This window comes from Paraliobacillus quinghaiensis (genome assembly GCF_003426025.1).
GTDB lineage: Bacteria > Bacillota > Bacilli > Bacillales > Amphibacillaceae > Paraliobacillus_A > Paraliobacillus_A quinghaiensis.
In genome coordinates this window covers 1-57,671 of record NZ_QJSH01000018.1, presented here as the reverse complement: position 1 = coordinate 57,671, position 57,671 = coordinate 1, and the positions used below count along the sequence as shown (strand labels likewise).

General features: G+C 34.2%; 47 protein-coding genes, 1 pseudogene and 2 riboswitches (1 of these 50 running past the window's edge). Of the genes and pseudogenes, 34 read left to right on the top strand and 14 right to left on the bottom strand.

Going from position 1 to position 57,671, the window contains the following annotated elements; all coding sequences use genetic code 11:
• From D2K40_RS12020 to D2K40_RS12000, 5 genes are all read left to right on the top strand, one after another.
• Positions 1-255, top strand: partial view of a PRK06851 family protein gene (locus D2K40_RS12020; RefSeq protein WP_117156292.1) — the end only. The gene continues 840 nt to the left of window position 1, outside the view; only the last 255 of its 1,095 coding nucleotides appear in the window; its start codon lies off the left edge, out of view; the stop codon is at positions 253-255.
• A 514-nt stretch (positions 256-769) separates the two neighbouring features.
• A riboswitch (cyclic di-GMP riboswitch) is annotated at positions 770-853 on the top strand.
• Between the two features lie 91 nt (positions 854-944).
• Complete coding sequence (locus tag D2K40_RS12015; protein ID WP_117156290.1) at positions 945-3,218, top strand: EAL domain-containing protein; 2,274 nt, start codon at positions 945-947, stop codon at positions 3,216-3,218.
• Positions 3,219-3,370: 152 nt separating this feature from the next.
• Entirely contained in the window at positions 3,371-3,658 is a 288-nt protein-coding gene (locus D2K40_RS12010) for a hypothetical protein (protein ID WP_117156288.1), read from the top strand.
• A gap of 32 nt (positions 3,659-3,690) precedes the next feature.
• Positions 3,691-4,089: a spore coat protein gene (locus D2K40_RS12005; RefSeq protein ID WP_229666772.1), complete on the top strand. Its 399-nt coding sequence runs from the start codon at positions 3,691-3,693 to the stop codon at positions 4,087-4,089.
• Positions 4,090-4,321: 232 nt separating this feature from the next.
• Entirely contained in the window at positions 4,322-4,945 is a 624-nt protein-coding gene (locus tag D2K40_RS12000; protein ID WP_117156286.1) for an SGNH/GDSL hydrolase family protein, read from the top strand.
• A gap of 52 nt (positions 4,946-4,997) precedes the next feature.
• On the opposite strand, the gene D2K40_RS11995 is transcribed toward D2K40_RS12000, so the two are convergent.
• A complete protein-coding gene (locus tag D2K40_RS11995) occupies positions 4,998-5,693 on the bottom strand; it encodes an OmpA family protein (RefSeq protein WP_117156284.1) in 696 nt (231 codons plus the stop codon).
• Positions 5,686-7,512, bottom strand: coding sequence for a MotA/TolQ/ExbB proton channel family protein (locus D2K40_RS11990; protein WP_117156282.1), 1,827 nt, complete (start codon positions 7,510-7,512; stop codon positions 5,686-5,688). The genes D2K40_RS11995 and D2K40_RS11990 overlap by 8 nt, the downstream gene beginning before the upstream one ends.
• A gap of 160 nt (positions 7,513-7,672) precedes the next feature.
• Here D2K40_RS11990 and D2K40_RS11985 point away from each other — a divergent pair, with 160 nt between their 5' ends.
• Both D2K40_RS11985 and D2K40_RS11980 read left to right on the top strand, forming a co-directional pair.
• A complete protein-coding gene (locus D2K40_RS11985; protein WP_338045039.1) occupies positions 7,673-8,434 on the top strand; it encodes a sulfite exporter TauE/SafE family protein in 762 nt (253 codons plus the stop codon).
• A 326-nt stretch (positions 8,435-8,760) separates the two neighbouring features.
• On the top strand, positions 8,761-10,161 hold the full coding sequence (locus D2K40_RS11980) for a Na+/H+ antiporter NhaC family protein (protein WP_117156278.1): 1,401 nt from the start codon (positions 8,761-8,763) through the stop codon (positions 10,159-10,161).
• A 66-nt stretch (positions 10,162-10,227) separates the two neighbouring features.
• Here D2K40_RS11980 and D2K40_RS11975 read toward each other — a convergent pair whose 3' ends face one another.
• Positions 10,228-10,635, bottom strand: a complete 408-nt coding sequence (locus tag D2K40_RS11975) for a VOC family protein (RefSeq protein WP_117156276.1) — start codon at positions 10,633-10,635, stop codon at positions 10,228-10,230.
• A gap of 143 nt (positions 10,636-10,778) precedes the next feature.
• Positions 10,779-11,042 (bottom strand): GGDEF domain-containing protein, encoded by a 264-nt coding sequence (locus D2K40_RS16845; protein WP_420816045.1) that lies wholly within the window; start codon positions 11,040-11,042, stop codon positions 10,779-10,781.
• Between the two features lie 184 nt (positions 11,043-11,226).
• Between D2K40_RS16845 and D2K40_RS11965 the strand changes: the two genes are divergently transcribed.
• Entirely contained in the window at positions 11,227-12,795 is a 1,569-nt protein-coding gene (locus D2K40_RS11965) for a bifunctional GNAT family N-acetyltransferase/carbon-nitrogen hydrolase family protein (protein WP_117156272.1), read from the top strand.
• Between the two features lie 95 nt (positions 12,796-12,890).
• Here the strand turns inward: D2K40_RS11965 and D2K40_RS11960 are convergent, their stop codons facing one another.
• Positions 12,891-13,268, bottom strand: coding sequence for an SET domain-containing protein (locus tag D2K40_RS11960; RefSeq protein WP_117156270.1), 378 nt, complete (start codon positions 13,266-13,268; stop codon positions 12,891-12,893).
• A 191-nt stretch (positions 13,269-13,459) separates the two neighbouring features.
• Here D2K40_RS11960 and htpX point away from each other — a divergent pair, with 191 nt between their 5' ends.
• The 3 genes from htpX to D2K40_RS11945 all read left to right on the top strand — a co-directional run bounded on the left by htpX (position 13,460) and on the right by D2K40_RS11945 (position 15,884).
• Positions 13,460-14,374: a protease HtpX gene (gene htpX, locus D2K40_RS11955; protein WP_117156268.1), complete on the top strand. Its 915-nt coding sequence runs from the start codon at positions 13,460-13,462 to the stop codon at positions 14,372-14,374.
• Between the two features lie 201 nt (positions 14,375-14,575).
• Positions 14,576-14,905, top strand: coding sequence for a PadR family transcriptional regulator (locus D2K40_RS11950; RefSeq protein ID WP_117156244.1), 330 nt, complete (start codon positions 14,576-14,578; stop codon positions 14,903-14,905).
• A 1-nt stretch (position 14,906) separates the two neighbouring features.
• Entirely contained in the window at positions 14,907-15,884 is a 978-nt protein-coding gene (locus tag D2K40_RS11945; RefSeq protein ID WP_117156242.1) for a permease prefix domain 1-containing protein, read from the top strand.
• 54 nt (positions 15,885-15,938) lie between these two features.
• Here the strand turns inward: D2K40_RS11945 and D2K40_RS16430 are convergent, their stop codons facing one another.
• Both D2K40_RS16430 and D2K40_RS11935 read right to left on the bottom strand, forming a co-directional pair.
• Entirely contained in the window at positions 15,939-17,192 is a 1,254-nt protein-coding gene (locus tag D2K40_RS16430; protein WP_162879207.1) for a hypothetical protein, read from the bottom strand.
• Complete coding sequence (locus tag D2K40_RS11935) at positions 17,179-17,709, bottom strand: RNA polymerase sigma factor (RefSeq protein WP_117156238.1); 531 nt, start codon at positions 17,707-17,709, stop codon at positions 17,179-17,181. The genes D2K40_RS16430 and D2K40_RS11935 overlap by 14 nt, the downstream gene beginning before the upstream one ends.
• 331 nt (positions 17,710-18,040) lie before the next feature.
• Here D2K40_RS11935 and D2K40_RS11930 point away from each other — a divergent pair, with 331 nt between their 5' ends.
• Genes D2K40_RS11930 through D2K40_RS11920 form a run of 3 tightly spaced genes read left to right on the top strand, consistent with a single transcriptional unit; the run spans position 18,041 to position 22,726 of the window.
• A complete protein-coding gene (locus tag D2K40_RS11930) occupies positions 18,041-19,651 on the top strand; it encodes a polysaccharide deacetylase family protein (protein ID WP_117156236.1) in 1,611 nt (536 codons plus the stop codon).
• Between the two features lie 56 nt (positions 19,652-19,707).
• Positions 19,708-21,459 carry a DUF2334 domain-containing protein gene (locus tag D2K40_RS11925; protein ID WP_117156234.1) on the top strand — a complete coding sequence of 584 codons (1,752 nt, stop codon included), beginning with the start codon at positions 19,708-19,710 and terminating at the stop codon, positions 21,457-21,459.
• Positions 21,452-22,726 carry a glycosyltransferase family 2 protein gene (locus D2K40_RS11920; protein ID WP_117156232.1) on the top strand — a complete coding sequence of 425 codons (1,275 nt, stop codon included), beginning with the start codon at positions 21,452-21,454 and terminating at the stop codon, positions 22,724-22,726. Before D2K40_RS11925 ends, D2K40_RS11920 begins: the two co-directional genes overlap by 8 nt.
• 378 nt (positions 22,727-23,104) lie before the next feature.
• Here D2K40_RS11920 and D2K40_RS11915 read toward each other — a convergent pair whose 3' ends face one another.
• On the bottom strand, positions 23,105-23,533 hold the full coding sequence (locus D2K40_RS11915; protein WP_117156230.1) for a ThuA domain-containing protein: 429 nt from the start codon (positions 23,531-23,533) through the stop codon (positions 23,105-23,107).
• A 223-nt stretch (positions 23,534-23,756) separates the two neighbouring features.
• On the opposite strand from D2K40_RS11915, the pseudogene tnpA reads away from it, so the two are divergent.
• The 3 genes and pseudogenes from tnpA to D2K40_RS11905 all read left to right on the top strand — a co-directional run bounded on the left by tnpA (position 23,757) and on the right by D2K40_RS11905 (position 25,650).
• Positions 23,757-24,150 (top strand): annotated as a pseudogene (tnpA, locus tag D2K40_RS11910) (IS200/IS605 family transposase).
• A 16-nt stretch (positions 24,151-24,166) separates the two neighbouring features.
• Entirely contained in the window at positions 24,167-24,316 is a 150-nt protein-coding gene (locus tag D2K40_RS16555; RefSeq protein WP_205417570.1) for a hypothetical protein, read from the top strand.
• Between the two features lie 116 nt (positions 24,317-24,432).
• Positions 24,433-25,650, top strand: coding sequence for a transposase (locus D2K40_RS11905; RefSeq protein WP_205417569.1), 1,218 nt, complete (start codon positions 24,433-24,435; stop codon positions 25,648-25,650).
• 435 nt (positions 25,651-26,085) lie between these two features.
• Here D2K40_RS11905 and ahpF read toward each other — a convergent pair whose 3' ends face one another.
• The 3 genes from ahpF to D2K40_RS11890 all read right to left on the bottom strand — a co-directional run bounded on the left by ahpF (position 26,086) and on the right by D2K40_RS11890 (position 29,436).
• The gene (gene ahpF / locus D2K40_RS11900; RefSeq protein ID WP_117156228.1) at positions 26,086-27,615 is read right to left on the bottom strand and encodes an alkyl hydroperoxide reductase subunit F; all 1,530 of its coding nucleotides are present in this window, start codon (positions 27,613-27,615) and stop codon (positions 26,086-26,088) included.
• Positions 27,616-27,627: 12 nt separating this feature from the next.
• Complete coding sequence (gene ahpC, locus D2K40_RS11895) at positions 27,628-28,191, bottom strand: alkyl hydroperoxide reductase subunit C (RefSeq protein ID WP_117156226.1); 564 nt, start codon at positions 28,189-28,191, stop codon at positions 27,628-27,630.
• Between the two features lie 297 nt (positions 28,192-28,488).
• Entirely contained in the window at positions 28,489-29,436 is a 948-nt protein-coding gene (locus D2K40_RS11890; RefSeq protein ID WP_162879205.1) for an alpha/beta hydrolase, read from the bottom strand.
• Positions 29,437-29,586: 150 nt separating this feature from the next.
• Here D2K40_RS11890 and D2K40_RS11885 point away from each other — a divergent pair, with 150 nt between their 5' ends.
• From D2K40_RS11885 to D2K40_RS11875, 3 genes are all read left to right on the top strand, one after another.
• Positions 29,587-30,330 (top strand): SDR family NAD(P)-dependent oxidoreductase, encoded by a 744-nt coding sequence (locus D2K40_RS11885; protein WP_117156222.1) that lies wholly within the window; start codon positions 29,587-29,589, stop codon positions 30,328-30,330.
• A gap of 83 nt (positions 30,331-30,413) precedes the next feature.
• Positions 30,414-31,427: a TIGR00341 family protein gene (locus D2K40_RS11880; RefSeq protein ID WP_117156220.1), complete on the top strand. Its 1,014-nt coding sequence runs from the start codon at positions 30,414-30,416 to the stop codon at positions 31,425-31,427.
• Between the two features lie 102 nt (positions 31,428-31,529).
• A complete protein-coding gene (locus tag D2K40_RS11875) occupies positions 31,530-32,519 on the top strand; it encodes an aldo/keto reductase (RefSeq protein ID WP_117156218.1) in 990 nt (329 codons plus the stop codon).
• Between the two features lie 175 nt (positions 32,520-32,694).
• Here the strand turns inward: D2K40_RS11875 and D2K40_RS11870 are convergent, their stop codons facing one another.
• On the bottom strand, positions 32,695-34,134 hold the full coding sequence (locus D2K40_RS11870; protein ID WP_117156216.1) for an amidase family protein: 1,440 nt from the start codon (positions 34,132-34,134) through the stop codon (positions 32,695-32,697).
• 156 nt (positions 34,135-34,290) lie between these two features.
• Here D2K40_RS11870 and D2K40_RS11865 point away from each other — a divergent pair, with 156 nt between their 5' ends.
• The 3 genes from D2K40_RS11865 to glgD all read left to right on the top strand — a co-directional run bounded on the left by D2K40_RS11865 (position 34,291) and on the right by glgD (position 38,034).
• Positions 34,291-35,418 (top strand): DEAD/DEAH box helicase, encoded by a 1,128-nt coding sequence (locus tag D2K40_RS11865; protein WP_117156215.1) that lies wholly within the window; start codon positions 34,291-34,293, stop codon positions 35,416-35,418.
• 346 nt (positions 35,419-35,764) lie between these two features.
• Positions 35,765-36,940 carry a glucose-1-phosphate adenylyltransferase gene (locus D2K40_RS11860; RefSeq protein ID WP_117156213.1) on the top strand — a complete coding sequence of 392 codons (1,176 nt, stop codon included), beginning with the start codon at positions 35,765-35,767 and terminating at the stop codon, positions 36,938-36,940.
• The gene (gene glgD, locus D2K40_RS11855) at positions 36,937-38,034 is read left to right on the top strand and encodes a glucose-1-phosphate adenylyltransferase subunit GlgD (protein ID WP_117156211.1); all 1,098 of its coding nucleotides are present in this window, start codon (positions 36,937-36,939) and stop codon (positions 38,032-38,034) included. Before D2K40_RS11860 ends, glgD begins: the two co-directional genes overlap by 4 nt.
• 749 nt (positions 38,035-38,783) lie before the next feature.
• Here glgD and trhA read toward each other — a convergent pair.
• On the bottom strand, positions 38,784-39,431 hold the full coding sequence (trhA, locus tag D2K40_RS11850; RefSeq protein WP_117156209.1) for a PAQR family membrane homeostasis protein TrhA: 648 nt from the start codon (positions 39,429-39,431) through the stop codon (positions 38,784-38,786).
• 280 nt (positions 39,432-39,711) lie between these two features.
• Here trhA and trxB point away from each other — a divergent pair, with 280 nt between their 5' ends.
• Together trxB and D2K40_RS11840 are read left to right on the top strand one after the other, a co-directional pair.
• Positions 39,712-40,659: a thioredoxin-disulfide reductase gene (trxB, locus tag D2K40_RS11845; RefSeq protein WP_117156207.1), complete on the top strand. Its 948-nt coding sequence runs from the start codon at positions 39,712-39,714 to the stop codon at positions 40,657-40,659.
• Positions 40,660-41,004: 345 nt separating this feature from the next.
• A complete protein-coding gene (locus tag D2K40_RS11840; RefSeq protein ID WP_117156205.1) occupies positions 41,005-41,865 on the top strand; it encodes an ROK family protein in 861 nt (286 codons plus the stop codon).
• A gap of 75 nt (positions 41,866-41,940) precedes the next feature.
• Here the strand turns inward: D2K40_RS11840 and D2K40_RS11835 are convergent, their stop codons facing one another.
• Positions 41,941-42,876, bottom strand: coding sequence for an NADP-dependent oxidoreductase (locus tag D2K40_RS11835; RefSeq protein WP_117156203.1), 936 nt, complete (start codon positions 42,874-42,876; stop codon positions 41,941-41,943).
• A 248-nt stretch (positions 42,877-43,124) separates the two neighbouring features.
• Here D2K40_RS11835 and D2K40_RS11830 point away from each other — a divergent pair, with 248 nt between their 5' ends.
• The 9 genes from D2K40_RS11830 (at position 43,125) to D2K40_RS11790 (ending at position 57,347) form a co-directional block, all read left to right on the top strand.
• Positions 43,125-44,648 (top strand): AbgT family transporter, encoded by a 1,524-nt coding sequence (locus D2K40_RS11830; protein ID WP_117156201.1) that lies wholly within the window; start codon positions 43,125-43,127, stop codon positions 44,646-44,648.
• 102 nt (positions 44,649-44,750) lie between these two features.
• Complete coding sequence (locus D2K40_RS11825; RefSeq protein WP_162879204.1) at positions 44,751-46,004, top strand: SH3 domain-containing protein; 1,254 nt, start codon at positions 44,751-44,753, stop codon at positions 46,002-46,004.
• Positions 46,005-46,109: 105 nt separating this feature from the next.
• A riboswitch (SAM riboswitch) is annotated at positions 46,110-46,221 on the top strand.
• A gap of 76 nt (positions 46,222-46,297) precedes the next feature.
• On the top strand, positions 46,298-47,401 hold the full coding sequence (locus tag D2K40_RS11820; RefSeq protein ID WP_117156197.1) for a methionine biosynthesis PLP-dependent protein: 1,104 nt from the start codon (positions 46,298-46,300) through the stop codon (positions 47,399-47,401).
• 263 nt (positions 47,402-47,664) lie between these two features.
• Complete coding sequence (locus D2K40_RS11815) at positions 47,665-48,969, top strand: hemolysin family protein (RefSeq protein WP_117156194.1); 1,305 nt, start codon at positions 47,665-47,667, stop codon at positions 48,967-48,969.
• A 246-nt stretch (positions 48,970-49,215) separates the two neighbouring features.
• Positions 49,216-50,073, top strand: coding sequence for an aldose epimerase family protein (locus D2K40_RS11810; protein ID WP_117156192.1), 858 nt, complete (start codon positions 49,216-49,218; stop codon positions 50,071-50,073).
• A 785-nt stretch (positions 50,074-50,858) separates the two neighbouring features.
• The gene (locus D2K40_RS11805; protein WP_117156190.1) at positions 50,859-52,301 is read left to right on the top strand and encodes a DEAD/DEAH box helicase; all 1,443 of its coding nucleotides are present in this window, start codon (positions 50,859-50,861) and stop codon (positions 52,299-52,301) included.
• 118 nt (positions 52,302-52,419) lie between these two features.
• Positions 52,420-54,348, top strand: coding sequence for an ATP-dependent DNA helicase (locus tag D2K40_RS11800; protein WP_117156188.1), 1,929 nt, complete (start codon positions 52,420-52,422; stop codon positions 54,346-54,348).
• A gap of 103 nt (positions 54,349-54,451) precedes the next feature.
• The gene (locus D2K40_RS11795; protein WP_117156186.1) at positions 54,452-55,435 is read left to right on the top strand and encodes a Gfo/Idh/MocA family protein; all 984 of its coding nucleotides are present in this window, start codon (positions 54,452-54,454) and stop codon (positions 55,433-55,435) included.
• 217 nt (positions 55,436-55,652) lie between these two features.
• Positions 55,653-57,347, top strand: a complete 1,695-nt coding sequence (locus D2K40_RS11790) for an FAD-dependent oxidoreductase (RefSeq protein ID WP_117156184.1) — start codon at positions 55,653-55,655, stop codon at positions 57,345-57,347.
• Positions 57,348-57,671: the final 324 nt, after the last annotated feature.

Sequence of the window (57,671 nt, the reverse complement as noted above, 5' to 3'; positions counted from 1 at the left end):
AATAAACATGGTGATGAGATTATTGATTTATATGAGAAAACGGTTGCTCCAGGTACAGATGAAGCCTATGAAACTGAAATAAATGATCTTACAAAACGATATAAACAACGGATGAAAGAAGGTATTTCATACTTACAGGAAGCAAAAAGTGTGCATGATCAATTGAAAAAGATATACATTGATGCTACTGATTATTCTGTGGTTGATGCCATTTATGACGACATTAATATGTCTATTGAGAAACGTGAGGGATAAATTAAAATGTAAGATCCAATGGTTTGTTCTTATAATATATTTATAGCAAAAGAGTGCGTTAGTGAGATCACCTTTGTCGGATATGTAATGTAGATGTTATTTATGTCATTCATAATTAATTTTCTTATCAATATATTTTATATATGGGTGAAGACACTAAGTGTTTAATCACTTTTATCCTTTAACTTTAAAAATGGAGGAATTCACATGAAGTGTAATAATTGTAATGGTGACGGTTTCTTCAAATGTAAAACTTGCTCAGGAGAAGGAATTGATTATGGGGTTCATCAGTGTGATTCATGTTCAGGAACAGGTGAATTCACTTGTAAATCATGTGGAGGGAAGGGAAAGATTAAATTACTGAAGAAGTTAAAGTCGAATTAGTTTATTTTACTTCAAAGGTAACCTTGTTAAAAATTATGCATGGAGCTAAATTCAAAGAATCTTTTTGGATATAGTTCCATTTTTTTAGTTTTGTCTAGATAATGTGTGGTAAAATAGAACTATAAATATTGCATTGAAAAGGCAAACTTACTGAAAAGTAAGGGCGCAAAGTTACAGACCTAAGGGAATGACCTATGGTGGCTGTGCTGCCAAAGGGATAACTATAACTTGTCTTTTAAAGGTTATTTCCATTTGGAAATAACCTTTTGTGTTTATTTATATTGATATAAAGGTGGCGAACTAGCATGTGGTCAACAAAACGTAGCGCGATCGTTTCTATTTTTGTAATATCTATTTTATTTTATAGCTGTCTTTTGCTATTTAAAAATAATGAACTGATACGTTCGCTAATTGTTTTTATTCGACCGCTTGGTGCAGGAACGCTCAGTTTTTTCTGGCTATATAAAGCATACCGACTAAAAAATGATAAACAAAGGTATTTTTGGCTACTTCTAAGTATTGGTGTCTTATTTTATATTAGTTCAAACACTCTTTGGATGCTATCGTTTTTGGTGCAAGGTTTAACTATATATTCAGATTTATCGTTTTTATTGTGGATAATGACTTATATAATCTTTTTGATTGCTCTAATTTATAAAATAAAAGTTATTAACACATCAATTTCTACAAGCAGATATATTTTCACAATTTTTGTCTTTATGACATTTGTTGTTTCGATAGTAACTCATTATTTTGTAAACCCAATTTTAATTGCTTCGGGTAACTCACTAGTTGTTACTACAAGTATTCTGATTTACACCATTGCCAGTTTAAGTATTTTGTTCGTTATTATCAATTTATATTATCTATCACTATTTAGTAAAGATAAAGAAGTAATGGTATTTATTGTTAGTGGATTCTTACTTCAGGTTATTGCCGATATGTATCATTCTTATTTAAATTCTTATGGCGAATATCAACAAGGTAGTTTTGTAGATTTTATCTGGCTAACTGCTTTATTAATGATAGGTGTAGCGGGTAAGTTTGCACAAACAAATTCCGTAGAATTAGACTGGAAAATCATTAACTACTTTCAGAATAAGGAGTCGATTTTTCCGTATCTAACAGTAATTACTTTAATGATATTAGTACCCTATAGCTATGATTGGGATTTCAACGCACTTAGTACCGGATTAAGCATTATCTTTTTGATGATTATTATTCGACAATTAATTGTTATGAAAAAAAATAAAAAGCTAGTAAGTGAATATCGATATTTGGCTTACCATGATTCTTTAACAGGTTTAAAAAATCGTACCGCATTCATCGAAGATTTGGCAGAAATAATGAACAAAGCAAAAAAGTCAGATCGTTCAGTCGCCTTATTATTAATGGACCTTGATCGATTTAAAAATGTAAATGATACACTTGGTCATCATATTGGTGACCTTGTACTTAGGGAATCAGCCGCAAAATTAAAACGTACATTACATGAGGAAGCAGTAATATATAGGATTGGTGGAGATGAGTTTGTAATTGTTTTACCTAATATATCTAAATCTGATTGTGTTACTACAGCAGACATTGTACTAGATATATTTAGACAACCTTTCTCTATTGAATTTCATGAAATTTCAATTACACCAAGTATCGGTATTAGCCTCTATCCAACGGATGGGTTGGATAGTCAAGAATTGCTAAAGTATGCTGATTCAGCAATGTATGTAGCAAAAGAAAAAGGGAATAGATATCATTTTTTTGATGCAGCATTAAATGCATATATTACACGTAGGATGATAATTGAAGTCGAGTTAAAAAAAGCTATAGATAGAAATGAACTGGTACTTTTTTATCAACCTAAAATAAAGTTAAGTACGGGTGAAATGGTCGGTATGGAGGCATTGTTAAGATGGGATCATCCAAAGCTAGGCTCGATATCTCCAACCGAATTTATTCCAGTGGCTGAGGAGACAGGACAGATAACAGCTATTGGGGAATGGGTCTTACGGACGGCATGTCATCAAAATAAAGTCTGGCAGGATCAGGGTTTCCAAAGCTTAAGTGTTTCCGTCAATGTATCTGCTAGACAATTTGAACAAGGTGATTTTATTAAAATTGTAGAAAAGGCATTATATGATTCAGGACTTAATCCAAAATTTTTAGAATTAGAAATAACAGAAAGTATCATGCAAAATACATGCGAATCAATTCAAGCTTTAAAAGAAGTACGTGAGCTTGGCGTAAAAACATCTATTGACGATTTTGGTACAGGTTATTCATCGTTGCATGTCCTAAAGGAATTACCAATTGATACAATCAAAATTGACAAATCCTTTATTGACGATATTGAAAATAAAACGAACCTTTCTATTATCAAAACAATAATTGATATAGGTTTAAATTTAAATTTGGATATTATAGCGGAAGGAATAGAAATGCAAGAGCAGTTCAATACATTAGATAGACTTAATTGTGGATATGGACAAGGTTACCTGTTTTCTAGACCAGTTCCAGCTAATGAGTTTCAAAAAAAAATAAGTGATGAAATGATTGCTAAGAAAAATTATCTCATTAAATAACTGTACAATTGTACGGTTATTTTTTTGATATATGTAACTTTAATTAGTAACAACACTCCATTTCTAAATAAACTGTACTAAGTACCCTTTCACAATCAGAGAAGTCGTATATATATATAGTGTAAGAAAACTTAAAGAAAGGAGGAACAGCATTGGTAGATGGTGATTTTCAAAACAGACTAAATGAAATATCAAGTAACTTAATCAACATGCATGTCTCTGATTTATTTAATAAGATTAATAAGTCTAATAGCAACAATCGTCTTAGAGAACTATCGGTAGATGAGAAGAAACAGATCCAAGAATCTGTTGAGGGGCTCAAATCACAAACAGAAGCCTTTTTAGCTGACCAACAAAATAGTACTAATAATATGCAACTACAGACAGAGGAACTAATCAAAAAATTACAACAAATTCAAAGTAATAAAACTAACTCATAGTCCCAAATATTAAGTGAAAGGAGGGATGATAAATGGGTAGAGGTAATGCCATGAATGCAAGAAATGTGAGTCAATATGCTGATCAAATTTCAGAAATAGAGCAAAAATCAAGGGAAGCAATATTTATTTTAAACTCTTCAGATGTTACGGTGGATACTACTGATACGCAAATAGCAGTTTCATTACAAGCTGCTTTACAAGTAGCAATTGTCATTGTCGTTAATATTTCAGTAGCTAGTAGTACACGAGCAAAAGAGATAACAGAAGAACTACTAGGATATTCTAGAATTGATCAATCTAACAGACAGCTTATTGTAATTGATGGGAGTGAATCTGTTAGTGTAACAACAACTGACACAGATGTTGCAGCATCTATTCAGGTTCTACTTCAAATTTTGGTGTCACTTGTTGCACAGTTAGATATACTTTAATAAAAGAAATCCCCTTCCAGTTATGAATATAGTTTTCTGTTAGCTCCAATGCTACTGCTCCACATATTTTGTGGGCAGTAGTATTTTATGCTTTATGTAATTTAATTGTGCTAGTTTTAATTGATCTGATTGACAGTAATTTACCAAATGTTTAAACTTATTTTAATCAAGCAACACAACTGCAACTAATTAAATTAAGGATATGACTAAAGACCATCTAGGAGGGAATTTTGTGAGATTTAAAGAAAAAGATAAAATTATCTTAATAGGTGATAGCATTACTGATGCAGGAAGAAGGAGGGATCCGGATCAAATTGGTGAAGGGTATTTTCAATTGCTGCGTGACTATTATGTTACTACATATCCAAAAATGAAACTGAATTTCATAAACAAAGGAACTGATGGTAATAGAGTATGTGATTTACAGGATAGATGGACAGAAGATATCATTGATCAGCAACCAGATTGGATTTCTATTTCTATTGGAATTAATGATGTATGGAGACGACTAGACAATCCTGATATCGAGCAAATATATCCTGAAGATTTTTTAAGTATTTACACAGAACTTTTAATAAGAGTAAAAGAAGAAACAAATGCCCAAATTATACTAATGGAGCCAACGATCATTGAAGAGAACATTGAATCAAAGGGCAACCAATTACTTGTTCCCTATGTAAATATTGTTCAGGATTTAGCAAAACAATTTGATACAGTGCTTGTTCCTACCCATCAAGTATTTAGAAAATTCTTAGAAGTGAATCCGGGTTATTCTGTTACAACAGATGGTGTACATATGACTTCAACAGGAAATATGTTACTAATGAAAACATGGATTAAAGCAATAAATAGTTAGAAGTTTAAAAGAGATTACCTTAAAAGTACTTTAAGATAATCTCTTTCAATTTTTAACTACCTTGTAGTATTTCACGTGTTTTATCTAGTATCTCTTCATCTTTTAAACGAAACTTAAATTCTACTCTTCGTGAAGCTTCTGGACTATAATTTCCATTTTCATCAGTACGGCCATCTGAAAATGACTTTCCATTTACAGTTAATTTTTCTTGTAAATGATTTTGAATATTTTTATAGGGAAAATCATCACCAAGAATATATGCAGCTACACTATAAGCCCGCTCTTGTGAAAGTTCTAAGTTGTATAAATAACTATCAGTTCGATCAGCATGGCCTTCAATAATAATTTCCGATACATAATCTTCGTAGCCACTTTGTAATAGGACATCAAGGTATTTAGGAACAAATTCATCTAAAAAATGAAATGAATCCTCTTTTAATTCTGATCCATCATATTCAAATAGAATTTCTGTGTTGAAGATAATTGCTCCTGTCTTTTCATCAACATCAATACCTAAAGTGGGATCTTTAAATTGTTCATTTAAATCTTTGACAAGGTTTGCGCGAACACCCATAATTTGATCAATCGTTTGTTTCATCTCCTCAATTTGAATAGATTTGATTACCATCATTGAAATAAAAATTAACACAAAACAAAGTAAAATAGATGTTAATAAATCTGTGAAAGAAGGCCAAAAATGGTGTTCTTCCTGCTCATTCTTAAATAGTCTTTGATATTTATTAATCATTTTGACTCAAACCCGTGTAATTATTTGATTTAACTACTTCTTGACTAAAGCCACGTAATTGTTGATTTAGTTTTTGTATTTCTTCGAGAAGCTCATTGAATGTTTGTTGTGTATGACGACTACTACTTTGTAACATTTCCTCATTAATATTTCGTATTTCTTTAAACTCTTTTTTCATCCCTTGATTTGTTATTTCCATATAATCATTAAAGTTTCGGATAACTTTATCTAGTTTTTCTCCAAGTGTTCCTTCCAATGTTGTGACATATTTGGAAAGTGTATCTTTTAAAATACCGACATTTGCTTCGACTTGGTTTTCACGTTGGGTAAATGCACCATTCATTTGTGAAATCGTTGTATTGATATCATTAAGAAGCTGCTTATTTTGAATACCAACTTGTTCATAAGTTTTTGTAGCCTCTAGCATCTGTTTTTCAAAGTTTGATGAATCAATTGAGTGAGCTTTCAAATGATTATTAAAATCCCTGTTGAACTGTTTAAGCTCATCAAAACGATCAGATAGTAGAACTTTATATTCTGCCTGTGTATCATTAATAGTTTTAAGCGCACCAGGTAAATGTACAAATGATTCTTCTAGTTTATCAAACTGCTTTGAAAGTTCACTTAAATAGCTTGTTATCCCTATTAGCTTTGAACTTAGATCATTTCCAAAAACTTGTTTAAACTCCTTGTTCTGTTCCTTCATTTGGTCTACTAAATGATGACTTTCTTTATTGCTTTTCTCAATTGAATTCACTACTGTTTGCTGTCCTTGAACAATAGACGAAGTGAATGTTTTTAAATCAGTAGATGTATTTTCAAAATGATTTAATGTGTCAATTTGAGCTGACAAAGCTTCATCTATTCGTTTATATGCATTCTCAAATGTTATTGCCATCCGTTCATTTCTTTCATCTGTTTTTTTGAAATAGGAAAAAAGTTGATCGAAATTTTTATTGAGTTTTTTAGTAGCATCCCCAAATCCATTTGTTACTTTAGTCATATTTGTAAATAAAACTTGAAAGTCTTGAAGATTAGTAGATAATCCATCATTAAACTTAGCTAAATCTTCAGCAGATTGCTGTAATCCAGTTGTATAGTCTTGAAAGCCTGAAAAATGATCCACAATGCTTTGTAAAGATTGCTGATTTGTTTCCTGAAGTTGCAGAATAGAAGTATTAATTGCTTCAGACACATTAATAAGTCGACTAAAGCTGTTATGTTCATTTTCAGCTAAATTAGATTCTACTTTTAACATAATATCAGTAAAAATATATTCTGTATTAGCAACCTTAATTAGCATTGTCATGAACAATGAGAAACCCATTCCTACAATACTTGTGTAAAATGCAACATCAATTCCCGCTAACACACTAGCAACGTCTTCTACTAATTGATCTCCACTAGAATCGATACTGCCTAAGGACATTGTTAGACCAATAAATGTTCCTAATATGCCAATTAATATAAATACAGAGACAGTCATTTGTATTATCTTAATTAGATTAACAACTGGTAAGTTATACATACGCCAACTTGAAAATTGTTTTTGAACAAAAGTTTCCACTTTGACAGATTCATCTTTTTGTTTTTGGTCAAAAGTTTCTTTAAACGACCGAAGTGGTTCAATGTCCATTCGATTTGTTTCTTGGATATAATTACGTATTTTTTTTAGTTTTAAAAATAAAGATATGTGAACGAGCGAAGTAACAATAAATAAAGTAAATAAAATCATGAATATCATTTCAATCATCGGATTTGATAAAATGGCCTCTGCTTTTTGTTCACTTGTAAATAGTTGTAGAATGGTTTCTATCATTGAATTTCCTCCTACTGAAAATATGGTGCATATTGAATAGGTAACATACGGCTCTTTTATTACTATTCAAAGCTTGACCAAATCATGTGTTTACAGAGTAAAGTTTAATTATTTTAATGTTTCTAAGAGAAAGGTTGTAGTAAAATAGACATATTCATATATTGGGGGGATTCTTATTTTTGATTTATCGATTTTACAATGGGTAATAGTAGGGATTTGTGCAATTTTTATAGGATTCACAAAAACAGGTATACCAAGTCTAGGTGTTTTAGTTGTAACTATATTTATGTTTATTTTCCCCGCAAAAGAATCTGTGGGCATTTTACTACCACTTTTAATTGTTGGTGATATTTTTTCGGTTATATATTACAGGAGAAATGTAGTGTGGAGACACTTAGTGTCACTAATTGCTTGGGTATTAATTGGAATTCTTATGGGGTACTTTATATTGGATTTCGTAAACAGCGATCAGTTAAAACCAATCATTGGTTTCCTTGTATTGGTATTAATAATCCTTCATGTGAGCAAGGAGAAGTTTGGTGAAAAATTTAACAAAGCACTACCAAAAGCAACTTGGTTCACTGGTCTAATGGGGATTTCAGCCGGTTTTGCAACGATGATAGGTAATGCAGCTGGTGGTGTGATGGCAATTTACTTGCTAGTGAAAGGCTTGCCAAAAAAAGAGTTTGTCGGAACAAGTGCATGGTTTTTCCTAACAGTGAATCTAATTAAAGTTCCGTTTTATGTTCAATTAGATTTAATCACGATAGAGTCAATTACTTTTAATGCAAAATTTATTTTGCTGGTCATTATAGGTGGAGTGGTTGGAGTCAAATTACTTCCAATTATCCCACAACGAACCTTTCAAATTCTAATTTTAGCTTTTACGTTTTTAGGGGCATTGCGCTTAATAATTCCTTGAACAATCGGAGTATTCGACATATACATATTTATAAATAATAAGGGAAATACTGGTCAAACACTTAGTTAATTCTAAGTGTTTTTTGTTTATGCTCTTTTCATAAACATTCAGACTTGATATAAAATGCGCAGTAACTTTAATTCTTTCTTTATAAAATAAGCGGTATTCCCACGCTTCCGAAAAACACTCGCTTTCAGTGGGGAACGATTCAGCCTCCTCGTAAGCAACAATCTTTTAGAAAAAAGTGTCTGTTTATGAATATACATAATTTCAAAAAAAATCCACACTCTAAACAGATAGATTTAATGGAAAGGTGTGCGAATTATATGGAAGCAAGTTGGACTTCAATTATTCCTTTTTTAATCGTTATTCCTGTTGCGATGTATACAAGCCAAGTACTACCAGGTTTAATACTTGGCTTATTAGTTGGTTCTTATCTTATCTCTCCCACTATCATAGGTGGAATGCAGGAAATGTTGACTTATATTGTTCAAGCACTAATTGACAAAAATAATATAAAAATTATTGTCTTCCTGTATGTATTCTCTGGTCTGATTGGCATGATTAAAATGACTGGTGGAATTAAAGGTTTTGTAGAAAAATCTGCAGAAAAAATAACCACAAAAAAGCAAGCTTTATTTCTAACATATGTATCAACAATTGGAACATTTAGTGCACCAACTTTTCGCTTCGTAACGATTGCGCCAATTATGAAGGCTATATTAAAAAAGGTGAAAATGTCAACAAAAGAGCTAGGATTTGTAATTGAAACAACAGCGACACCGATTATTGTTTTAATACCAGTAGCTACAGCATTTGTTGGATATATGGTATCCGTTATTCAAATATCAACGGAAACAATTGGTTATGAAGCAGATCCTTATACTCTTTTTATTCAGAGTATTCCATTTAACTTTTTTGCAATTGTTATTATTTTACTTGGAATTTATTTAAGTTTCTTTCATCATTCTCATACTGATGCACCAATGGAAATGGATGACGAAAAAGAAGATGACTGGCACGAATGTCATCCAGCTGTTCATAAAGATTTACCTAGTAAACGATGGAATCTGTTAATTCCTATCGTTTTAGTTATTTTTCTTACATTGTTTTTAACATGGTGGGATGGCTGGAATAAAGGACATACATTTTTTGAAGCATTCATCCATGCAGATGTATTAGAAGCAATGGTAATCGCATTGCTAATTACTGTTTTACTATCTATAATCTTTTATTCTTTACAACGATTTGAGTTAAGTAAATTAATCAATAGTTTTATTGTTGGTGGAAATGACATCATGTCTGTTATTGTTTTATTGTCAATTGTTTGGGGATTGTCATCTGTGACCAGTGATTTAGGCTTCTCAGAATTTATAACCTCGTACACCGACTGGATACCACAAATGTTTATTGCACCACTTATGTTTGTATTTGGTGCAATTATTTCTTATTTTATAGGTTCTGCTTGGGGGACATGGGGGATTTTAATGCCTTTAGGTGTATCTATTGCATTTTCAGCAGATGTTTCACTTCCCTTAATAATTGGCGCTGTTTTTGCGAGTGGTTCCTTTGGTGCTTTTGCCTCTCCACTAAGTGATGATACGAATACATTAGCAAATATTCTTGATTTAACAGTAATGGACTATGCAAGATTTAAACTTAAACCTGCCTTAATTGCAGCGGGAATTACTACTGTTCTTTACACGGGGGTAACTTTTATATTTTAAACCTGGATGAAAAAATAGCAGGCCATCAATAGATGACCTGCATTATCATATTTTATCATCGAACAGCTAGCAGTTCATGTGTGGAGAAGATGGTACAAGCTGCATAAACTCTATCCTATTTCCATCTGGATCTTTTGCCCAACATTGAAAGTTGTTATCCTTACCCTGAGTTGGCTCAACATCAAGTGTGATCCCTTTTGATTTTAATACATTTGCAATTTCGTCAATATCATTTACTTCAAGACAAAGATGATCTACGCCAATCGGGTCAGTAACTGCTTCTGGTTTGTTTTGGCCCCCATAAAATAACTCAATAAATTGCCCTGGAGCTATTTTAATATACTCAATCCATGGATTGTTGTTATCGTCTCGAATTTCAAATGCTTTTTTAAATCCAAGAATTTCACAATAAAAATGAATTGATTTTTCCATATCTTGTACTTTTAATGCCACGTGCCCAATTCCTTTAATCATAATATCTCCTCCATGTAATTTAATGTAAGCGTTTATATTTATTGTACATAATTACTCAACATGATGGAAGTAGTATTATTTATCTGTGAATTTAATGGAGCTGATCGTATTATAATCAACTCCATTTATATTGGTTATATTTGCTATTCTGAATAGGAACAAACTCTATTTCGGCTAATTTTGGCTTTGTAGAGAGCTGCATCAGCATTCCGATATAAATCATCTATTTTACGAGTTGTTGTGTGAAAAGTTGTTGCACCTATAGAAACTGTGATATTAATTTTTTTCGTGCCTTTATTTATCAGGAAATTATGTTGTTCCACATTTTTTCTGATATTTTCTGCTATTTGTAACACATGATCATGATGGCAATCAGATATTAATATCGTAAACTCTTCACCACTTATTTTAAGTGCAAAGGTGAATATGACTGTATTGGTCGATATTTGTCACAATTCAAAAATTAAGTTAAGAACTAATGTTCTTTACAATTAGAAATTTAAAAATGATATAATAATTAAATAATTATTTTTTAAGCGTGAGCGCGTAAGGTAATTAAATGCTAGGATAAAAAGAAAGGACAGATGTATAATGTCCAAGGGAAAATTGGATTTATCTAATTTTGAAAAAAAACTAGAGGTAAGAAATATAAGAAGAGACGATTTTGACCAAATTATTAACATGCAAACAGCTTGTTTTCCTAATATGGATCCTTGGAAAATAGAACATCTTGAAAGTCATGTTAATACATTTCCAGAAGGGCAGATATGTGTCGAATATGATGGGAAGATAATAGGCAGTTGTTCCAGTTTGATTATTAATTTTGATGAATATGATGATAAACATACATGGGACGATATTACAGATGAAGGATATATCACAAACCACGATCCAGAAGGCTATAATCTTTATGGAATCGAAGTGATGGTTGATCCTGCATTTAGAGGTATGAAAATTGGGAAAAGGTTGTATGAAGCTCGAAAAGAACTAGCACGCGAGTTGAATCTTAAAAGTATTATCATAGGGGGAAGAATTCCTAATTACCATAAATATGAAAATGAATTAACGCCCAGAGAGTATGTGGAAGAAGTTATAAGCAAAAAAATCCACGATCCTGTACTAACATTTCAAATTATGAATGGCTTCACTGTTATGCGAATTAATCCAGGTTATTTACCTGACGATAAACAATCAGCAAAATATGCTACATTAATGGAATGGAATAATGTTGATTATCATGCAAAAACAAAACGGCACTTTAAAACGGCTTATCCTGTTCGTATTACTGTTATTCAATACATGATGAAGAGTATAGAGTCTTTTGAGGAATTTGCTAAACAAGTAGAATATTATGTGGATGTGGCTTATGACTTTGGATCAGATTTTGCAGTGTTTCCAGAAATATTCACAACACAACTCATGTCATTTTTAGAAGAAAAAGTACCATCAAAATCAGTGAGAAAACTAGCTGGATATACGGAAGATTACATTGAACTTTTCACCAATTTAGCTGTAAAATATAATGTGAATATTGTTGGAGGCACTCACTTTGTCGAAGAAGACGATCATATTTATAATATAGCTTATTTATTCCGACGAGATGGAACGATTGAAAAACAGTATAAAATTCATGTGACTCCGAATGAAAAAAAGTGGTGGGGAATTCAGCCTGGAGATGTAGTAAAGGTATTTGATACTGATTGTGGAAAGATAGCGATTCAAATCTGTTATGATATTCAATTTCCAGAATTATCCCGATATGCTGTAGATCAAGGAGCAAATATTATTTTTGTGCCATTCTGTACAGATGATCGGCAAGGATACTTGCGAGTTCGTTATTGTGCACAAGCTCGTGCTGTTGAAAATCAAGTTTATACTGTTATTGCAGGCACAGTTGGAAACTTAACGCACGTTGAGAATATGGATATTCAATATGCGCAATCTGGAATCTTCACTCCATCAGATTTTGAATTTGCACGTGATGGAATTATTGGTGAGTGTCATCCGAATATTGAAACAGTAGTTGTTGGTGATGTGGACCTAGAAATTTTGCGAAGGCAACGTAAGTCTGGGACTGTTTGTCAACTAAGAGATAGAAGAAAAGATCTATTTGAAATTAATTATAAAAATATTGATACGGAAGTGAAACCGTTAAAATAATAAATTATCACAAAAGGTATATAACCGTATCCTAGTTGAATGGGATACGGTTAAAAGTGTTGTCGTATTCATTTATATTGTTCTCTAAGATGATGCTAATCCATATTAAACCACAATGGATCATTGTTAGTAACGTCACCGTTATAATTAATTAGTGCTTCTTCTCCGGCTTTTATATCTGTATGTGCAAAAAATTCAAATGTATGGTTCGAAAAGTTAATATCATAATCGGCATTCGGCGTATATGAATGATTAAATAACATGCCATATCCCAAGACGACTGCAGTGTGATTCTTTCCATATTCAAAAACGTAATCATCAAGTACGGTTTGTTCAATAAAATCATGCTCCTTATTTGGATAAGGAATTACTGGAGCAATATGAATTATTTCTCCTTTTTTAATATCACGTGTGGCAAATACGCCTCTATTAAATTCACCGTCACTCAATGTAGATGTCTTTATTTCAATCATGTGTCAGTCACCTTCGATTCTTTAATATTATACTCCTATCTTGCCAGTTGATATAGTAGAAAGCAAATGGTTAAACTTAGAAACTTTAAAAGTAAAACCTAAACTTGTTAAAAAGTGTGAAGTAGGCTTAATCATCCATTCTCTGTTATAATAAACAAAACAAGTATCATTATAGTAATGGGGGAAAAGAAATGGGTAAACGCATATTATATTTTCTTATAACTAATATTTTAGTTATGACAACAATAGTAATTGTCTGGTCACTAATTACAACATTTACAGGTATAGATAGTTCTTATCTGAATAATGGTCCTGGTCTAGGAATTGACTATGGAACATTAATGATCTTCAGTATTGTCATTGGTTTTACAGGAGCATTCATCTCCCTAGCAATTTCACGCTGGACTGCTAAAAAAATGATGAAAGTGAAGGTTATTGACCCGAGTAAACAAATGGCTGCACATGAGCGTGCAGTAGTGGAAAAGGTACACCGTTTATCACGTGCTGCTGGTTTAACTCATATGCCTGAGGTTGGTATTTATCAGTCTGCTGAAGTTAATGCATTTGCGACAGGACCTTCGAAGAAACGGTCACTTGTTGCAGTTTCAACTGGGCTTTTAAATGCATTAGATGATGATGCAGTTGAAGGTGTAATAGCGCATGAAATAGCACATGTTTCAAATGGTGATATGGTAACAATGACATTATTACAAGGTGTAATTAACACGTTTGTAGTCTTTTTATCTAGAATAGTTGCTACAATTGTTTCACGTCTAGTGAATTCAGATATGCAAATGATCGTTCGGTTTGTATCAATAATTGTTTTCCAGATTTTATTCTCAATATTAGGAAGTATGGTTGTTAGTGCGTATTCACGTCATAGAGAATTCCATGCTGACCGTGGTGGTGGAGATTTAGCTGGGCGTGATAAAATGGCACATGCACTCCGCTCATTAAAAACATATGTGGCTCAAGCGAAAGTAAATGATCGCACAGATGATTCAGCAATTCAAACAATGAAAATTAATGGTAAGAGTGGGCTTACGAAACTTTTCTCCTCTCACCCTGATTTAGACGAAAGAATTGCCCGTTTAGAAAAACGATAATAATAACGTAAGCCTTGAAGTAATTTATATTACTTTAAGGCTTTTTCTTATGGAAAAAAAGTACAATAACTACTTTACCTGTCGTAGTAATTGTGGTACAGTTAAATTACTACGACAGATAAAGTAAAAAACTTATTAATACATTCCATAAATCATTAAAAAATATTTAGATTCATAAAGATGTATGAAAGGAGAATATATTTGATTAGCAGTGATGTAATACGTGGCTACAATGATACAATTATACTTTTCGTACTTCTAGAAAGTGATTCATATGGTTATGAGATCTCAAAAAAAATTAAAGAACTTTCAGATGAAAAGTATACGATAAAAGAAACAACACTTTATTCTGCTTTTAGCCGTTTAGAGAAGAAAGGATATATAGAGTCTTTTTATAAAAACGAGACGTTTGGGAAACGGCGTACGTATTACAGGATTACGCAAGCAGGGGTTAATTACTATAAGGAAAAATGTAAGGAATGGGAGTTAACAAAAGAAGTAATAAATCAATTTATCAAGGAGGTAAACTGAGTTGAATACAATTATTAATTATTTGGATAATATGTTTGCAAGTCTTCCGAAAACAGAACAAATACAAAAGTTAAAAGAAGAAATGCTCGTAAATATGGAGGATAAATATAACGAACTAAAAAATGAAGGTAAATCTGAAAATGAAGCAATAGGAATTGTTATTTCCGAGTTTGGTAGTTTGGAAGAACTAATTAATGAATTCAATATTGATTTGGAGGCAAAAGAATCATCATTACAAACACTTGATGAAAAGGAAGTAAATGATTATATTGAAACCAGTAAGAAATCAGGTAATTTAATTGGCATAGGTGTTGGTTTGTGTATTTCTGGAGCAGCCTTATTGATACTCATGACACAGTTAGTAGAAGGTGGTGTGATAAATGGCTTGTCAGAATCCGTAGGTGATATGATTGGACTAATTCCATTATTTATTTTAGTTGCAATTGCAGTAGGAATGTTTATCTATGCTGGAACGATGATGGATAGATTTAACTATATGGATCAGGGCTTTGAACTTTCAACAGCCCAGCGAGCGACTATTAAAAATGCTAATGATTCTTTTCGTCGCACTTATACCCGGTCTATCATAGTTGGTGTAATGTTATGTATTTTGTCTCCAATCATACTTATAACAACAGAAGCTATAAACGAAAATGCATCAAATTATGGTGTTATTGTCCTTCTAGGAATGGTTGCTATTGCAGTATATATTTTTGTGTATTTTGGTAAAATTAATGAAACGTACAAAAAATTATTAAAAATAGATGAATATGCTCATTCGTCTAAAGCTAGAAAAAAGGAAGATAAGGTAATTGGAGCGGTTGCATCTATTGTTTGGCCACTTGCTGTTTGTATTTTTTTAATTAGTGGTTTAATTTACCATCAATGGCATATTAATTGGATTATCTTCCCGATTACAGGTTTAGTGTTTGCTATGTTCAGTGGTGTATACAGTATTCTTAAAAAGGATGAGAAATAAAGTCAAAAAGCCGGTGATCAGAGTAATACTCTAAACACCGGCTTTTTTTGGTGACTAAATTGTCCATTGATCTGAGACAAGTGCAACTAATTTCCAAATACCATTTTCATTTTGTTCAAAAACAAGGTTAATACTTGACCAATTCATTTCTTCATTCTCGCCTGAACCACTTTTATAAAATTCAACTACAGTCGCTTCAGGAAACTCCTCTTCAATGTTATTTGTTGTATTGCCACGCTGTTTATATTCATCAACTAGAACCTCATCTGGACTAAGAAACGGCTCTACGTTTAGAAACTCTTCAAAATAACCACTTGGAGTAAGTTCTATTGGATCACCACTTCCATCATAATTTCCCCATAGATAAGTGGTTTTATCATCTAAAAGACTAGCTACTTCATCTTGTTCAAAAGTAACTGCATCTTCCTCTACATGTACATAAGGAGAAAATAGTAAGCCTTTTTGCTCGTGCACATAATTAGCTACATATTCCATCTGTCTATCATGAAGTCCTCGAATGATTTCTTGTGATTTTTGTTCAATTGAAACCTGTTCCTCTAATTTTTTCGAATCAATACTGTCAACAATCCATTTATCTTCTTGCCACTTAGCATGATAAATCATTTCTCTATGACCAAGCATTTCACTGTTGCGTTCTTGGATGATTTTGTAATGTTCATCTGTTACTTCTTCAATTGAGAAATCAGTGTCTTCAGCTAACCACGTTGGACCATCTTTTGCTATCAGATAAACACCATCATCTTCTTCATTGATATATGACTCAACCATCCATGATGCTAAGTCATCTGACATGACTTCTGTAAAATGGTCATGCACTTCACTCTGAGACTCAAATGAAGGTAGTAAACCATCTTGCTCGGCTGAATCAATTAACGTTGTGAAATTTTGTTTATAATTTTGCATGACATTTTGTGCAGTTTCTTTTGTGAATTGTTTATTCTGATCATCTTCATTTTGTTGCTCATCGTTTTGCTCTTCTTGATTATCCTGGTTATCTTGTTCCTCTTGTTGCTCATTTTCTGAAGTGGTATTATCTCCAGTATTCTCATCATCATCTAAAAATGTTGGCATAACCAAAAACATAAGCAAAGTTATTGCTGCTACAGTTGCAATTCCAGCTATCATTTTTTTCATGATCGTTCCTCTCCTTTCATTTTTTTCATTGTTTTTAAGTGTCCGAATGACGTTTTGATGCATGCTTTCTTGACTAGAATGACTCAAGTTATGAGTTGGAAATTCCCTAAGTTTCTGTTCCACATGATCTTTCTCATGCTCATTGATCTTCATTAAAAATTCCCCCACCCTGCATTTGCCCAAGTCTTTTAAGTGCCCGATGATAGTTGGTTCTTACTTTTGCTGCTTTCCAATTTAAAATCTCTGCAGTTTCTTTAACCGATAGTTCTTTAATACCTCTTAAGATAACGACATCACGATAGTTCGTTTTTAATTGCTGAATAGCTTTATATAGCTCTTGATGTCTTTCATTTTGAAGTATTATTTTTTCGGGTGAAGTGTACTGCTTATTGTCTATCCAAAATTGTTCATCGAACTCTTTCTTATTCTTACTAACCTTATTTTCTTTTTTACGAGCTTCATCAATAGCAACATTTCGGGCAATGCTGAGGATCCACGTTTTCGGACTAGATTGTTTTTTGTAAGATTTTAATCCTTTTCCTGCTTTAATGAAAACATCTTGTACTAGATCTTCTACATCCGTTGAGCCAGTGTAATAGACTAAAAAATTATATACATCGTTGCTGTATTGATAAAACCAGTCGGAAATAACCTTATTCGTGTTAGTCATGTTCTAGTCCTCCATTTGCATGCTCTCTAATTAGACGTGTGAAATTATTGTTTATTACAGTATTCATAATAAAAAATTACTTATTAAACCTTACCCGAATAAAAATAAAGTAACACATTTTATACTTTACCTGCATAAAAATAAAGTAAGACATTCTGGTTTAGAAAGTTGCCATTAAACAGCAAGTAGCTTGATTAGAAGAAGAACACAGAACAATCGCTAAATGAATATAATATTTATGTTAGATAGGAAATAAGTAACAGATTAGAAATAAAACTACAGGGAGGCGAAGGTCATCAAAAAGGCTAGTGTAAACAACTTTTCCTGGCTATTGATCTTATTATCTTGCTTTGGATTTATATTTCTTCCTTCCTATATACAAGCAGATGAGCTGAAAAAAGGCGATATAAATGTACTAATCGTATCTTCATCTGAAAATAAAGAAATAAGTGAAAATGAACGATTATTGGATATGTTTATTAGTCATTTCACTTCTTCAATAAGTTTTGTTAACAGTACGGAAGTAGATTCATCGGATTTTAGTAAAGTAACGCATTTATTCTATTATGGTCAACTGGAAGAAAAGTTATCTGATTCGTTAGTACAATTACTTCAGATATATTCAGGAACTTTTGTTGCAATTGGTCATAATATAGAACAGGTATCAAGTCGATTGCCAGGAATAAAAGTAGAAGGCACAGTCACAGGCTTTGAAGTATTTCGAACAGATGATAAAGAAGATTCTATAATTGGAGATGGCTACCCAGTAATTAATATTACAGCAGATGATAAAGAGAAATTTGAAGTAATACTCTCAGCTAAGCAAAATGAACAAGTATATCCATTACTAATGAAACAAGATAATACTTATTATTATGCATCTAACAACTTATATCCACCTTATATTAATTTGTTTGCAGATGCTCTCCATGATGTGTTTGAAGTAGCACATAATGATTTCAATCAAGCTTATATACGCTTAGAAGATATCCATCCGAGGGTGAATGCGGATAATCTTATGCAAATTGCGCTTTTTTTAGAAAAAAGAAATATACCATATATGGTTGCAGTTACACCCGTTTATGTAAATCCAAGTACTGGAGAAGAGTTTCATTTATATGAAAATGATGAATTAGTACAAACTTTAACATATATGCAAGAGCATGGTGCCAGTATCATTTTGCATAGTTACACGGATCAATCGAATATGGGGAAAACGGGAAGTGGATTTGAATTTTGGGATGAAGAAAAGAATATGCCTATCTATCAAAATATTAAACAAGAAACAGTTTATATTGATGAAAAATTAAAGAAAGGAATTCATAGATTAGTTGATAGTGATTTGTATCCATTAGCATTTGAAGCACCACACTATGCCTTATCTCAAAATGGCTATAAGGTGGTGGCAGACTATTTCTCCACTTATGTCGGGCAAGTCCAATTAACAGATGATGATTGGCAAGTGATGACAGAGTCACCTTATATTACGTATCCTACTTTTCTGGACGGTATGATGCTTCTTCCGGAGACAATTCGATATGTGCGTTATAACGACCCTGTTTCTTTCGAAGAGATGATAAAAAGCATGCAGCATGCAGCGGTTGTTCGAGATGGTATAATCAGTGGTTTCTATCATCCTTTTTTAGGAGTAGATGATCTTGTGAAGTTAGTCGATGAAATAGAATCAATTCCAAAAATAGAGTGGATTGATTTAAAAGAACTAGATAATAGTGTTCAAACAGATGTATTTCAAATTAGCACAAACGATGGAGTAATAGATATAGATAGAATTATTGATGATCAATCAGATTTAGAATCAGAATCAAAAGTGAGCTGGAATATATTGATTAAAAATCATTTAAATTGGGTTTTGATTGGTGCAGGCGCAGTAGTGGTGATGGTATTACTATCCTTAGTTATTTTTAGAAAATTACGAACGTAACGTTCGCCATGGCTTAGGTTAATTAAATAAGAATAAGTGGGTGGGGGTGAGGGAGAATGAATCTGGCAATCAAAATGTGCATATTAATAGTGTTTGTATTTGCAAGTTTTCATCTTTCTTTACCACTAGTAAACGCTGTTAAAAGCGATGAAAATAATCCAAGTGTGTTAGTTGTTTATCATCCTGAAAATGGTGAAGTAGATGAGCAAAACAATAGAATGCTTGATATCCTGATAAGTCATTTCACTTCAGATCTTACATTTAAGCCTATAGCAGATGTAGCCAGAGCTGATTTAAAAGATGTTACACATATTTTTTACTATGGCTATCAATCAGAGCATATTCCGCAAACATTTCAGGATGTAATCAGAACATTTGGTGGAACATTTGTTGCATTAGGAGAAAACATTGAACAACTAGGAGATCGCTTTTCATTTATTACCCAAGTATCTTATGAAAATTTCACTGCAATTACTTTAGCTGGTACAGAAGATAAGGTTACGAGTATCTTACCTCATCAGGTTAAAAATGTGTTAATTAGTAATGAATCTGAGCTGTTGTTAATAGCCTTAGATGGCGAAGGGAATCAATACCCATTAATGGTTAGGAAAGACAGTGCCTATTATTTTGCAACATCAACCATTGGTCCACCGCTATCTCCATATTTAGCAGAAGTATTACATGAAGTTTTTAATATCGAGCACCAAGAAACCCATCCAGGTTATATTCGATTAGAAGATGTACACCCATTGGTAGAAGCAGAAAAAGTTGTAGCGATTGCAAAAGTGTTAAAAGATCGAAACATTCCTTATATGATAGCGGTCATTCCTGTATATATTCACCCAGAAACACAAGAAGAATACCATTTATCAGATTCGCCTGATTTATTAGAAGCGTTGAAATATATGCAAGACAATGGAGGCAGTATTGTTCTACATGGCTACACGCATCAATTTCGAGATAGTGAAACAGGGGAAGGATTTGAATTTTGGGATGTTGAAAATAATATGCCGATTTATCATGAGGCCAATGAGAAAGTTGTAAAAAAATCGGTAAGTGATTTTGATTCTCCCAAAGCGTTTAATCAATATATAAAAAAGCAACAAGAATTTGAGAAATTATATATTACTAAAAAGTTAACACGTGGCATTAATGAACTAGTAAATTACGGATTATACCCTCTTGCATTTGAAGCGCCACATTATACAATGTCACAGCATGGATATGCTGTTACTTCTGAATTCTTTTCAACTTATGTTGGTCAAGTTCAAATAAGTGATCAGGACTGGGAGATCATGACGATCGCACCGTTTATTACTAATCCAAGCTTTTTAAACGGAATGATATTGCTTCCCGAAACAATTGGTTATGTGGAAAATAGTCCGTTAGCAGTTGAAAAAATGCTAAGAGAGGCAAACAAGTACACGGTAGTACGAGATGGCATGGTTGCTGGTTTTTATCATCCCTATTTAGGAGTTGAAGGTTTTATAACATTGCTTGATTCGTTAGAGAAGATTGACGGGGTAGAATGGATAGATCTGAAACAGATGAAGAATAAAGTTAAGACCGGTTACGTTGACATAACAACTGAAGCGGGAGAAGTACATGTTTCAGTTGATCGTGTCGGTCTTTACACCTCATCATTTAATTATCCGCTTTATCATTTGAAAAAAGTCGTTAAAAACCTGACCTGGATAATGGTTGGATCTGGATCATTAGCGGTTATTGTATTCATAAATTATATCTTTTTCTCTAGGAATAAAAATAGAAGATATAGAAAATACCGGAGGGGTGGGCGTATTGGCTAATACTATGGTCTATTTCTCCTTATTTTTGATCTGGCTGATGTTGCTTTATCATATGGTTTTAATGCAAGGTGGGTATTTGCTATCACTAGCAAATCGAAAACTAGAGAATGACTGGCAACAGAATAAGATTCCTTATCCAACAGTAAGTATTCTAATTCCAGCGCATAATGAAGCAGTTGTGATAGCAAAGACGTTGGAAGCGATGAGTAACTTAACATACCCAAATTACCTGTTGGAAGTGATTGTGATTAATGATAATTCTAATGATCAAACCGGGGAAATTGCAGAGTCATACGCTAGAAAGTTCTCTTTTATAAAAGTAATTCATACAAAGCCACCCAATGGTGGAAAGGGAAAGTCAGGAGCACTTAATATTGGATTGGCCCATTCAACAGGAGAGGTTATTTGTGTTTATGATGCGGATAATGCTCCAGAACCTGATGCTGTTTATTACTTAACGTTAGGTTTGCAAAATGATCAAAAAGCGGGCGCAATTGTTGGTAAGTTCCGTGTGATAAATGCAAATAGAAATTTACTAACTAGACTGATTAACATTGAAACATTAACATTTCAATGGCTAGCTCAAGCAGGAAGATGGTTTTGGTTTAAGATGACAACAATCCCTGGTACAAATTTTGCAATAAGAAGATCAATCCTTGAAGAGTTAGGTGGTTGGGACGAAAAAGCATTATCTGAAGATACGGAGTTAAGCTTTCGAGTATATAATCTCGGCTATTATATTCGCTTTTTTCCATCTGCTGTGACTTGGGAACAAGAACCAGAAACGTTTCGAGTGTGGTGGAATCAGCGATTAAGGTGGGCTCGTGGCAATATTTATGTGATTAGTAAGTTTCTAGTTACTTTTTTTAAATTAAAAAATAAAAAAGTTGGTATTGATCTAGGTTACTTTTTTTTCACCTATTTCTTATTTTTTGCTGGTGTAATAACTTCACATTTTATTTTAATTCTTAATCTCTTTATAGATTTAGATTTAACTATTGGGCCGGTCTCAATTGCGCTAATTGTAATTGGTTTTTTATTATTTGTCACAGAAGAACTGCTAGCATTAAGTCTAGAAAAAAATCAATTAACATTAAAAAACGTCTGGATCGTCTTATTTATGTATTTTAGTTATTCTCAACTATGGTTACTTTTGGTGGTGAATGCAGTATTTCTAGAAGTGAAGCGAATGGTTTTAAGACAAGAGGTAAAATGGTACAAAACGAAACGGTTTGAAAGTGGTGAAGATGAAGATAAAACAGCATAATCTTAGTTGATTCACTGATTCTGTTACTAACGTGATTTAAATATGCGGACTTGATATAAAAAGTGCAATAGTTAGTAATGTGAGTTACTAACCCGCTACGTCAGTAAATGGATTCCCTTTCCGTGGGCTCAGTCTCAGCTAACTCGGAGAAAAAGCACCTCCGAGTGGATCTTCGACTTGTGGGACTGCGATTACTCGCCCCATCATAAAGCCCTGCCCGTGGAAAGCGAGACCATTTCACTTGAGTAGCGGATACGTTACGACGCAGTTTATATAAATTGTGTCATAAGTAATAATCTTTAAGAAAAAAGTGAAATAAAATAAGCGCATATTAACGTTCATTAATATGTGCTTATTTTTTGTCTTATATTTCAGCCATTACTTTTCCAATAACCATGTAATCGATTGTGTTAATAACTGTAATGTACTTTGGTGTGTTAAACCTGTTTCGTTGTGTGCTGGAGCGGAGCATAACACCTTTCCATCTTCAAATGTATGATACCAACCAGCTATCGATTTTCCCTCATCTGAAGTTGATTCCAAAAATATTGTTGTTTCTTTTGTCTCACAAGTCACAAAATAATGTTCATCTTCAAATGTGAAAATTGGATCTTCTAATGTGACTATTTCTTCATCGACTAGCTTATACGTTACTTGGTTCTGTTCTGGATGGTGATTAAAAGATCCCTTCAACATGTTTAAATATAGTGGGGAATTATCATAGGAAGCCATTCCAGAAGGCCATGCTAACCAAGAGCCACCATTTGAAACATATCCAGTGATCTGTTCACTTATCCCATCCGTCATCCATGTATCAACATTTTCGGATTCAGGATTTAAACGGTTTTCAGAAGCTAGAATTACAGATTTTCCGAACGAGAAAGCCCAGCGCCTTTAGCATGGGATGATAGTGAGGTCAAATACGAAATGCCACTAACTATTAAAAGGTTTATCTTCTAGTATTTAAATAATTTGCTATTATTTGTGTTATTTGTTGTAGCTTATTGTTTAAATTGATAAAATTATATACATGAATGAACATAGAAGAACCAATACAACCGTTTCATTATTAAACTATCATTTCGTATTCTGTCCTCGTTATAGAAGAAAAATTTTTCTTCGGTCAGATGTAGAAAAACGTTTTAAAGAATTAGTACAAGAAGTATGTGAAGATATAGACCTACAAGTTGTTGCTATCGAGTAAGGACCATACCCATATGTTTCTTAACGCACTACCCAAACTTAGCCCTTCAGACATTATGGCGAAAATTAAGCGATATACTTCTAAAAAATTAAGGGAAGAATTTCCTCACCTTAAACATTTACAGAGTCTTTGGACGCGTTCTTATTTTGTTTCCACTGCTGGAAATGTCTCAAGTGAAACGATAAAACAATACGTTGAAAATCAAAAGAAAAGAAATTAGAAAGGAGCAGAAACCTATGGCAAGAAAAATAGAACCAACTTATACGATTGAGTTTCCTCTACATATACCGGTTTGGCAACAACATCGGCTAGAAAAGAAATTCAAGATGGCACGAATGGTCTATAATTCTTGCCTAGGTGAAGTTTTAAATGACATCAAGCAGTAAAATCCGATAAAGCATATCACAAACTCCTTAAACAACCAAAATCCAAAGATCGTGATAAAAAACTCTCAGATATTCGAGAAAATTATGGCTTCTCTGAATATGGAACGCATAACTTTGTGAAGTCTGTTCAAAAAAAGTTCAAAGAACATATCGGGAGTTTTGAAGCACAAAAACTTGCAACTAGGAGCTTTCAAACTGTTGAAAAACTTCATTTCGGTAAATCAAAAAAGGTTCTTTTTAAAAAAATGACGGATAACATTTCAGTTGAAAATAAATCGAATAAGACTGGATTGAGGTATTCAGAAGGTGCTATCCTTTGGGGAGACAAACCAACAAAGAAAAATCCTAAACCTAAAAACTGGCTTTTGATGCCTATTTCACCGAAACCTAACGATGAATACGCAGACTTAGCTTTAATGGATAAAACGAAGTATGTTTGTATATTAAAACGTGAAGTTGGTGGGAAAGTGCGATACTTTGTCCAACTTATTCAAGAAGGTTATCCACCTCCGAAAAAAAATCGTAAGATTTCTAATGATGAAAAAAAACGTGTCGGATTAGATATTGGCACGTCCACTATTGCCATATGTAGTGAAGATCAAGTCAAACTTCAAGAACTTGCACCAAATTGTATATATAGTGAAAAAGAATTAAGGCGGATCCAACGGAAAATGGATAGGTCTAAGAGAAGTATGAATCCAAACAATTTTAATGAGAATGGAACAATTAAAAAAGGTAAACTAAATTGGGTATACTCTAAAAAATACGAAGAACTACGAGAAAAAAGAAAAGAAATTTATCGCAAAATCACCGTTCAACGCAAAATGTCACATGAGAAATTAGCTAATGTAATTCTTTCCTTTGGTTCTGATGTTCGTGTTGAAACCATGCGGTTTCAATCGCTGCAAAAACGAGCAAAAAATCCTACACGTAATAAGAAAAATGGCAAAATCAATTGTAAGAAAAGATTTGGCAAATCAATAGCTAAACGAGCTCCTGCTATGTTGTTAACAATAATTGATCGAAAACTGGGGTATCAAAATCGATCTTTAAAGAAAATAGATACGTATGCCACAAAAGCTAGTAAATTCAACCACATAACAAGAGAATATAGTAAAAAACAACTTTCAGAGCGTTGGAATGTGTTTGGAGATGTTCGCATCCAACGTGATTTATATAGTGCCTTTTTAATATGCAATACAACTAAAACACTTAATGCTGTAGATGTGGATTTATGCAACACAAAATGGGATGAATTTGTAAAACTGCATAACATTGAAGTGAACTATTTAAAAAACGCACAAAGTAAAACATTGCGATGGTTTGTCGCATAATAATTATAAACCTGATTGGTCATGATAACGTCCAATAGAAGTCGGAACGAAAAGCATATCAAGAGTCTTTAAGGCTTGTTGAGAGAGGTGCATTGCTATACGCAATACGTCCGTTAATGTTTTAGGAGAAAGCAAGTCAGTACTTTGGTGAAAAGTCTTTCTGAAAGGAAAGATAAGACACCATTGAGAAGCCTGCAAGTACCTTAGAACCCCATTGCTTTAGCTGTGGGAGTTATCAGTGCTTCTAATGCGTTTGCATTTCCATGAATATCTGAGATAAATGCAATTTTCATAATCATCACTTCTCCTTTTTTCTATCGTATCATTTTTAAAAACATACTTTAAGGGAAGTGATATTCAAAAGATATACACATGCTTCGTGAACGAAAAAAGCTACCTTGCATCAGTTAGCAAGGCAGCTCTTCTATTATAAATTTAATTACGAATGAGATAATCAAATGCACCTAGTGATGCATTTGCACCTGATCCCATAGAGATAATGATTTGGTTATACGGGCTGTCCGTACAGTCTCCAGCTGCAAATAATCCAGGAATATTAGTAGATCCTTTTTTATCAACAACAATCTCACCGATACGAGTACGCTCTACCGTATCATGAAGCCATTCAGTGTTAGGTACAAGTCCGATTTGGACAAAGACACCTTGTAACTCAATATGCTTTTCTTCTTCTGTATCACGTTCTACGTAAGTAATACCATTTACATTATCAGTACCTGTTATCTCTTTCGTTTGAACGTTTTTCAAAACAGTTACATTCGGAAGGCTGTTTAGACGGTCTTGTAGTACTTTGTCCGCTTTTAACTCTGGCAAGAATTCAAGAACGGTTACGTGTTTTACAATACCAGCTAGATCAATTGCTGCCTCAATACCGGAATTACCGCCACCGATAACTGCAACGTCTCTACCTTCAAATAATGGACCATCACAATGAGGGCAGTATGCAACGCCTTTGTTTTTTAACTCTTGTTCACCAGGTACATTTACATTACGCCAACGAGCACCTGTTGAAATAATTACACTTTTACTCTTTAGAACTGCACCATTTTCTAGTTCTAATTCAAAAAGGTCTTTTTTCTCTAAACTACTAGCACGTTGTAGGTTCATCACATCTATGCCGTAGTCCTTTACATGTTCTTCCAGACTGGCAACGAGCTTGGGACCTTCTGTCTGTTTTACACTAATGAAATTTTCAATACTCATTGTATCTAACACTTGGCCACCGAAGCGCTCGGCAACAATACCTGTACGGATTCCTTTACGCGCTGCATAAATTGCTGCGCTCGCACCTGCAGGGCCACCTCCGACAACAAGTACATCGTACGGATCCTTGTCTTCAAACTCAGAAGCATCAGGAGCACTACCTAATTGAGCAAGGATTTCTTCTAATGTCATTCTGCCACTACTAAATGGTTCACCATTTAGATGAACAGTTGGGACTGCCATGATGTTTTTGGCTTCGACTTCTTCCTTATATGCTGCGCCGTCAATCATTGTATGGCTAATTCTAGGGTTAAGGATGCTCATCATGTTTAATGCTTGGACAACATCAGGGCAGTTGTGACAACTTAAACTAATGAATGACTCAAAGTGATAGTCACCTTGAATATTTTTCACTTGATCAATAACATGTTGATCCACTTTTGGTGCGCGACCACTAACTTGTAATAAAGCTAATACTAATGAAGTAAATTCATGGCCAAGTGGTATACCAGCGAACGTTACACCAGTATCTTCCCCAACTCTATTCACACGAAAGCTAGGTGTACGTTCTAATTCTGCTTCTTCATAAGAAATCTTAGATGACATAGAAGCTAACTCTTCAACAAGAGCTAGCATTTCTTTTGATACATCATCTGAACCTGTACTGACTTTAAGTACTATATCATTTTCAATTAATTCTAGATATTGATTTAGTTGTGCTTTAATATCTGCTTCAAGTACCATTCATCGCACTCCTTATATTTTTCCTACTAGATCAAGGCTAGGTTTTAGCGTTTCTGAACCTTCTTTCCATTTTGCTGGACAAACTTCGCCTGGATTGTTTCGTACATATTGTGCTGCTTTTACTTTGTCAACAAGAATGCTAGAATCTCGTCCAATACCATCTGCGTTAATTTCAACTGTTTGGATAACACCATCAGGGTCTATGATAAATGTACCACGATCTGCAAGACCGGATTCTTCGTTTAGAACCTCAAAATTACGGGAAATCGTTTGTGAAGGATCACCAATCATTGCATAAGTAATTTTTCCGATTTTTTCTGAGCTATCGTGCCAACCTTTATGAACAAAGTGAGTGTCAGTAGAAACAGAGTATACTTCAACACCAAGTGCTTTTAGTGCTTCGTACTCATTCTGAAGGTCTTCTAATTCAGTAGGGCAAACAAATGAAAAGTCTGCTGGGTAAAAACAAAAAACACTCCACTGACCTTTCAGATTTTCCTCTGTGACATCGATGAAATCACCGTTTTGGTATGCTTTTGCTGTGAATGGTTGTACTTCAGTTCCAATTAATGACATAATAAATTTTCCTCCTAAGTATGTGTTTTATATGATAAATAGTATGTCTGAAATATTTTAATTAACTATTTATCTATAATAATTATAAATATAAATTTATTATTATATACTATCTATTATTTGTCAAGAGATATAGTTTTTAAAATTAAAAAGTGTAGTTCAAGCCATATTTACCTTAATAAACAAAAAAAATGTGGTTTGAAATAGATTTATCTATACAAAACAGTATAATAAAATAATGTAATTCTCAATTAAGCTTTGAATTTGATTTTCAAGACAATTCTGTTACTTGAAATATTAGTCATTTAGAAATTCCTGGATTTCTTTAAAAACTATTTTTCTAATTGGTTCTGATTCATTAAATAGCTCATGGCGACCGTTATCAATTTGAACACTTTGTAGATTTTCAAATTTATCTTGAATCAAATCTAAATTGTATTTCCAATCTACTGTCTTGTCTTGATTTCCTTGAATGAGAAAGGTAGGCAACTTTGTTGAACCATAGTTATTAATTTTTTTATTCCAAGCGATTAATGCTTTTACCCAATTTAATGGTATTTCTGTCGTCTGTAAGGGGTCATATTTCAAATCATGTAAAAAGCGTTTATCAGAAGAGTTTTCTCGAAATTTTCTTTTTATAGTTTTGATAAAAGGAACTAGCTTTGTCAAATAGAAAGCAAAATTGGATAGATACCAATGGTTGGACCTGATGAGTGGTGCAACTAATATGATTTTATCGAAATAAGCGGCTGGGTGTCTTAAACAATAGTCAATAATAATGGAGGCTCCTGTGCTATGTCCGATCAGATATAACCGGCCTGGCATCTCTTTTTTAATAATCTCTAACAGTTGTTCCATTGTAGCTACATAGTCATAAAACGTATTAATGGAAGCCGCTTTTCCACTTGAGAGTCCATGACCTTGTAGATCATAACTTACTACAGTGAAATGCTGTCGATTTAGATCATGAATGACATGGCTCAAATGGCCAATGTGACTTAAGTATCCATGTAATAAAAAGACTGTTGCGCGATGATGTTTTGGTTTGAAAATTTGAACATGTACAGTTTTATTGTTAATTGCTAACTTACCAAAATGAAGGTCAATATCAGCTTGATTAAAATTGTAAAAATCACGGTATGCACGTATCTGATTCGTTATTTTATTAGGTTTATGAAAATCTATAGTATTAGTCGATCGTGATAATTGATCTAGAATGTCTTGTATTTCAGGAGTCTTTTCCATTATAAACATCTCCTTTTTTGATCTAGCTAATAAATATAATAAACATTACTAAAAGATCTTATACAAGACATTACGTACAGCGTAACTATTGCTAAAAAGGTAAAAATGATAAGATCAAATTAAGATAAAATATAAATGGAGGTAGAACAGATGACATTTACGGAGAAGGTAGTCATTGTAACAGGTGGTGCAAATGGAATTGGCCAAGCAATTGTAAAGGTTTATGCCAAAGAAGGTGCACGTGTAGTCATTGCTGATATTGATAAAAAGGCTGGTGAAGAAGTTTTACGCTTGACTCGAGAAGAAGGAGCAGAAACGATATTTATAGAGACTGATGTTAGAGATCCTAATTCAATTGAGCAACTAATGAAACGGACTGTTGAAACATTTGGAGTAATTGACATCTTAATAAATAATGCAGGTGTCTCACGTTTTAAATCATTTTTTGATTTATCAGTTACTGAGTGGGACGATATTATAAATACTAATTTACGTGGAGTATTTCTTTGTGCTCAAGAAGCTGCCAAAATCATGCGTGGTAATGGTGGGGCAATTGTTAATCTTGCGTCAACAAGAGCGTTTATGTCTGAACCAAATACAGAAAGCTATTCAGCAAGTAAAGGAGGAATATACGCCTTAACTCATTCTCTTGCACTAACATTACAAGAAGAGAATATAACAGTTAACGCTATCAGTCCTGGCTGGATTGCAACTGAAAATTATGAAGCGTTACGTCAAATAGATCATACCCAACATCCATCTAAACGTGTTGGTAAGCCAGAGGATATTGCTCGAGCTTGTTTATTTTTAACAAACCCTTTAAATGATTTTATCACTGGGGAAAACATAGTAATTGATGGTGGCATGACACGGAAAATGATGTATGAACATTAAGTATAATTTTAAATTTTATAATATTAATATCTAACTTCCATATGATAAGAAGAAACTTTATTTAACTAGCGAGGGAAAAATAGATGGAGTTACAGCTAATCGAAGTATACATTCCAAATGACAAAATAGATCACTTTCAAGAAAAACTAGAAGAGTTCTCCATTATTTCTCATTGGCATACAAGAATATCTGATCAAGAACAAGTATTTAAGCTGTTGATTCAGAAAAAACATGCGGAGAATATTCTTAACTTTTTAGAAATGGATTCCAAATACGATGAAGAAATGCGTGCATTATTGTATAACATTTCAACCTATGTTCCTCGTATAGAAGAAGATGACGAGGAAAACAAAAGCAAAGAGGAAAAAGTAGAAAAGGAAAGTAAGGAAGAAGTGTTGAGAGCGAGTAGGCATGAATTATATAATGTTGTTCATTCTGCTAGTCAAATTAATTCCAATTTTACTTGGATGCTCGTTTTATCAGCAATAGTTGCAACAGCTGGAATTGTAAAGAACAGTGCAGCAGTGGTAATTGGAGCAATGGTAATTGCACCCTTGATTGGACCTTACACCTCTCTTTCTTTTGCGGCTGTCTTAGGTGATTATAAACTAATGCGTCGCTCAGTAATCACAGCACTATATGGTTTAGCACTTCCGATTGTTATCTCGATTCTATTTGGCATTATATTCGAATTACCCCTAGATAGTAGGGAATTTCAAGCACGAACAAATATAGAATTGATGGATATTATTTTGGCATTAGCAGCAGGAGCTGCAGGAGCATTATCTTTTGCCAAGCGCGTCTCTGAGGCATTAGTAGGAGTGATGGTTTCTGTTGCTCTCTTACCACCAACTATTGTATTTGGAATGATGATGGGAGCAGGTGAGTGGGTGTATGCAGTGACACCATTTCTATTATTGCTCGTTAATATTCATGCTATTTTATTATCAGCCATCGTTGTGTTCTGGGTAAGTGGTATCAAACCAATTAATTGGAAAGAGATACAAGTTGCTAATACATCAAGAATCATTGCATTACTTTTTGTAGGTTTTGTAATCATTATATTGACAGGAATGATTTATTTCATAACATTTTGATTTGTAGTTGCTTATTTTTTACAAACCAACTAAATAAGCCTAGACTGCAAGTATGCGATTAAAAATAATTTATCAATAGAATCAAGAGGGGAATGGTCGTAAATGAAAGCAACACCTGTAGAACTGAGAAATTTAGGCCGGTCATCTACAAAAATTTCTGCACTAGGTTTAGGCTGTTGGCAATTTAGTAAGGGAAGAGGAATGGTGGGAAGCTTTTGGGCTAAGATGGACCAGGAAGATATAAACAAGATTGTGAAACTAAGTCTAGAAGGCGGAATTAATTGGTTTGATACAGCTGAGGTATATGGCAAGGGAGAGTCTGAGAAAGCTTTAGCTGAAGCGCTAAATAGCATTGGTGAAATTACCGATGATGCGCTAATTGCAACAAAATGGTGGCCTTTATTCCGTAAAGCTTCATCGATAACAAAATCAATAGGTGAACGAACAAATGCATTAGATGGCAGACAAATTGATTTGTATCAAATTCATCAACCTTTTTCATTTTCCAGTGTGAGAAATGAAATGAAAGAGATGGCTAAACTCCTTAAGAATGGAAAAATAAAGCAAGCAGGTGTAAGTAATTATAATGCGAGTAAAATGAGACTGGCACATGAGACTTTAGAGGAAGAAGGTTATTTCTTAGCATCAAACCAAGTGAAGTACAGTTTACTAGATCGTAGAATCGAAAAAAACGGTACATTAGATGTTGCAAAAGAGTTAGGAATTACAATTATCGCGTATTCACCTTTAGAACAAGGAATATTATCTGGGAAGTTTCATAAAAATCCTGATTTAATTAAGAATATAAAAGGACCGCGTAAGTACATGAAATTTTTCAAACCAGAAGGATTAGCAAAAACACAGCCGTTGATTGATTTATTGGAAGAGAAAGCAACAAAGTATAATGTTAGTCAAACACAAATAGCGCTGAACTGGTTAATTCATTTTCATGGTGAGACTGTGGTAGCAATTCCAGGAGCATCAAAGGTACACCACGTTGAAGAAAATATTGGGACATTACAGTTTACTTTATCAAAAGATGATCTTGATGAGATCGATAAGGTGTCACAGCAAATTGCAGTATTTGAGTGATTGAGGGTAAGGTAGATTTTTGGAGAATTATAATATTTTTATTGGACATTTATTACGTTATTTTTGATAAAAATCTTGATTTGAAGGTGTTCGAAGACATTCGTTTCGTTATTTAATAAAAAAATGCTTGGAAAGTTATAACTCCTTTCCAAGCATTTTGCATGTTAAAACACTTCTAATTGTTAACCATAGGTTGTTTCCGATGTTTTGTTGCTTGTTCATAAGCATAGCCAAACTTAAGTAATGTTGGTTCACTAAAAGCCTTTGCACTAAACGTAACACCAACAGGTTTCCCTTCGTCTGTGTAACCAGCCGGTACTGTTATAGAAGGATATCCTGCCTTAGCTGGCAATGCTGCACCCCAATTATTAACGGAAAGAATCGCATCTAAATTATGTTGCTTCATAGTAGTGTCTATACCAAGTTCACCCGCATATTTCACATCTGATGCACGACTCTCTAAGTAAGTAGAGTCATTTGGATCGTCACTCATAGCTTGAGAATCCTCCAAAAGCTCTTGGTTATACCGCAGGGCTACTTCAGCATGGTTCTTATTATAAGCAATAATTTCTTCCAGATTATGAACAGGAACAGCATCTGATACATTTTCAAGGTAGGCATTTAAATCATGTTTAAATTCATGCTTCATCACTACCATATCCAACTCTGGAGCTGAAACTTCAATTGGATCGATAATTGTAGCACCTAACTTCTCGATGGTAGAAATAGACTCTTCCATTACTGCTTTTTCATTAGCAGATAATTCGTTAAATGTACTTCTATCTATTCCAATCCGGCTTTCATTTAATCCATTTTCTAATAGAAATGCAGTATAATCAGACGGGACGTTGTCTACACAGTTTTTTGTTACGATATCAGCTTCGTCATACCCAGCAATTGCATTTAACATGATAGCTGCATCTTCAACTGTTTTTGTTAATGGTCCCGCTGTATCTTGGCTATGTGATATTGGTATGATGCCAGAACGGCTAACTAATCCGACTGTTGGCTTTAAACCTACAAGTGAATTACTACTAGCTGGACTAAGAATTGATCCTGAAGTTTCTGTACCTATTCCAGCCGTAACAAGATTCGCAGCAACTGCAGCGCCAGTTCCTGCACTAGAGCCACCAACATCAAATACTCCAGGTTTATATGGATTTAAAACTTGTCCACCAAGTGAACTATAGCCATTCGGCATCTCATAGGCCATAAAATTAGCAAACTCTGTTAGATTAGCAGTGCCTAAAATTATCGCACCAGCTTCACGCAATTTCGATACTATAAAAGCATCCCTTTTAGCGTAATTATCTTTGAGTGCAACAGACCCAGCAGTTGTAGCCATTTTATCCGCTGTATCTATGTTGTCTTTTAGAATAATAGGGACACCGTATAGTGGGCCTTGCTTTTCTTTTCCACGCTCTTTGTCACAAACTTCAGCCAAAAAAAGTGCATCTGGATTGATTTGGCGGATCGCATTAATTTTTGGTCCGTTTTGATCTAATGCTTCAATTCGATCAATATATTGCTGTACCAGTTGTTTCGAGGTGACAATACCTGCTTGTAATGCCTCTTGTATATCTCTAATTGTTGCTTCTTCAATTTGAAATGTCATTGGTTCCTTCCCTTCCTCTTTGTAGATAGATTGTATTTATTTTAGCATATATTAGTGTTTGAACTGTGGTTAATGCACTCCTATTTTCAATTTTTAAGAAAAACATGCTATACTTCAGTGACTAATACTAATTTTTTTAAAGGAGCATATCTACTTATGTTTGACGATAGCATGCAAGCGTTTTTGAAAAGTGCGTGGGAAAACGCGGGTTTTGAAAAACCAACAGCAGTCCAAGAAAAAACTGCACCACTTATTATCCAAGGGGAAGATGTTATTGCAGAATCTCCAACTGGTAGTGGAAAAACATTAGCTTACTTATTGCCATTGCTACAAGAAATTGATTTGACAAAGAAACAAGTACAAGTTGTTATTTTAGCATCATCCCATGAATTGGTGATGCAGATTCATCATGAGCTTCAAAATTGGACGAAAGAAAGCGAAATTTCTGGTGTTACATTAATTGGTGGAGCAAATATTAAACGGCAGATAGAAAAACTAAAGAAGAAGCCGCATGTTATTATAGGTACGCCTGGTAGAGTACTTGAATTGATTAAACAAAAGAAGCTGAAAGTCCATGAAGTAAAAACAATTGTCTTGGATGAAGCGGATCAACTTCTTGTACCTGAACATAAAGACAGTTTATTTTCGATTATAAAGAGTGTGCCAAGAGATAGGCAAATGTTATTGTTTTCTGCGACAGTTCCAGAAGCATTAGAACAAGAAGCACAGTCATTTATGAGAGAACCGAAGACGATTCGAGTGAAAAATGAAGATGCTGGAACACCAGATGTTACGTACAGTTATATTGTTTGTGAAGCAAGAGATAAAATTGATGTATTACGAAAGATCATAAGAAATCATGGTATTCAAGCTTTAGTTTTCTTCAGAGATATCGGAAATTTATCCGTGAATGCGGAGAAATTAGAGTATAGAGGTATGGATGTTGGTGCATTACACGGAGATTTGAAAAAGCAAGAGCGCGAAAAAGCAGTTAGGCAATTTTTGAATAAAGAGCTACAATTATTGCTTGCTACAGATGTGGCTGCTCGAGGACTTGATATCAACGACCTTTCTTATGTGATTCAAATGGATGTACCTGCAGAATCGAAGCAATATATCCATCGATCTGGTCGAACAGGTCGATTGGGTGCTACCGAAGAAGGGAACGTACTTTCAATTATCACACCAGCAGAAGAACGCGACCTGAAATTAATTGGCCGTGAGTTAAATATCGAATTAAACGAGCAGGTTTTGAGGAAAGGTCAATTAATCAATAAAAAATAAAATGGTAAAAAATTCTCCTAACTATAGGGGAATTTTTTTTTAGAATCTACCATTATGTAAGCGCTGTCTATTTGAAGATGTAACCTTGTACAAGATTTTAATTAAGAAAAGCATCATAAGGTTAGTAACCGTGCAGGTTACGGAATTCTAGTATTTTTTATCTATTTAATAAATATTAGGTTACTTTTTTTGTTTTTTATGCAATTTTTTATAATTCAAACATAGAATTAAAAATCAATTTATTTAGAACGAATAAAAACAGCTAAATTATTATTGATAAAAAGTTTGGAGGATCGTTACTTTAAATCCATCAAACTGAAAATAAACAGCAGAGAGGGGAAATTGGATGACGCGTAAAGAAATAGTGGCAATGCTTTTAGCAGGTGGGGAGGGAAAAAGGTTAAAAAGCCTAACAAAAAGTGTTGCCAAACCAGCAGTTCCTTTTGGGGGTAAATATCGTATTATTGACTTTACATTAAGTAATTGTACCAATTCAGACATTGATACAGTTGGTGTATTAACACAATATGAGCCACTACTCTTAAATGCGTATTTAGGTGTAGGAGCAGCGTGGGATTTGAATCGTAAAAATGGTGGGCTCCATATATTACCTCCATACGTACAACAGCAAGGTGGCCGCTGGTATAAAGGAACGGCTAATGCTATTTATGAAAATATTACATTTATTGAACGATATCAGCCAGAATATGTGCTTGTTATATCTGGTGATCATATTTATAACATGGATTATCAAGAAATGCTTGAAGAACATAAGCAAAATAATGCTGATGTAACAATTTCCGTTATAGAAGTACCTTGGGATGAAGCACACCGGTTCGGCATAATGAATACAGATGAAAATGATCAGATTCTTGAATTCGAGGAAAAACCCGATTATCCCCAAAATAACCTTGCATCCATGGGTGTCTATATTTTTAATTGGAAAAAACTTAAGAAATACTTAATTGAAGATGAAAAATCTGAGCTATCAGGTTCAGACTTTGGAAAAGATATTATTCCTGCCATGCTAAATGATGATTGTTCCCTTTTTGCATATCAATTTTCTGGTTATTGGAAAGATGTTGGGACAATTGATAGTTTGTGGGAGGCAAATTTAGATTTGTTAAACGACGATTGTTCATTGGACTTAAAAGATCAGAAAAGGCGTTTACGATCAGTAAACCTTAATTTGCCACCACAATTTATAGGAGATCATGCTATAGTGAAAGATTCGATGATTAATGAAGGATGTATCGTTCTGGGAGAAGTGGATCATTCTGTAGTGTTTTATGGTGTTGAGATTGGTGAAGGATCGTTAATTAAAGATGCAGTCATTATGCCGACAGCCAAAATCGGTAAAAACGTAAGGATTCAGCGAGCGGTCATAGGAGAAGGAGAAATTATACCAGATGGAATGATTATTGGGAGTGAAGATGGCCCAATTGAATTAGTGGATCAAGGCTCAAGTTATAAAAAGTCTGTCCAGTTATATGCGAATCAAGGGGGAGTAAATCGTCTATGAAAGATGTATTAGGGATCATCAATGTTACACAAGAAAACCCAAACTTGCAGGCTTTAGGATCGCACCGCTGTCAAGCATCTATTCCGTATGCAGGGCGGTATCGTATCATTGATTTTATTTTATCTAATATGGTTCAAGCAAATATAAGAAATATTGCAGTTTTTGCCCCTCCCAATTATCGTTCACTCCTTGATCACCTGGGTTCAGGGAAAGACTGGGATCTCGAGTATAAGCAAGATGGTTTATTTATTTTTCCTCAGAATGCATTAGCAAATAATAATCAAGGTGACATTTCTATATTGAATCAACACTTAGATTATTTAGAGAAAAGTAATCAAACATATGTCTTATTATCTTTTGGAAGTTTAATCATGAATATTGACTTTAAAGGCTTAATAAAACATCATATTCATTCAGGTTCAGATATTACAGTATTATATAAACAGAAAGAGAATGATGACCTTTCATTGTCGAATATTTTGCTGGATGATTTTCAGAACATATCAAGCTTTAAAGCATCAGGTAGTCCGCATGGATCTTTAGATATATTTGTACTGAGAAAAGATTTATTAATTCAATTAATAAAAAAACATGCACACCAATCTGTTAATTTGTTAGAGATATTAATGGAGAGTGCTGATAAATATAGTATGAACGCGTTCAAGTTTGATGGTTATGTACAAAAGATTGATAGTGTAGCTTCGTATTATCAGTCCAATATGCAATTATTAGAATCCTGTTTTTTAGCGCACGCACTGTTTAGTCCAAATGAGATTTACTCTAAATTAAAGGATGAACCACCAACAAAGTATGGTGAAACATCAAAGGTGAAAAATGTTATTATTGCAAACGGATGTGTGATTGAAGGTGAAGTGGAAAATAGTATCTTGTTTCGAGGGACACGAGTAGAAAAAGGTGCTGTAATAAAAAATAGTATTGTTTTTCCAAAGTCAGTTATTGGTGAATATGCGCAGTTGGATGGTGTAATTGTTGATAAAGAATTAGCAATTCTCCCATTTGAACGCCTAAGTGGAACGATGACAAGTCCTAAGGTAGTCACAAAACATAAAATAATTGGAAGAGAAATAGGGTAAAGACGCTGATAAAGAAAGAAATAGGCTCTTTTCGTAAAAGATTGTTGCTTTTAAATATTCAGACTTGATATAAAAACCGCATTAGCTGGAGTTACTAACCCGCTACGTCAGCAAAGGCTTTCCCTTTCCACGGGCACGGCCTCAACTAATTTTTAGAAGAAAATGCACTTCTAAAAATGGATTTTCGGCTCGTGCTGTTCCCGTAGGAGTGTCAAGCCTTTGCTTCCTTCGCTAGTTAGAGGTTCTGATCATAATTAAGGCTGTAATTAATAAGCTTTTCTGCCGCATCAAATGGTCTGTAATACATTATCAACAACTTTTTAAACTATCTAGCGTATCAAATAAAATTGGTAACACTCCTCGGAAATATAGATCGATTTCCTTCGTGCGATGTGAGTTCATTGAAGCATTCCTTGTCCTGCAGGAACAGCGCGAGCTGAAGATCCACTCGGAAAGCGAACTTTGGGCCTGCGGTTACTCGGCCCACCGAAAAGATTTGCTTATCCGAGTTAGCTGAAGCCGTGGGGCTGCGATTACTCGCCCCATCATAAAGCCCTGCCTGCGGAAAGGGAACCAATTTTATTTGAGGAGCGGTAACTTACGTTACTAATTGATGACGTAGCGAGTTAGCAGTTTAATGCACAGTTTATTTAAATTGTGTCTTAACCAACAATCTTTTAGAAAAAATTTCAAAAATAAAAATTGTATCGTCAATTGGGCGATACAATTTTTTTAAAAGTATAAAAAGACTAATTCACTGGCAAAACATACAATAATACGCAGAAAAAGTGTACGATCGTTCCTGCAAGTACAAATAGATGCCAAAGCGCATGGTGAAATTTAAAGCCACGCCATACATAAAAAATAGCACCAAGTGTATACAATAAACCACCTATTACCAATAATACAATTCCATTAGGATCTAATTTTTCCGTTAGTGGTCCCCATGTAAATACAATCATCCAACCCATTACTACATAGAGCATTGTCGATATAAATAAGAATTTTTTAACAAAAAAGATTTTAAATATAGTTCCACCAATTGCAAGTCCCCATACAATACCGAATAATGTCCAACCTTGTACACCTTGAACAACGACAAACAGAAAAGGTGTGTAGCTACCAGCAATAAAAAAATAGATAGAGGAATGATCTAATATCTCAAAAACATCTTTTGCTTTTCCATCAGGAAGGCTATGAAGTAAGGTGGATGAGGTATAAAGTAACACCATTGTTACACCGAATAATGTAAAACTTATAATGTGCCAAGCATTTCCTTCTAATGAAGCAAAAACAATTAATAATACAAGCGCGGCAATACTTAAAATTACACCAATTCCATGTGTTACGGAATTTGCAATTTCTTCACCTTTTGAAAATTTATGTGTTTCGGCCATGGCTAAGGTCTCCTTCTTCATATAATCTATTACTTATTATGGAACTTTTTTTTCTAGAAAACAAGATACATTTGTCATACTCAACGATATCAGGTATTGCTATGTAAATGAAGACAAATTGTCAATGCCAATTGGTTGCATCGGATAAAAGTAAAGCATATCATGATTGGTACAGTATCAACTGGGTATACTTTATAAGGGTATCAAAAACAGCTTGATTAAAAAAAATAAAATAAACAGCATAGTTTGACTCTAGTATAATTAAATTGAGGTGGTTATGATGGAAAAAGTAGTGATTTTAGGAACAGGGCCAGCTGGTTTAACAGCGGCTATATATTTAGCGAGAGCAAACATGAAACCTGTCGTCATCGAGGGTACGGAACCAGGTGGACAATTAAGCTTAACAACAGAAGTAGAGAATTTTCCGGGCTTTATTGATGGTGTGATGGGGCCTGAATTAATTGAAAATATGAAAAAACAAGCAGAAAAATTTGGTGCTGAGTTTCGAAACGGTTGGGTAACAGGAGTAGATTTCTCCGAGAAACCTTATACACTAAAAGTAAGCGGAATGGACGACATGAAGACAGAAGCATTAATTATTTCAACCGGTGCAACAGCTAAAATGCTCAATATTCCAGGTGAAAAAGAGAATATTGGTAAAGGTGTTAGTACTTGTGCAACTTGTGATGGCTTTTTCTTTCGAGATAAAAAGGTAGTGATTATTGGAGGTGGAGACTCTGCAATGGAAGAGGCAGGGTTTTTAAGTAAGTTTGCTAGCGAAGTAGAAATTGTTCACCGTAGATATGAGTTACGTGCATCCAAAATTATGCAAGAGCGAGCACAGGAAAATGAAAAGATTAGTTGGAGTTTAAATAAAACACCAGTTAAGGTTGTTAGTGAGAACAACAAAGTAACAGGCTTGGTCGTTAAAAATAATGAAACAGGTGAAGAAGAGGCAATTCAAACGGATGGTATATTTATAGCAATTGGTCATCATCCAAACACAGAATTTTTAGCTGATCAAATTCAAACAGATGAGACCGGCTATATTGAAGTTGTACCTGGAACAACAGAAACGAATATTCCTGGTGTTTATGCTTGTGGGGATGTGCAAGACAAGAAGTACCGACAAGCAATAACTGCTGCAGGAACTGGCTGTATGGCTGCATTAGATGTAGAGAAGTATTTAGAGGGAAATGTAGTGCAAGATTGGAGTCAAAATCTATAAGATTGAAAAGTCCTGCCCTAAAGGGTCGGGCTTTTTTTAAAATACGCTTTTTCTAAAAGGTTGTGGTTACGACAAAAGTTTTATAAACTTCTCATTAAACACTACCCGCTCCTCAATCAAGAGGATTGTGATAATATTTAGTCCAATGGGGAGGATGCGATTAAAAAAATCAATTTTTCAATTAAAAATTCCAGTAATTCGATTAATAAAAGCGCTAATTCGATCAAACAGCGCTACTTAGGATTTCATCTTTGTAAGGATGATGGTAAAGTAAAAGTAGTGCATGTCCAATAAGAAGAATATACCAAAACGGAATTAAATATGAAAAATAGTGGAGGTAGTAATATGTATTACGGTGGAATTGAAGCTGGTGGAACGAAATTTGTTTGTGCTGTTAGTGACAAAGACTTTAAAATTATTGAAAGAGTTAGTATTCCTACAACTGCACCAGAAGAAACATTGCAGCATATTTTTGAATTCTTTGATAATTATCAGTTGGATTCAATTGGTATAGGTTCATTTGGACCAATTGATGTAAATCGTAAATCTGCTACATATGGCTATGTCACTTCAACACCAAAAAAAGGATGGAATAATTATGATTTTGTCGGTGCAATAAAAGGGAGGTATGACATACCTGTTGCTTGGACAACAGATGTAAATGCCGCTGCTTTTGGTGAGTACCGAAAAGGAAGTGCACAAAATTCAAAATCGTGTCTGTATTTAACGGTTGGTACTGGTATAGGTGGCGGTGCCGTCGTAAACGGAGAAATAATAGATGGGTTTGGACACCCTGAAATGGGACATATTTTGGTGAGGAATCACCCGGAAGATGATTTTGAAGGGGTTTGTCCTTATCATGGAAATTGTCTAGAGGGTATTGCGGCAGGTCCTGCAATTGAAAAAAGACTTAACATAAAAGGTCAAGATCTTGAAAAGTCCGATCACTATTGGGAAATCGAAGCATATTACTTAGCACAAGCATTAGTGAACTATACGATGATCCTGCGACCTGAAGTACTTATATTAGGTGGAGGGGTTATGAAACAAGAACAGCTTTTTCCATTGATTCGAACAGAATTTAAAAAGGTAATGAATGAATACGTAACTACACCAGATTTAGATACTTATATTGTAGCACCTGGATTAGGAGATAATGCTGGTATTACAGGTAGTCTACTATTAGCAGCAGAAAAAGCGATTTAAGTGAAAATCTAACTCAAAAATAAAGCCTAAAATAAAAGCCCCAATAGAATCAGTGTATCGGGGCTCTCATTTTTGTTACTTTATTTTAATTGCGATTTTTCCTTTAGCATGGTGTGTTTCACTTAATGCATGGGCTTCTTTTATTTGTTCCTCTGAAAAATCAAATACGTGACCAACTTGTGGTTTGAGAATATCTTTTTCGAGTAATTCTCCCATTTCATTAAGTTCTTTACCATTAGGTGTGACCCAGAATCCTGATGCTGTTACTTGATATTTTTCGGCTAAGGCCTCATCAGGACTTCCTAATATTGTTACAAGTCTTCCGCCTGGTTTTAATATTTTAAAGCTTCTATTTAGAATTTCTCCACCCATCGTATCCAAAACGACATCAAAGTTACTTAATTCTTCTTCAAAATTTTGTGTTTGATAGTTAATGAATTGATCAGCACCTAATTCTTTTACATAGGCTTCATTCTTGCCACTGGCAGTTGTAGCCACGAATGCACCTAAATGCTTTGCAATTTGTATCGCTAGACTGCCTACACCACCAGATCCAGCTTGAATCAATACTTTTTCTCCACTTTTAACTTTTAATACGTCAACAAGGCACTGCCAAGCAGTTAAACCAGCTAGTGGGATTGAGGCTGCTTCTTCAAATGATATATTATGTGGTTTATTTGCTAAGAACTCTTCGTCCACTGCCGTAAATTCCGCATATGTTCCTTGGTTTGTTGTGTCTGGACGTGCAAACACTTCGTCACCAACTTTGAAGCCTTTAACCTGACTTCCGACCTCAACAATTGTTCCTGCAACATCCCAACCTAATATAATAGGAAAAGAAAAGTCGAGCATCTCTTTCAGGTAGCCAGCCCGTACATTCCAATCGATTGGATTAATAGAAGTAGCGTGAGCTTCAACTAAAACTTGGTTCTCTTTTATTACCGGTTTTTGAACTTCTTGTTCTTGTAAAACATCTTTATCTCCGTATTCATTAATAACGATTGCTTTCATTAGTAATCTCTCCTTTAATTATTCTTTCTTAAGTATGGCTCAGTTTAGTAAACCTTATCGGATAATGCAAAAAATTTGTTTGTGAGCTAATCACACTTGAGAATAGAATAACCAACAAATGATAGAAGATTCTCAATAGTAATACTTTTGTAATTTTCTTTAAAATAATAATCTAAAGAATTATAATAAAAATTCATGTGAAAATGCAATTTTATATTATGAAGAAACTTTTAAAAGGAGATACTATGATGGTTAAAAAAAGAAAGGGTTTATTTCAGAAAAGCTTGGATTTTATTGAAACAACCGGTAATAAGTTACCTCATCCAATTACATTGTTTGCTATTTTAGCATTGCTTGTATTAGTGGCGTCTGCAGTTATATCAGCAACTGGTGTATCTGTTGAACATCCTGGTAATCCAGGTGAAATGATAACTGTTACTAATCTATTAAATGGTGATGGAATTGTTTATATTTTTACCACGATGGTTGATAATTTCATTAACTTTGCACCGCTAGGTATGGTATTAGCTACAATGCTTGGTATTGGTTTGGCAGAACGTTCAGGACTTATTGGCGCAGCACTTCGAGGGTTTGTTTTAGTAATACCAAAAAGTCTAATTACAGCAGGTTTAGTTTTTGCAGGTATCATGTCTAGTGTAGCGACAGATGCTGGGTATGTTGTATTACCTCCACTAGGTGCTGTTATTTTTGTTGCACTTGGTCGCCATCCATTAGCAGGTTTGTCAGCCGCTTTTGCGGGTGTATCTGCAGGATTTAGTGCAAATTTAATTCTATCTGCACTTGAACCATTATTAGGTAATATGACAATTGAGGCGGCAGCTATTATTGATCCTGCTTATGCAGCAAACATGAATATTGCAATGAATTATTATTTCATTATAGCTTCTGTTTTTCTATTAACAATTGTCGGTGCATTTGTTACAGAGAAAGTGGTAGAACCACGATTAGGTACCTATACAGGGGACTATAAAGAAGATCTAAACAAACTAAGTACAATCGAAAAAAAAGGTTTAAAATATGCGGGCTTATCTTTATTAATCGGAGTAGTTGGTATTCTATTTTTAATTTTTCCGGAAACAGCACCACTTAGAGCTGGACATGATTTAATAGAATCACCTTTCATGGATGCGCTTGTGCCAATTATTATCCTATTCTTCTTTATCCCGGGACTTGTGTATGGAAAAGTGACAAAAAGTATTAAAAATGATAAAGATGTAGCAAGCCAACTTTCAGATACAATGGCTTCAATGGGTATGTTTATCGTCCTTTCCTTTACAGCAGGTCAATTTGTTGCCTATTTTAATGAATCAAACATAGGGATGCTAATCGGTGTATATGGTGCTGAGTTCTTACAAAGTATTAATTTGGGTGGAATTCCATTAATTATTCTATTTATAATTATTGCTGGTATCATTAACTTATTTATTGGTAGTGCTTCAGCAAAATGGGCGATGATGGCACCGGTGTTTATTCCAATTATGATGCAATATGGCTATTCACCAGAATTAACACAAATGGCTTACCGAATTGCTGATTCGTCAACAAACATTATTTCTCCATTAATGACTTATTTTGCAATGATTATTGCATTTGCTAAAAAGTATGATAACAGAATGGGGATTGGTACGTTAATTTCTACCATGTTCCCCTATTCAATCTTTTTCTTCATAGCATGGACAATTATGCTAATTGTTTGGATCGTATTTGGGTTTGATCTTGGCCCAGGTTCACCAATCCATTATTCTTATTAAGAAGATTAAACCACTTGTAAACGTAAAATGTTTACAAGTGGTTTTTTTATAAATTATTTAAATATATATAATTATATGGAATCTTTTAAGGGAGGCTGTTTTTTGTCCAAACAAACTGTCACTATAGTAACAATGTTGTTATTGGTCTTTATTGGAACTATTACTATTTTAAGTATCAGCCTGAACATTGGTGAACTGTGTGTAAAAGAGTCAGGTACGGAAATAAAATTGTCGTTCGATAAAAAGACAAAGAGCATTTTTTTGAAAACAAAACCTTCATTAAATCTGAAGTCAAATCAATTGATGTTAAGGGAGGAAGTCGAACAAGTAGATAGTAAGACAAATTATAAAGTAGGAAATAGAGAATTAGAAACTCTTGAATACGAGGTTGATACATATATTAATAAATATGTAAATGTATCATCACTTAATGTGAGAAAGGGACCAAGTGTTGATTATGAGGTAACTGGTATAGTTGTACAAAATCAGAAGGTTGAAGCAGAAAAAGGAAATGGTCAAAATGGTTGGTTACAAGTGAAAACAGGAGACTTTATCGGATTCGTAAATGGTAAATATTTAGATGCTAAACGGGCAAAAACCTTAGAAAATAAAGAACAAAAAGTAGCAGTAATAAAAAATAAACAGAAAGAAGGAAGTGACATAGAGGAACTAACAGAAGAAAAAGCATCTAATGACAATAATTCAGAAGTCAAAAATGAAACAAAATTCGAGAAACCGAAAGAAGAAAAAAAGCCACAAAGTGATGCAGATAAGTTACAAACAGTGGATAGTAATAATCAACTGATTTTGGTAACAGCAAATGGTTTTAATACAAGCAGTGCAAAGATACAAACATTTGAACGAAATAGTGATGGTGAATGGGATCAAGTACTTTCTGTTTCAGGGCACATTGGTAAAAATGGGTTTTCGAATAATAAAGTAGAAGGCGATGGAAAAAGCCCAACTGGAAAATATTCAATTGGAACAGCATTTGGTCGTACTGGAAATCCAGGAACAAAGTTATCTTTTCGCCAAATAACTGCTGATGATGTTTGGGTAGATGATCCTAATTCAAGTCTTTATAATACATGGCAATCACGAAAAGCAACAGAGGGACAATGGGATAGTGCAGAAAATATGGACATAAACGCATACACGTATGGTTTTGTGATTAATTATAATTCTAGTCGTGTACCTGGTTCTGGTAGTGCAATCTTTTTTCATATTTCAAGTGGGCATACATTAGGGTGTACTGGCGTTTCGAAGGGTAATGTAGTTTCTATTCTGAAGTGGCTAGACCCTTCGAAAAACCCAGTGATTGTACAAACACCGGTTAGTCAATTAGGGCAATATTAAATTTAAAAATATAAAATGGCTCTTTTCGTAAAAGATGTTGCATTATTTTTTACTATGTATTAAACTTACAACAAGTTAAATTATTCAGAAAATTACATATTTATATTCTTATCAAGAGAGACGGAGGGGTTGGCCCTGTGAAGTCTCAGCAACCAGTCTAATTCATTAGGCCCGGTGCTAATTCCAAATAGACTATTTTTAGTCTAGAAGATAAGGAGACTGACTTTTAAATTTTAAAAGGCCTTCTTCTTAGAAGGTCTTTTTTTCGTACATAGGAAGGAGGTAGGGCTGTTATGGAAGGAAATAAATTACAGACAAAATTAGTACAATTAGGAAATCGTAGTGATTCTGTAACTGGAGCGGTTAACCCGCCAATTTATTTATCAACTGCTTATCAACATGAAGGATTAGGGAAATCAACTGGATATGATTATACACGAACTAAAAATCCAACACGAGCTATTTTGGAAGAAGGAATTGCTAACTTAGAGTCAAGTGATGCTGGTTTTGCTTGTAGCTCTGGCATGGCTGCTATCCAGCTTGTCCTTTCATTATTTGAAACGGGAGATGAGTTAATTGTTCCAGAAGATGTTTACGGAGGAACTTATCGTCTGTTGAGGCATTATCAAGATGCATACAAGATTAATACGATTTATTCGCCTTTTTTAAAAGTAGAACAAGTGGAAAGATGTATTACGCCGCATACGAAAGCACTATTTATTGAAACACCAACAAATCCATTGATGCAAGAAATTGATATTGCTCTCTATGCGGCTTTAGCAAAAAGATATAACCTGCTATTGATTGTTGATAATACATTCTTAACGCCAGTGCTACAGCGACCAATTGAACTTGGCGCTGACATTGTAATTCATAGTGCAACCAAATATATTGGTGGTCACAATGATGTGCTTGCAGGGCTTATTGTGGCCAAAGGAGGAGATCTTTGTGAGAGGATAGCGACACTTCATAATGGCGGTGGTGCTGTATTGTCACCAATGGATTCGTGGTTGTTAATTAGAGGTATGAAGACGTTGGGTTTACGAGTGAAACAACACCAGGAAAATGCTAGAGAAATTGCAGAATTTCTTGCAAAAGATCCTCGAATTGCGGATGTATTGTATGCTGGAAAAGGTGGAATGCTCTCTTTTCGTCTTCGGAAAAGTACCTGGATTGAACCATTTTTGGGGAATCTGCAGCTGATTACTTTTGCAGAAAGCCTTGGTGGGGTTGAAAGCTTTATTACGTATCCAGCAACCCAAACACATGCTGATATTCCAGAGCAAGAACGTGTGAAAAGAGGAATTGATGATCGTCTATTACGTTTTTCGGTAGGAGTCGAAGATGTAGAAGATTTAATCAATGATTTGAATCATAGCTTAGGTGAACTAAGTTAAATAACAATGTGGTTTTACAGAATTTTAATAACAGAAATGGATTGCGAACGCAATAGCATTTTAGAATCCAATTACTTTAGCTGTGGGAGTGTCAACTCTACACATCATGGGAATAAATCAATAGAAGAAGATCAAAAACTACGAGAGCGGTCATTTCTACCGTTCTTTTTTTGTTAAAAAGTTGATAATAATATGTAATGATGTGTATTATAAAGGGTATAAGGTATAATAATCTACATATTTATAATTAGGAGTTGTTTGTATTGGTAATTGCAATCTTTATTTTAGTATTATTAATTCTAATAAATGCGTTCTTTGCAGCATCTGAAATAGCGCTTGTTTCTTTAAACGATAATAAAGTAAAAAGATTGGCCGAGCGCGGGGATAAGAAAGCAATTTTGCTCGATAAGTTATTAGCTGAACCAGGCCGATTTTTGGCTACTATTCAAATTGGGATAACACTCGCTGGATTTTTAGCAAGTGCATTTGCAGCAGATTCGTTTGCTACACCACTTGCTGAATCACTATATGACTTAGGTGTACCCATTTCACTTGGTTTACTTAATACAATAGCAGTTATTGTTATTACGCTTTTGTTGTCCTATTTTACATTGGTAATTGGAGAGTTAGTTCCAAAACAACTGGCTTTACAAAAACCGGAGGCAGTTTCGAATCTAGCTGTAAAGCCATTAACTATTCTATTCAAAATTAGTATTCCAATTGTTAAACTTTTAAATTTTTCTACTAACACACTTGTTCGTTTATTTGGTGTTGACCCTAATGCAGCGAATGATGAAGCAACAGAAGAAGAAATTCGCATGATGGTTGATATAGGTGGAGAAAGAGGAAATATACATTCAGACGAAAAAGTAATGATTAACAATATTTTTGAGTTCAATGATAAAGAAGTATCTGATATTATGACACATCGAACTGAAATTACAGCTATTCCAATTGATACGTCATTAAAAGAGGTTGTTGAAATTGTTAATGAAAAAAGGTATACACGTTTTCCGGTTTATCAGGAGAATATCGATAATGTTATAGGAGTATTACATGCAAAAGATCTGATTCAGTTTGTCGATGGTGATAAGGATTCTTTTCAGTTAAAAAATATTATTCGTAGTCCTTATTTTGTTATGGAAACACAACGAATTGATGCCATTTTTAGAGACATGCAATTACATAATGTTCATTCAGCTATCATTGTGGATGAATATGGTGGTACAGATGGTTTAATTACGATTGAAGATATTGTGGAGGAGATTGTCGGTGATATTTCTAGTGAAAATGGGGAGTCAGACCATGAGAATGAAGAGATAACCAGAATATCTGCACATGAATATTTAATAGAAGGAAATACACATTTATATGATATTGAGTACGAATTAAGTTTAGATTTGCCTGTGGATGAGTATGAAACACTAAATGGGTTTTTAGTGGGGGAAATTGGTTCTATTCCTAACACAACTGAAGCGGCCGTTGTTTCTTATAAAAATGCTGTTTATACAGTAAAGAAAGCTTCAGAAAAGAGAATTGAACAAGTACATGTTAAAATAGAAAAGTAAGCTATTAGTATTGGAAGAGTAGCTCCGTGGTCATCCTATTCGATGAATGCGGAGTTTTTCTTTTTTAGGAATCCAAGTGTTAAATAAATCATATGCTAATTGTCTTTTTTTTAGTATAATGATAAAAGTGTTGTTTTTAGAGGATGTTTAAAAGTAACCAAACGATAAGCGGTGCATCTCTTTTTGAACACGCACATTATATAGAGATAAATACAATCATTCTAAATGGTTAAGGGGATAGTGGCTATGTATAAAATTGAAACATATGAAGAACAATCGTTTACAATGTATCAATTAAGTAATGAAGACGAGTCATCTTGGATTACGGTTTGCCCTGAGCGTGGTGGTATTATAATAGGTTATGGTGTTGATGGAGCGGAGCAACTGTATCTAAATAAAGAGACCTTATATGATAGAAAACAAAATATCAGAGGTGGTATTCCAATTCTATTTCCGATTTCTGGTCAGCTTGAATCTGGTAAATATGATTGGGAAGGCACAACATATAAGATGCCCAATCATGGACTAGCTCGAATTCATCCTTGGGAAGTCATTGGTACAACAAGTGATGAAGACCAAGCATCTATTTCTGTCTTATTTGAAAGTAGCATAGGAACTAAAGATGTATTTCCATTTGATTTTGAAGTGATTTTCACTTATACCTTAAGGCAAAATCAGCTTTTTATTCACCAGTCTTATCGTAATTTAGGCGAAAAGGACATGCCTATTTATCCAGGACTACACCCTTATTTTAAAACAAAATCTAAGTTGCTATCATTAAAAACAGATACAGCAACTTATTATGATTATAACGATGATAGTATAAAAGAGTTTACTGGTAAAATTGATATAGAGGGCTTAAAGGAAGCCGTTGTATTAGAAAATAAACACCAGGAATTAGAAGCTAAAATCGAAGAAAAAGATTTACATATAGAAACTGCAACTGATTTTCGATACACAGTACTTTGGGCAGAGCAAGACAAGGAATTCGTTTGCATCGAACCATGGACAGCCAAAACAGGAGAACTGAATCGAAAAGAAGAGTTAATTATGGTGGAACCAACAAAATCACTAGATACTTGGGTTTCATTTCAAGTATTGTAATAGAACAAGTGAGTAGTCCTTAATAGGTCTACTCTTTTTTGTGTGGATGAATATATATCTAGTCTGAAATAGTATGCTGAACAGCAGAAGTAAAAATGGATTTGCCTTTGATTTTTAAAGGCAAATCCATTTTTACGCAAATATATCGGTCGTCAAGCAAATATATCGGTCGTCAAGCAAATATATCGGTCGTCAAGCAAATATATCGGTCGTCAAGCAAATATATCGGTCGTCAAGCAAATATATCGGTCGTCAAGCAAATATATCGGTCGTCAAGCAAATATATCGGTCGTCAAGCAAATATATCGGTCGTCAAGCAAATATATCGGTCGTCAAGCAAATATATCGGTCGTCAAGCAAAACTTTAATATATAGAATTTTTGTGCTAACCTAAATTATAAAACTCGAAGTTGATAGTATGTCAAAAGAAAAAAGAAAAAAGACAAATACTCCTTGCCATAAACGTATGAAAAGATCGTAACGATTAGAGGCTGCTAACATTGGATTCCGAAATATGAAGGAAAGAATATACTGAAAAGTTATCGTAAACATTTCGCAGTTGATAAAATATGTGCAGCAACTGAGTTAAAAATGCTGTGTCAATCTATATCGCAGGAATATATTGATCAATTAAAGGACGAAGATAAGAAAAGACAACGTGGCATGGAAAAGAAATGAGCTAAACAATAAAAAGAGCAATTAAACGCAATTTTTTTCATAATGTTACTTCCTCTTGCCATGCTATACTATAATGAAGAAACATTATCCAAGAATGGAGCTAACTAATGCATACACACTTTAAAGACTACAACCTCAGCAATGAAATTCTTCGTGCACTTAATGATTTACATTACAGTGAACCAACCGAAGTACAACAAAAAGTCATTCCAAATGCTTTACAAAATAGAGACCTTGTAGTGAAGTCGCAGACAGGTAGTGGGAAGACAGCTGCTTTTGCAATACCTCTCTGTGAAAAAGTTGAATGGCTTGAAAATAAACCACAAGCACTTATACTCACACCAACCCGAGAACTGGCGCAACAGATAAAAGAAGATATTACAAATATCGGCCGTTTCAAGCGCATTAAAGCAACAGCAATTTATGGGAAACAACCATTTAATAAGCAAAAATTAGAATTGAAACAAAAATCACATATAGTTGTAGGCACACCTGGACGTGTAATGGATCATATCTCTAAAGGAACACTGATAGTTGACGAGATTACGTATTTAGTCGTTGATGAAGCAGATGAAATGCTCAATATGGGTTTTATAGATCAAGTAGAAGAAATTATTGAGACACTTCCGAAAAAACGGGTGACAAGTGTTTATTCAGCAACATTGCCAAAGGATGTTGAAAATCTTTGTCATCAATATATGAGTGAGCCAACACATATTGAGATAAAAGCTAAAGACAATGTATCAGATAGGATTGAGCAATATCTAATAGAAGTTTCAAAACAAGAAAAATTTGCAGTTTTACAAGACATTACAATCACTGAAAATCCAGATAGTTGTCTTATTTTTTGTCGTACCCAAGAACAGGTTGACTATGTAACCAAACAATTAAAAAAATTGAATTATCCATGCGATAAAATTCATGGAGGACTAGATCAGGATGACCGCTTTTCTGTTATGAAAGCTTTTAAAAGAGGTGAATTTCGTTATTTAGTTGCAACAGATGTCGCAGCGAGAGGAATAGATGTTGAAAATGTTTCACTAGTATTGAACTATGATATCCCCATGGAAAAGGAAAGCTATGTGCACCGAATTGGACGTACAGGACGAGCAGGTAAAAAAGGAAAAGCAATTACACTGATAACGCCTTATGAGGAGAAGTTTTTAAGTGATATTGAGGAATATATTGATTTTACACTTAAAAAAATTAATCCACCAATAAAAACAGAAGTAGATAAGATGAGAACTGCTTTTAAACAAAAAATAGAAGCGGAACCTGACTTAAAAATCGATAAGAGCGCACAATTAAATCAATCTATTATGAAACTCTATTTTAATGGTGGAAAGAAAAAGAAAATACGTGCAGTTGATTTTGTTGGGACAATATCTAGAATCGATGGTGTGGAATCTGAAGATATCGGGATCATAACAATAGAACAGAACCTATCCTATGTTGAAATTTTAAATGGAAAAGGTCCACTTGTATTAAAAGAGATGAAGCACACAACAGTAAAGGGCAAGCAATTAAAAGTACATGAAGCAAAAAAATAGTAGAAATCCTTTTCTGGGGAATGCTGCTACTAATTGGTGAGCAAATTCTTATGTTATCTGATATGATAGGGGATGCTGTGCTAAAAAGTATATATGATATATGAAGGGGAAAAATTAATTGAAACAACAATCAATTCCATTTACAATTTCGAAACAAGAAAACTTCTTTGACCGTTTAGGTGATTATATTGGCGATGTATTTTACGACATTTTACCAGAGCAAGGCTATGAATTAAGAGATGAACAAATTTATATGGCTTATCAAATCGAGAAAGCATTTAAAAATAAAAGCACTGTTTTTGCTGAAGCAGGTGTAGGGACTGGTAAGACATTCGTCTATTTAATATATGCAATTTGTTATGCGCGTTATATGAGGAAACCTGCCATTATTTCATGTGCAGATGAAACATTAATTGAACAGTTAGTTAAGAAAGATGGAGATATTGAAAAACTAGAAAAAGCTTTAGGTTTGAAGGTTGATGTTCGTTTAGCTAAAGCCCGTGAACAATATGTATGTATGAAGAAGTTAGACCCTTTGGCAAACCAAACAGATGATGAAGATATCTTAAAAGTTCATGAGCAAATCCCTGATTTCGTTTTTGACCAAGGAACTTCTATGCAGTCATTTGAGCGGTATGGTGATCGTAAAGAATATCCGTGGGTGTCTAATGAAAAATGGAAGCAGATTGGCTGGGATCCATTACAGCAATGTTCTACATGTGATTGGCGACATCGTAGTGCACAAACGTTAAATCGTGACTATTACCGACATGCACAGGACTTAATAATCTGTTCACATGATTTTTACATGGAACATATTTGGACAAAAGAATCGCGAAAACGAGAAGGACAGATGCCGTTATTACCACAAGCAAGCAGTGTGGTTTTTGATGAAGGTCATTTATTGGAATTTGCTGCACAAAAAGGATTAACATATCGTTTTAACTCTGAGACGTTACATTCCATTTTGACAGGGTACATGAGTCAAGATGTTCGTGAAGAATCCCTATATTTAGTTGAAGACATATTAACACTACATGAAGAATGGTTTACTTATTTAAGCAAAAATGCTCAAGCTGTTACAGGTTCTGATCGTAGAGAAGTTCCACGATCAACAGAAATGCTGACTTTAGCTAGACAATTAGAACAAAAAGTAGGGAAGTTGTTAGAACAACTTGTGTTTGATTCAGAGTTATTCACTATTGATCCTTATCACATTAAAATTATTGAAGAATATCTGGAGTTTTACTCCTATGGTTTATCTATCTTGTTGAAAGATGACCATGGTATATTTTGGTTAGAAGAAACTGAATCAGATGTATCCTTTGTTATTATGCCACGACTAGTAGAAGATATCTTAGCAGAAGAAGTATTTTCTCAGAAAATCCCATTTGTTTTTTCATCAGCTACTTTATCGCAAGCAGGAGACTTTTCTTATTTTGCAAAAAGCCTAGGAATTTCATCATTTGATTCGTTTGCAGTTGAATCACCATTTGATTACGATACACAAATGAAGATTCACGGACAATTTGTTTCAAAAGATCAGATTGATGAAAAGTGGATAAAAATAGGTGAGGCATTAAATGAAAATCAAGGTAAATCATTGGTGCTATTTGCATCTGCATTAGAAATGAATGAATTTCGCGATTGGGCAGATAAGCAGGATTGGGATTTTTCGATTATTTATGAAGGGGACCGTGAAATAAGTGAATCGGTTCAATCCTTTCAGACGAATATTAATTCAGTTCTTTGTTCCTATAACCTCTGGGAAGGTTTGGACGTTCCAGGAGAGGCGTTAAGTCAAGTGATTATAGCATCCTTACCATTTCCTCCTCAAGATCCTGTGTTTCAAGCTAAACGTAATCATGCTTCCAATGCTTTAAAAGAAGTAGACCATCCGTACATGTTACTTAGACTAAGACAAGGAATTGGCCGATTAATAAGAGGAAAAGAAGATCAGGGAATCATCCAAATTTTTATGACAGAGGAAGAAAAGCAAGAAAACCTTGAAACAATAAAACAAGTATTACCAGTTAAGCTAGGTTGAAATTGACTTTGAAGAAAAATAGGTGAAGCCGTCACTGAATGGCTCACCCTTTTTTAATCTGATAAACTAATAAGTAAGAAAGCATAAAAGGAGGCCGTGCTAGATGGGTGAAAAAATAAAGTGGGGTGTGTTAGCAACAGGAGGTATTGCATCAACATTTGCAAAAGATTTAGTGCATGCTGATAATGGTCTGTTGTATGCAGTTGGATCAAGGAACTTGGCAAATGCTGAGCAATTTGCAAAAGAACACGGTGCAACTAAAGCATATGGGAGTTATCAAGAATTAGTCGAAGATAAAGAAGTTGATGTAATATATGTTGCAACACCGCATCCTTATCACAAGGAAAATGTACTTACTTGTTTGCGGGCAGGTAAAGGTGTATTGTGCGAAAAACCATTTACGGTAAATGCTCTGGAACTAGAAGAATTAATAGTGTTTGCCCGAAAGAAGAAGTTATTTCTAATGGAAGCAATGTGGTCACGCTTTTTGCCTTCAATACAAAAGGTAAGAGATTGGATTGAAACTGGAGAGATTGGAGAAGTTCAATTAATTAAAGCTGATTTTGGTTTTCGTGCACCATGGGATCCAGAATCGCGTCTATTAAATCCAAAGCTTGGTGGTGGAGCACTACTAGATGCTGGTATATACCCGGTCTCTTTTGCGGCGATGATTTTGGGTGCTAATCCAGAAAAAATTATGAGTACAGTTACAATCGGAGAAACTGGTGTAGATGAGCAATTTTCGTTGTTACTAGAATATCAAAATGGTAAGGTTGCTAGTTTAAATGGTGCAATTCGATTAAATTTAACAAATGAAGCTGTTATTCATGGCACAAAGGGATATATTCGAATACCATCATTTTTAAAATCAAGAGAGGCATTTTTACATGTCGAAAATAAAGATGTAAAAACATTTGTTGATGATCGTTCCTCGATTGGTTATAAATTTGAAGCTGAAGAAGTGGGACGTTTAATGCAAGAAGGCAATTTAGAGAGTAACATTATGCCACTAGATCAATCATTGGAAATTATGAAATTAATGGACAAAATTCGTGAACAATGGGGATTGCGTTACTCTTTTGAGTGACAATACTTTTAAAGAGGTTTTACCAATGTAAAGGGTAAAACCTTTTTTGTTGTGACAAATATGACGATTTTATGGCATCTTATTCTGATGGTTGTAAACCTGTACCCCTAATGGTATTATATATAAGTGATAAAGATGATTTATAGGTAATGATTTCTTTTAAAATGTGCACTATAAGATATAAACATATGAAGCAGAATATAAGGAGGACAATCAAATGAGTAAACGTATATTAATTGTTGGTGGTGTTGCGGGAGGTGCTTCTGTAGCTGCTCGTATCCGACGTTTAGATGAAGATGCTGAAATTGTAATGTTTGAAAGAGGTCCACACGTATCATTTTCAAACTGTGCTTTACCATATCACCTAAGTGGGGATATTGCAGATAGTAATCGCTTAGTATTAATGAACCCAGAAAAATTTGATGATCAATATAAAATTGAAGCTAGAACAAATAGTGAAGTTGTGAAAATTAATCGTGATAAAAATACGATTACTGTAAAGAACGTACAGTCAGGAGAAGAATATGAAGAAGCATATGATAAATTGGTCCTTTCACCAGGAGCAAATCCTATTGTGCCACCACTAGAAGGCGTAAATAGTGATCATGTGTTCACTGTTCGGAACGTTGTAGATATTGAAAAGCTAAATACGCACGTGCAAAAAGAGCATATTGAAGAAATTGCTGTTATTGGTGGCGGCTTTATTGGTATTGAAGTTGCAGAAAACCTTGCACACGCTGGTAAAAAAGTATCTTTAGTAGAAGCACAAGATCAAGTAATGGCACCATTTGACAATGATATGGTGCAAATTCTACACAAAGAAATGATGGATAAGGGGATTAACCTTGTTCTAAGTGATGGAATTGATAAAGTAGAAGAAAACGCAATTGTTTTACAATCTGGTAAAAAGGTTGGAGCGCAAGCTGTGGTAATGGCAATTGGGGTTCGTCCAGAAACAGCCTTAGCTAAAGATGCTGGGCTAGAAATTGGTGTTACCGGCGGTATTAAAGTGAACCATAACTACGCAACTAATGATAAAGATATTTATGCTGTTGGAGATGCAATCGAGGTGCACCACAAGATCACAGGTCAAAAAACGCGTCTTGCGTTAGCTGGACCTGCACAACGTCAAGCAAGAGCAGCAGCAGATCATATCTATGGTATACCACATCGTAACACAGGTGTAATTGGCTCATCTGCGATAAAAGTTTTTGACTTGAATGCAGCCTCAACTGGTATTAATGAAAAAACAGCAAAAGCCGCTAATATTGATTATGATTATGTCTATGTCATCCCAACAGACAAAGTTGGTATCATGCCTGGAAGCAATGTAATGCATTTTAAATTGTTATTTGAAGTTCCAACTGGCAAAATCCTTGGAGCCCAAGCTATTGGTAAAGGAAATGTTGATAAACGAATTGACGTAATTGCAACCATGATCATGATGAATGGTACTTTAGAGGACTTAAAAGAGTTAGAATTAGTTTATTCTCCTGTTTATGGAACAGCTAAAGATGTAGTGAATTTTGCAGGATTAGTTGGATTGAACATATTAAATGGACAGGTGAAACAAGTGAAGGTTTCAGATATACGGGATTTAGTAGAGAGCGATGCTTATATCATTGATGCACGTGAAAGAAAAGAATATGAAGCAGGTCATTTAGTTAATGCGAAAAACGTACCATTAAGTGAATTTAGAAATCGTCTAGAGGAAATTCCAACAGACCGTCCTGTTTATATCCACTGTCGTTCTGGACAAAGAAGTTATAATGTTGTTGCATCACTAAATAATATGGGATATGACAATGTTTATAATGTATCTGGATCATTCTTAGGTGTTTCTTTATATGAATACTTCACTGATCAAGTGAAAGAACGAAATCCAATCGTTACAAAATATAATTTCAAATAAGATAAAGAGGAAGTCGCAAACTTTGCGACTTCCTCTTTTTTAATAACGCTTTTTCCTAAATGAGTGTTGTTTATGACACAATTTATATAAACTCCGTCGTAACTACTCGTTATCCCGCTACGGAATCAAAGGCTTTCCCTTTCCACGGGCACGGCCTCAGCTAACTTGGTAAAGAAGACCACTTTACCAAGTGGATCGTGCGCCCGGCATGAGTTATAACTAGGTGGTGAAAGTCCACCACAGACTTGGCAGTAGGAACTGTTAGTGAAAGGCAAGGGTGTCTATCGTGAGATAGAATCTGAAGGAAGCCGGACACAAAATCCC

Excerpts from the sequence above, each read along its gene's own strand:
- D2K40_RS12015 (WP_117156290.1), top strand. The coding sequence starts at position 945 with ATGTGGTCAACAAAACGTAGCGCGATCGTTTCTATTTTTGTAATATCT.
- ahpF (WP_117156228.1), bottom strand. The coding sequence starts at position 27,615 with ATGGTACTTGAAGCAGATATTAAAGCACAACTAAATCAATATCTAGAA.
- D2K40_RS11980 (WP_117156278.1), top strand. The coding sequence starts at position 8,761 with ATGGAAGCAAGTTGGACTTCAATTATTCCTTTTTTAATCGTTATTCCT.
- D2K40_RS11790 (WP_117156184.1), top strand. The coding sequence starts at position 55,653 with ATGAGTAAACGTATATTAATTGTTGGTGGTGTTGCGGGAGGTGCTTCT.
- D2K40_RS12005 (WP_229666772.1), top strand. The coding sequence starts at position 3,691 with ATGGGTAGAGGTAATGCCATGAATGCAAGAAATGTGAGTCAATATGCT.
- D2K40_RS11990 (WP_117156282.1), bottom strand. The coding sequence starts at position 7,512 with ATGATAGAAACCATTCTACAACTATTTACAAGTGAACAAAAAGCAGAG.
- D2K40_RS11885 (WP_117156222.1), top strand. The coding sequence starts at position 29,587 with ATGACATTTACGGAGAAGGTAGTCATTGTAACAGGTGGTGCAAATGGA.
- D2K40_RS11805 (WP_117156190.1), top strand. The coding sequence starts at position 50,859 with ATGCATACACACTTTAAAGACTACAACCTCAGCAATGAAATTCTTCGT.
- D2K40_RS11880 (WP_117156220.1), top strand. The coding sequence starts at position 30,414 with ATGGAGTTACAGCTAATCGAAGTATACATTCCAAATGACAAAATAGAT.
- D2K40_RS11915 (WP_117156230.1), bottom strand. The coding sequence starts at position 23,533 with ATGACGGATGGGATAAGTGAACAGATCACTGGATATGTTTCAAATGGT.
- D2K40_RS11795 (WP_117156186.1), top strand. The coding sequence starts at position 54,452 with ATGGGTGAAAAAATAAAGTGGGGTGTGTTAGCAACAGGAGGTATTGCA.
- D2K40_RS11865 (WP_117156215.1), top strand. The coding sequence starts at position 34,291 with ATGTTTGACGATAGCATGCAAGCGTTTTTGAAAAGTGCGTGGGAAAAC.
- D2K40_RS11820 (WP_117156197.1), top strand. The coding sequence starts at position 46,298 with ATGGAAGGAAATAAATTACAGACAAAATTAGTACAATTAGGAAATCGT.
- trxB (WP_117156207.1), top strand. The coding sequence starts at position 39,712 with ATGGAAAAAGTAGTGATTTTAGGAACAGGGCCAGCTGGTTTAACAGCG.
- D2K40_RS11935 (WP_117156238.1), bottom strand. The coding sequence starts at position 17,709 with ATGACTAACACGAATAAGGTTATTTCCGACTGGTTTTATCAATACAGC.
- D2K40_RS11890 (WP_162879205.1), bottom strand. The coding sequence starts at position 29,436 with ATGGAAAAGACTCCTGAAATACAAGACATTCTAGATCAATTATCACGA.
- htpX (WP_117156268.1), top strand. The coding sequence starts at position 13,460 with ATGGGTAAACGCATATTATATTTTCTTATAACTAATATTTTAGTTATG.
- D2K40_RS11875 (WP_117156218.1), top strand. The coding sequence starts at position 31,530 with ATGAAAGCAACACCTGTAGAACTGAGAAATTTAGGCCGGTCATCTACA.
- D2K40_RS11860 (WP_117156213.1), top strand. The coding sequence starts at position 35,765 with ATGACGCGTAAAGAAATAGTGGCAATGCTTTTAGCAGGTGGGGAGGGA.
- glgD (WP_117156211.1), top strand. The coding sequence starts at position 36,937 with ATGAAAGATGTATTAGGGATCATCAATGTTACACAAGAAAACCCAAAC.
- D2K40_RS16430 (WP_162879207.1), bottom strand. The coding sequence starts at position 17,192 with ATGAAGATCAATGAGCATGAGAAAGATCATGTGGAACAGAAACTTAGG.
- D2K40_RS11995 (WP_117156284.1), bottom strand. The coding sequence starts at position 5,693 with ATGATTAATAAATATCAAAGACTATTTAAGAATGAGCAGGAAGAACAC.
- D2K40_RS11960 (WP_117156270.1), bottom strand. The coding sequence starts at position 13,268 with ATGATTGAAATAAAGACATCTACATTGAGTGACGGTGAATTTAATAGA.
- D2K40_RS11965 (WP_117156272.1), top strand. The coding sequence starts at position 11,227 with ATGTCCAAGGGAAAATTGGATTTATCTAATTTTGAAAAAAAACTAGAG.
- D2K40_RS11830 (WP_117156201.1), top strand. The coding sequence starts at position 43,125 with ATGGTTAAAAAAAGAAAGGGTTTATTTCAGAAAAGCTTGGATTTTATT.
- D2K40_RS11870 (WP_117156216.1), bottom strand. The coding sequence starts at position 34,134 with ATGACATTTCAAATTGAAGAAGCAACAATTAGAGATATACAAGAGGCA.
- ahpC (WP_117156226.1), bottom strand. The coding sequence starts at position 28,191 with ATGTCATTAATTGGAACTGAAGTACAACCATTCACAGCAAAAGCATAC.
- D2K40_RS11925 (WP_117156234.1), top strand. The coding sequence starts at position 19,708 with ATGAATCTGGCAATCAAAATGTGCATATTAATAGTGTTTGTATTTGCA.
- D2K40_RS16555 (WP_205417570.1), top strand. The coding sequence starts at position 24,167 with ATGGCAAGAAAAATAGAACCAACTTATACGATTGAGTTTCCTCTACAT.
- D2K40_RS11840 (WP_117156205.1), top strand. The coding sequence starts at position 41,005 with ATGTATTACGGTGGAATTGAAGCTGGTGGAACGAAATTTGTTTGTGCT.
- D2K40_RS11975 (WP_117156276.1), bottom strand. The coding sequence starts at position 10,635 with ATGATTAAAGGAATTGGGCACGTGGCATTAAAAGTACAAGATATGGAA.
- D2K40_RS11810 (WP_117156192.1), top strand. The coding sequence starts at position 49,216 with ATGTATAAAATTGAAACATATGAAGAACAATCGTTTACAATGTATCAA.
- trhA (WP_117156209.1), bottom strand. The coding sequence starts at position 39,431 with ATGGCCGAAACACATAAATTTTCAAAAGGTGAAGAAATTGCAAATTCC.
- D2K40_RS11835 (WP_117156203.1), bottom strand. The coding sequence starts at position 42,876 with ATGAAAGCAATCGTTATTAATGAATACGGAGATAAAGATGTTTTACAA.